The 48,334-nt window shown below is 33.9% G+C and carries 43 protein-coding genes (1 of these 43 running past the window's edge); 17 read left to right on the top strand and 26 right to left on the bottom strand.

What is annotated here, in order from left to right; translation table 11 throughout:
- Positions 1 to 23: 23 nt before the first annotated feature.
- The 6 genes from BZARG_RS10395 to BZARG_RS10370 form a co-directional block, all read right to left on the bottom strand.
- Positions 24 to 806, bottom strand: a complete 783-nt coding sequence (locus BZARG_RS10395) for an enoyl-CoA hydratase/isomerase family protein (RefSeq protein ID WP_008637954.1) — start codon at positions 804 to 806, stop codon at positions 24 to 26.
- A gap of 67 nt (positions 807 to 873) precedes the next feature.
- A complete protein-coding gene (locus BZARG_RS10390; RefSeq protein ID WP_123766921.1) occupies positions 874 to 2,331 on the bottom strand; it encodes a sensor histidine kinase in 1,458 nt (485 codons plus the stop codon).
- A 47-nt stretch (positions 2,332 to 2,378) separates the two neighbouring features.
- Entirely contained in the window at positions 2,379 to 2,927 is a 549-nt protein-coding gene (locus BZARG_RS10385) for a CopD family protein (RefSeq protein WP_040288474.1), read from the bottom strand.
- A 10-nt stretch (positions 2,928 to 2,937) separates the two neighbouring features.
- Entirely contained in the window at positions 2,938 to 4,302 is a 1,365-nt protein-coding gene (locus BZARG_RS10380; protein WP_008637980.1) for an MATE family efflux transporter, read from the bottom strand.
- Positions 4,302 to 5,336, bottom strand: a complete 1,035-nt coding sequence (gene hemH / locus BZARG_RS10375; RefSeq protein ID WP_008637923.1) for a ferrochelatase — start codon at positions 5,334 to 5,336, stop codon at positions 4,302 to 4,304. The genes BZARG_RS10380 and hemH overlap by 1 nt, the downstream gene beginning before the upstream one ends.
- A gap of 49 nt (positions 5,337 to 5,385) precedes the next feature.
- On the bottom strand, positions 5,386 to 6,279 hold the full coding sequence (locus BZARG_RS10370; protein WP_008638034.1) for a helix-turn-helix transcriptional regulator: 894 nt from the start codon (positions 6,277 to 6,279) through the stop codon (positions 5,386 to 5,388).
- A gap of 197 nt (positions 6,280 to 6,476) precedes the next feature.
- On the opposite strand from BZARG_RS10370, the gene hemA reads away from it, so the two are divergent.
- The 11 genes from hemA to BZARG_RS10315 all read left to right on the top strand — a co-directional run bounded on the left by hemA (position 6,477) and on the right by BZARG_RS10315 (position 16,941).
- A complete protein-coding gene (gene hemA, locus BZARG_RS10365; RefSeq protein WP_008638128.1) occupies positions 6,477 to 7,739 on the top strand; it encodes a glutamyl-tRNA reductase in 1,263 nt (420 codons plus the stop codon).
- On the top strand, positions 7,732 to 9,309 hold the full coding sequence (hemC, locus tag BZARG_RS10360) for a hydroxymethylbilane synthase (RefSeq protein ID WP_008638043.1): 1,578 nt from the start codon (positions 7,732 to 7,734) through the stop codon (positions 9,307 to 9,309). The genes hemA and hemC overlap by 8 nt, the downstream gene beginning before the upstream one ends.
- A gap of 83 nt (positions 9,310 to 9,392) precedes the next feature.
- Complete coding sequence (hemE, locus tag BZARG_RS10355; RefSeq protein WP_008637982.1) at positions 9,393 to 10,421, top strand: uroporphyrinogen decarboxylase; 1,029 nt, start codon at positions 9,393 to 9,395, stop codon at positions 10,419 to 10,421.
- Positions 10,422 to 10,429: 8 nt separating this feature from the next.
- Positions 10,430 to 10,966 carry a GNAT family N-acetyltransferase gene (locus BZARG_RS10350; protein ID WP_008638077.1) on the top strand — a complete coding sequence of 179 codons (537 nt, stop codon included), beginning with the start codon at positions 10,430 to 10,432 and terminating at the stop codon, positions 10,964 to 10,966.
- On the top strand, positions 10,956 to 11,858 hold the full coding sequence (gene hemF / locus BZARG_RS10345) for an oxygen-dependent coproporphyrinogen oxidase (RefSeq protein ID WP_008637997.1): 903 nt from the start codon (positions 10,956 to 10,958) through the stop codon (positions 11,856 to 11,858). Before BZARG_RS10350 ends, hemF begins: the two co-directional genes overlap by 11 nt.
- A gap of 26 nt (positions 11,859 to 11,884) precedes the next feature.
- Positions 11,885 to 12,277: a YchJ family protein gene (locus BZARG_RS10340; protein WP_008637944.1), complete on the top strand. Its 393-nt coding sequence runs from the start codon at positions 11,885 to 11,887 to the stop codon at positions 12,275 to 12,277.
- A 3-nt stretch (positions 12,278 to 12,280) separates the two neighbouring features.
- A complete protein-coding gene (gene hemB / locus BZARG_RS10335; protein ID WP_008638097.1) occupies positions 12,281 to 13,273 on the top strand; it encodes a porphobilinogen synthase in 993 nt (330 codons plus the stop codon).
- Positions 13,274 to 13,397: 124 nt separating this feature from the next.
- On the top strand, positions 13,398 to 14,483 hold the full coding sequence (locus tag BZARG_RS10330) for a CNNM domain-containing protein (RefSeq protein WP_008638123.1): 1,086 nt from the start codon (positions 13,398 to 13,400) through the stop codon (positions 14,481 to 14,483).
- A complete protein-coding gene (locus BZARG_RS10325; RefSeq protein ID WP_008637905.1) occupies positions 14,483 to 14,983 on the top strand; it encodes a methylated-DNA--[protein]-cysteine S-methyltransferase in 501 nt (166 codons plus the stop codon). The genes BZARG_RS10330 and BZARG_RS10325 overlap by 1 nt, the downstream gene beginning before the upstream one ends.
- 86 nt (positions 14,984 to 15,069) lie before the next feature.
- On the top strand, positions 15,070 to 16,224 hold the full coding sequence (locus BZARG_RS10320; protein WP_008637948.1) for a serine hydrolase domain-containing protein: 1,155 nt from the start codon (positions 15,070 to 15,072) through the stop codon (positions 16,222 to 16,224).
- A 3-nt stretch (positions 16,225 to 16,227) separates the two neighbouring features.
- Positions 16,228 to 16,941, top strand: a complete 714-nt coding sequence (locus BZARG_RS10315; protein ID WP_008637959.1) for a 3'-5' exonuclease — start codon at positions 16,228 to 16,230, stop codon at positions 16,939 to 16,941.
- Between the two features lie 70 nt (positions 16,942 to 17,011).
- Here the strand turns inward: BZARG_RS10315 and BZARG_RS16045 are convergent, their stop codons facing one another.
- The gene (locus BZARG_RS16045) at positions 17,012 to 19,087 is read right to left on the bottom strand and encodes a GEVED domain-containing protein (RefSeq protein ID WP_237702592.1); all 2,076 of its coding nucleotides are present in this window, start codon (positions 19,085 to 19,087) and stop codon (positions 17,012 to 17,014) included.
- 165 nt (positions 19,088 to 19,252) lie between these two features.
- Here BZARG_RS16045 and BZARG_RS10305 point away from each other — a divergent pair, with 165 nt between their 5' ends.
- Positions 19,253 to 20,944 carry an ABC transporter ATP-binding protein gene (locus tag BZARG_RS10305; protein ID WP_008638009.1) on the top strand — a complete coding sequence of 564 codons (1,692 nt, stop codon included), beginning with the start codon at positions 19,253 to 19,255 and terminating at the stop codon, positions 20,942 to 20,944.
- 419 nt (positions 20,945 to 21,363) lie between these two features.
- Here BZARG_RS10305 and BZARG_RS10300 read toward each other — a convergent pair whose 3' ends face one another.
- The 17 genes from BZARG_RS10300 to trhO all read right to left on the bottom strand — a co-directional run bounded on the left by BZARG_RS10300 (position 21,364) and on the right by trhO (position 41,865).
- Entirely contained in the window at positions 21,364 to 22,017 is a 654-nt protein-coding gene (locus tag BZARG_RS10300) for a CoA transferase subunit B (protein ID WP_008638091.1), read from the bottom strand.
- Between the two features lie 42 nt (positions 22,018 to 22,059).
- Positions 22,060 to 22,761: a CoA transferase subunit A gene (locus BZARG_RS10295; protein ID WP_008638060.1), complete on the bottom strand. Its 702-nt coding sequence runs from the start codon at positions 22,759 to 22,761 to the stop codon at positions 22,060 to 22,062.
- Positions 22,762 to 22,846: 85 nt separating this feature from the next.
- Entirely contained in the window at positions 22,847 to 24,748 is a 1,902-nt protein-coding gene (locus tag BZARG_RS10290) for a TonB-dependent receptor (protein WP_008637998.1), read from the bottom strand.
- A 60-nt stretch (positions 24,749 to 24,808) separates the two neighbouring features.
- Entirely contained in the window at positions 24,809 to 25,507 is a 699-nt protein-coding gene (locus BZARG_RS16170; RefSeq protein WP_008638083.1) for a carboxypeptidase-like regulatory domain-containing protein, read from the bottom strand.
- Entirely contained in the window at positions 25,497 to 26,261 is a 765-nt protein-coding gene (locus tag BZARG_RS10285) for a GLPGLI family protein (protein ID WP_040288466.1), read from the bottom strand. Before BZARG_RS10285 ends, BZARG_RS16170 begins: the two co-directional genes overlap by 11 nt.
- A 74-nt stretch (positions 26,262 to 26,335) precedes the next feature.
- Positions 26,336 to 26,716, bottom strand: a complete 381-nt coding sequence (locus tag BZARG_RS10280; protein ID WP_008637924.1) for a hypothetical protein — start codon at positions 26,714 to 26,716, stop codon at positions 26,336 to 26,338.
- Positions 26,717 to 27,618: 902 nt separating this feature from the next.
- Positions 27,619 to 28,383 carry a GLPGLI family protein gene (locus BZARG_RS10275; protein ID WP_008638035.1) on the bottom strand — a complete coding sequence of 255 codons (765 nt, stop codon included), beginning with the start codon at positions 28,381 to 28,383 and terminating at the stop codon, positions 27,619 to 27,621.
- A gap of 153 nt (positions 28,384 to 28,536) precedes the next feature.
- Positions 28,537 to 31,215 carry a TonB-dependent receptor gene (locus tag BZARG_RS10270; protein WP_008637969.1) on the bottom strand — a complete coding sequence of 893 codons (2,679 nt, stop codon included), beginning with the start codon at positions 31,213 to 31,215 and terminating at the stop codon, positions 28,537 to 28,539.
- 30 nt (positions 31,216 to 31,245) lie between these two features.
- Positions 31,246 to 32,001 carry a GLPGLI family protein gene (locus tag BZARG_RS15305; RefSeq protein ID WP_008638028.1) on the bottom strand — a complete coding sequence of 252 codons (756 nt, stop codon included), beginning with the start codon at positions 31,999 to 32,001 and terminating at the stop codon, positions 31,246 to 31,248.
- 134 nt (positions 32,002 to 32,135) lie between these two features.
- Positions 32,136 to 32,891, bottom strand: coding sequence for a GLPGLI family protein (locus BZARG_RS15300; protein ID WP_050807302.1), 756 nt, complete (start codon positions 32,889 to 32,891; stop codon positions 32,136 to 32,138).
- Positions 32,892 to 32,959: 68 nt separating this feature from the next.
- Entirely contained in the window at positions 32,960 to 33,166 is a 207-nt protein-coding gene (locus BZARG_RS10255) for a hypothetical protein (protein WP_008638000.1), read from the bottom strand.
- 1,001 nt (positions 33,167 to 34,167) lie between these two features.
- Positions 34,168 to 34,905: a GLPGLI family protein gene (locus BZARG_RS15295; protein WP_008637951.1), complete on the bottom strand. Its 738-nt coding sequence runs from the start codon at positions 34,903 to 34,905 to the stop codon at positions 34,168 to 34,170.
- Positions 34,906 to 35,124: 219 nt separating this feature from the next.
- Entirely contained in the window at positions 35,125 to 35,895 is a 771-nt protein-coding gene (locus BZARG_RS10245; protein ID WP_157998030.1) for a GLPGLI family protein, read from the bottom strand.
- 391 nt (positions 35,896 to 36,286) lie between these two features.
- The gene (locus BZARG_RS10240; RefSeq protein WP_008637940.1) at positions 36,287 to 38,620 is read right to left on the bottom strand and encodes a penicillin-binding protein 1A; all 2,334 of its coding nucleotides are present in this window, start codon (positions 38,618 to 38,620) and stop codon (positions 36,287 to 36,289) included.
- A 32-nt stretch (positions 38,621 to 38,652) separates the two neighbouring features.
- On the bottom strand, positions 38,653 to 39,150 hold the full coding sequence (locus BZARG_RS10235) for a gliding motility lipoprotein GldH (protein ID WP_008637985.1): 498 nt from the start codon (positions 39,148 to 39,150) through the stop codon (positions 38,653 to 38,655).
- Entirely contained in the window at positions 39,137 to 40,501 is a 1,365-nt protein-coding gene (ricT, locus tag BZARG_RS10230; protein WP_008638127.1) for a regulatory iron-sulfur-containing complex subunit RicT, read from the bottom strand. Before ricT ends, BZARG_RS10235 begins: the two co-directional genes overlap by 14 nt.
- 293 nt (positions 40,502 to 40,794) lie before the next feature.
- Positions 40,795 to 41,865, bottom strand: coding sequence for an oxygen-dependent tRNA uridine(34) hydroxylase TrhO (trhO, locus tag BZARG_RS10225; protein ID WP_008637903.1), 1,071 nt, complete (start codon positions 41,863 to 41,865; stop codon positions 40,795 to 40,797).
- A gap of 386 nt (positions 41,866 to 42,251) precedes the next feature.
- Between trhO and recA the strand changes: the two genes are divergently transcribed.
- From recA to BZARG_RS15290, 4 genes are all read left to right on the top strand, one after another.
- Positions 42,252 to 43,253 (top strand): recombinase RecA, encoded by a 1,002-nt coding sequence (gene recA, locus BZARG_RS10220; protein ID WP_008638089.1) that lies wholly within the window; start codon positions 42,252 to 42,254, stop codon positions 43,251 to 43,253.
- Positions 43,254 to 43,359: 106 nt separating this feature from the next.
- Positions 43,360 to 43,773 carry a hypothetical protein gene (locus BZARG_RS10215; RefSeq protein ID WP_008637910.1) on the top strand — a complete coding sequence of 138 codons (414 nt, stop codon included), beginning with the start codon at positions 43,360 to 43,362 and terminating at the stop codon, positions 43,771 to 43,773.
- A 25-nt stretch (positions 43,774 to 43,798) separates the two neighbouring features.
- A complete protein-coding gene (locus tag BZARG_RS10210; protein WP_008638036.1) occupies positions 43,799 to 44,341 on the top strand; it encodes an RNA polymerase sigma factor in 543 nt (180 codons plus the stop codon).
- Positions 44,341 to 46,101, top strand: coding sequence for a hypothetical protein (locus BZARG_RS15290; RefSeq protein ID WP_008637987.1), 1,761 nt, complete (start codon positions 44,341 to 44,343; stop codon positions 46,099 to 46,101). Before BZARG_RS10210 ends, BZARG_RS15290 begins: the two co-directional genes overlap by 1 nt.
- A gap of 95 nt (positions 46,102 to 46,196) precedes the next feature.
- Here BZARG_RS15290 and BZARG_RS10200 read toward each other — a convergent pair whose 3' ends face one another.
- Positions 46,197 to 46,928: a lysophospholipid acyltransferase family protein gene (locus BZARG_RS10200; RefSeq protein ID WP_040288462.1), complete on the bottom strand. Its 732-nt coding sequence runs from the start codon at positions 46,926 to 46,928 to the stop codon at positions 46,197 to 46,199.
- 112 nt (positions 46,929 to 47,040) lie between these two features.
- Between BZARG_RS10200 and trpS the strand changes: the two genes are divergently transcribed.
- Positions 47,041 to 48,009 carry a tryptophan--tRNA ligase gene (trpS, locus tag BZARG_RS10195; RefSeq protein ID WP_008638056.1) on the top strand — a complete coding sequence of 323 codons (969 nt, stop codon included), beginning with the start codon at positions 47,041 to 47,043 and terminating at the stop codon, positions 48,007 to 48,009.
- A gap of 85 nt (positions 48,010 to 48,094) precedes the next feature.
- Here trpS and dprA read toward each other — a convergent pair whose 3' ends face one another.
- Positions 48,095 to 48,334: the end of a DNA-processing protein DprA gene (dprA, locus tag BZARG_RS10190; protein WP_008637973.1), read on the bottom strand. The gene runs 864 nt beyond the window's last position; only the last 240 of its 1,104 coding nucleotides appear in the window; the start codon falls outside the window, past its right edge; it ends in the stop codon at positions 48,095 to 48,097.

Below are 48,334 nucleotides of genomic sequence, written 5' to 3'. Positions count from 1 at the left end.
TTTTTTAGAATTATTTTTTTACACTATTTCCCAGGGAAATCAGCTTTACGTTTTTCTAAAAATGCAGTTGTTCCTTCTTTAAAATCATCAGTTCCAAAGCACTTTCCAAATTCTTCTATTTCTACGTCATAACCGTGAATTCCATCTCTATAATTCGCGTTTATTGCGCGGATAGCGCCTTTGATAGCAACCGATGAATTACGCATAATTTTACCCGCTATTTTTTCAGCAAGAGGTATTAAGTCTTCTTCCGTGGTTACATGATTTACTAAACCATATTCTAAAGCTTGATTAGAATCAATCATACCAGCAGTCATGACCATTTCCATAGCGCGACCTTTTCCTACTAATTGTGGCAAACGTTGCGTACCACCATAACCGGGAATAACGCCCAAAGAAACTTCAGGCAATCCCATTTTAGCATTAATACTCGCAATTCTAAAATGACAAGCCATAGCTAATTCCAGTCCGCCGCCAAGCGCAAATCCATTTACGGCAGCAATTACGGGTGTATCTAAATTTTCAACGTAATCGAAAAGCAGTTCCTGACCTTGAGCTGCCAATTTACTACCATTATATTCATCAAAATCAGCAAATTCACTAATATCAGCACCAGCAACAAAAGCTTTTTCACCGCTTCCAGTTACAATAATAACTTTAGTATCCGAGTCGTTATCGGCTTCTTTAAAAGCCTCATGCAATTCTTGAATAGTTTCCTTGTTTAACGCATTCAGTTTTTTAGGTCTGTTAATGGTTATCGTTGTTAAACCATTTCGCGTTTCTGAAAGAATATTATTATATGACATATCTATTAATTTTTAAGAAGCTTCTGAAAAATTTTCAGAGCATTTCAAATTTATAATTTTTTATTTTTTATTTTTTAGGAATCGCCACGGTAAAGGTTGTTCCTTCATTGAGTTGTGATGTAAAGGTAATATTTCCAGTGTAGGTTTCCACAATATTCTTAACCATTCCTAATCCTAGACCCATTCCACTAGACTTGGTTGTAAATTTTGGTTCGAATATTTTAACTTTGTTTTCTTCCGAAATACCTTTACCATTATCGGTAACAATAATACTTACATAATTGTTATCATCCCGGACCTCAACAACAATTTTCGGGGTTCTTGAACCATCGTCTGGTATAGCTTGAATACCATTTTTAACTAAATTAGTAACCACTCGAATTAATTGAGTTCTATCAAATTTGGCAATCACTTCTTTCTTTTCGGCTACAAAAACAATATAATCTTCATTAAAAATATCTAGAGCTAACTTAACAATTGACACGACATTCAACATTTCATTTTGCTGCGCGGGCATTTCGGCAAAGTTTGAAAATGCCGAGGCAATAGAACTCATAGTATCAATTTGCTGGATTAAGGTTTCGCTATATTCATCCACTTTTAGAAGAATATTAGGGTCTTGCGGATCAAATTTCCGTTGAAAACTCTGTACACTTAATCGCATAGGCGTTAATGGATTTTTAATTTCATGTGCTACTTGTTTTGCCATTTCGCGCCATGCCTGCTCTCGCTCGCTGGTGGCGAGTTTAACCGCACTAGCCTCCAGTTCATCAATCATACTGTTGTAAGAGTTTACCAAAATGGCAATCTCTTCGCTGGTTGATCCAATATCAATTTTCTTATTGTGCGTTACAAAACGCGTTTCATTCATTTTATCACTAATCTTTTTAATAGATTTGGTTATATACTTCGAAAGTAAATAAGCGAGGCCTATAGCTATAATTAACATAATAAAATAAGCATAACCTAATCGTACTAAAAAGTTACGAAGCTCTATATTTAAAAAATCATCATTTTCTAAATAGTGCAAATTCAATATTGCCAAAGGCTTGAAGCGCTTATCTGTAATTATGGAGTAAGATGACAAGTAATTTTCGCCATTTTGAACTGATTTATGGACATATCTACGATCTAAAGAATGTGAAATAGTATTTAAGATAGAAGCATCTAAACATTGTGAAAGGGAATCTACCTGAAAACCTGTCTCAGAGGATCGTAGTAATCCACCCTCCAAATCATAAAGGCTAATTTCCATGTTATGAATAGCTGCTATTTCATAAATCTTCACTTTAAAAATAAGTGGAATCTTTTCTGAAGTAACGGGATAAGTAGTTTCCTTAATGGTGTAATCAATACTGGATCGAATATTTTCCTCCTTACGATCTAGACGTTCGTTGTGGTAGGCTTTTGCTTCTTCATTATATTGGAAGATAGTAACAGCTGCAATCAAGATAGACGCCAGCAATACCAATAAAATCATGGCAAAAAAGATGCGTAACCGTAAAGAAAATCTAGATAATTTCATGCATAAAGGATCGTGCTCTCAATATAGCAAGAATCAAGCCAATTAACTTAAGCATTAGGGTTTTTACTTCTAATGTTTTTATAGATTTTAAATCCTAACATTAGTAAAATGCCAAGAACAAAAATACCTATGACACCAAAAACCCAATTTATAGCACTTTTTAGAATCACTAAAAACACCACAGCAAATAAGATGAAAGTGGCGCCTTCATTCCAAAGTCGCATAAAATTAGAAGTTTTCCGAACATCATCTTTTTGAAGTTGCTTATAAAACTGATGTGTTTTTAATTGGTATATAATCAGCAATACAACAAAGAGTAACTTGACATGCATCCACGGTTGCTCCAACCATAAGGGTTGTAGAATAAGCAACCAAACAGCAAAAACGGTTGCTAAAATTGCCGATGGCCAGGTAATGATGTTCCAAAGGCGTTTGGCCATCAGTTTTAATTGTTCGCCTAAAATTTCTTTATCAGGAGACGGTTTATGAAAAGCTTCAATTTGATACACAAAGAGTCTGGGAATATAGAATAAACCCGCAAACCAAGTGATGACAAATATAAGATGAAGCGATTTTATGTAATTGTAATATTCCACGCGATTAAAATTACGAGTTATTTTCAGTTATAGGCGGCAAAAGATTCTTTTTTATTTCTCTTCTTAAAAAATACCCAGTTACAATAGTCGATAAAACATCGGCGATAGGAAATGAGACCCATACACCAATTTCACCATAAAAATGTGGTAGAATAAGTATTAGCGGAATAAAGAAAAATCCTTGTCGCGTTAAGGTTAATAATAACGCCGGCGTTGCCTTACCAACGGCTTGAAAATAGGCCGCACCAATTAATTGCAGTGCAATTATAGGCGTGGCGGCAAAAACCCAACGCATAGCACTTGGTGTTTGCTTCAGCACTTCTGGATCTGATGTAAATAGTCGCGTAATAGATTCTGGAAAAACCATCAGTAAAATAAAAACTAGAGTGGCTAAACCTGCCGCATATTTAATAGCCGTATAAATGGTTTCTTTAACGCGATCATAATTTTGAGCCCCATAATTATAACCAGCAATAGGTAAAAACCCTTGGGTAACACCAAAAACAGGAAATAAGGCAAACATTAACATTCTGCCCACAATTGCGTAAGCCGTAACCGATGTTTCGCCACCTAAATCGAATAAAATATTATTCATAAATAAGTAGGTAACACTTACAACAGCTTGCCTTGCTAATGTTACAAAACCTAATGAGCTGATTTCGGAAACAATACGTCTATTTAATCCTAAATGCGATAAATCTAATTTTAATTCGGAGTGTTTAGAAAGAAAAAACCAAATAATAAAAAGAAACAAGAAGAGATATGAGCCCGTTGTTGCCCAAGCGGCACCTGCCATACCGTAATCTAAAACAATTATAAATACATAATCCAAAATTAAATTCGCCACAGATGGTATCATCATAGCATACATGGCAAATTTCGGTTTGCCTTCAGCACGAATTACAGTATTTCCCATCATGCCTAAAGCTAAAACAGGAACGCCGTATAATACAATTTTATAGTAGGTTTTGGCAGGTTCAAAAATAGCTCCTTGACCGCCAAAAGCTGGGATAATATCGTTGGCATAAACAAGTCCGAAAATCACCATGACAACCGTTAACAATACGGTTAGCGTAATTTGATTCCCGAAAACTTTTAAAGCTTTTACCTCATTATTAGCACCTAAAGCACGAGAAATAATGGACGATCCGCCAATACCAATACTCATACCTAAAGCGGCAATAAAAAAGGAAACAGGTAATACCACATTAATAGCTGCAATGGCCGTTGAGCCAATCCAGTTTCCTACAAAAATAGTGTCGACTAATATATTTAGCGACATTACCAAAATACCTATAGATGCAGGTACAGCTTGCTTAACAAGCAATTTCCCAATGGGCTTTGTACCTAACTCTACAGACGACACTTTAGACATTATGCGCTAACGGTTTCAGAAGTTGCCCAATTATTTATCCATTTCGATAATAAATTTACCCATGGCGCATCAGTATTTAAACAGGGAATGGTAGTATAACCTTGCCCACCCATTTCCTGAAAAATCTCTTCGCCTTCCATAGCAATTTCTTCTAATGTTTCTAGACAATCGCTCACAAAAGCTGGCGTAACAATAGCCATACTTTTAACGCCTTCTTTTCCTAAACGCTCGATGGTTCTATCCGTATATGGCAATAACCATTGATCGAAACCTAAACGCGATTGGAAACTTGAAGAGTAAGTACCGTCTTCAAACCCTAATTTCTCAGCCACTAAACGCGTGACCTCCAAACATTGATGTCTGTAGCAAAATTCATGTGCTGGTGATGGTGTTGCACAACAACTTCCATCAATTGTACAATGAGATTTAGTAATATCTCTCTTTCTAATATGACGCTCTGGAACACCATGATAAGAGAATAGCAAATGCTCGTAAGTTTTACCTTCAAGATGTCTGGCAATACTATCAGAAAGCACCCCAATATATTCTGGATTATTATAAAAAGCAGGTAAACTATCTATGGTTACATTTGGGAAAAACTCTGTACGAAGCTCCTCCGCTAACACTAAAATAGTTTCGGTAGTTGCCATTGCAAATTGTGGGTAAAGCGGAACAAGAAAAATTTCATCCACTCCTTTATCCACTAATTCTTGTAGCCCTTTTTTGATACTCATAGAACCATAACGCATGGCTAAAGCAACTGGAAAATCGACGTTTTCCTGAACTTTATCCTGTAGCTGTTCCGAAAGAACTATTAATGGGGAACCCTCTTCCCACCATATTTTTTTATAAGCAGCTGCCGATGCTTTTGGACGCGTATTTAGAACAATACCTTTCACGATTAAAGTACGTGCCCAAAGTGGAACATCTATTACACGCTCATCCATTAAAAACTCCCCTAAATATTTTTTCACATCTTTAGGTTCCGGGCTTTCTGGTGAACCTAAATTAACGAGTAAAACGCCTTTTTTCATTAAAAATTTATTTGATGTTTACAGCTTTTGACTGTTATAAAATTTGAGACTACGAAGATACGGACATTATGTATTTTTTTGGTGTTATGCCATATTTCTTTTTAAACGCAGCAATAAAATGACTGGACGTACTGTAACCGACTTTCATGCCGACTTCATTTACATTATTATCCCCTTTTTCTAACAGTTTCCTGGCGACTTCCATTTTGTAATCAAACAGGAAACTAAACACGGTATCGCCATAAATTTCTTTAAAACCTTCTTTCAATTTCTTTAAACTTAATTCAATTTCATCGGCAAGCTCTTGAAGCGTTGGCGGTTCAAACATGCGGGCTATAATAATATCTTTTGCCTTCTTTATTTTAAGTACATTAGTCTCATCTGCTAAAAATGGACATTGTTCAATATTGGCGTCTTCACTTCTATTGAAATATAAACTCAACAACTCATAAGCCTTTGCTTTAAAATACAAACTTTTAACCGATGAATTTAAATTGTAATTAATAAGCTGATTTAAAACAATTGCCATAGATGGTGAAATGGCGCTATCTTTATAGTACTTTTTGTCTTTATTATCGCCACTTAAAAATGTAATATAATTGGCTTCTTGTGAAAACAATCCATGAAAATTCTGAATAGAAAAAATAATTGACACCAGCCATGATTTTGGTTGCACCTTCATGTGAATAGGTAAATCACGCTGCGGATTATATAATAACAAAGCGGTTTCCTCCTTAATATTTAAAGAATAACCACCATTATTGAACATAAAAACGCTAGATCCTTTGACGCAAAAGTGAAACTGAATAAAACTACTATCCACATCACGCTCCACCATTTCTGCTAATTTGGTTTCATTTTGATAGGTTAAAATCATAAAACCCTCATCAACGGTTGTTTCTTTAAAAGTTCTTTGAGCGACATTTTTAATAGGTTCTGCCATCTGTATATTTTGGTTTTTATTTAGATTCATTCTAAACTAATAGATTCAAAGTCGTTGGTACGCCTACAAAAGTATGACATTTATCATAAAAAAATAAAAAATAACGTTAAAAAACCCTTAACGACACTATTAGTTCTTTGAGCGTTACTTTATTCAACTTTACCCATCTACATTTGTTAGGAATTTTGAAAACGACTATGGAGAAATACCACATTTCTAAAGGGACCTACTTCTACGCTATTGGTTTAAGCTATAAAAAAGCTGATGCCGAGGTACGTGGTCACTTTAGTCTCGGTGATACTGGAAAGCAAGCGCTATTAGAGCAAGCCAAAGCAACCGGTATAGAAAGCTTGATAGTTACATCTACTTGTAACCGAACGGAAATTTACGGATTTGCTGAACATCCCTACCAATTAATTCAATTATTATGTGATAATACTCAAGGCACCGTAGAAGAATTTCAAAAAGTAGCTTATATTCATAAAAACCGCGAAGCTATTGCACATATGTTTCGTGTAGGTTCTGGATTAGATAGTCAGATTTTAGGTGACTTTGAAATTATAGGTCAATTAAAAAATGCAGCCATCGCTTCTAAAAAAGTTGGTATGGTTAACACTTTTATAGAGCGTTTAGTAAACTCCGTTATTCAAGCGAGTAAACGCATTAAAACAGAAACAAATATTTCATCTGGAGCCACTTCGGTTTCATTTGCATCTGTGCAATATATTTTAAACACAGTTCCAGATATTTCATCTAAAAACATTCTATTGTTTGGAACGGGAAAAATAGGTAGAAATACGTGTGAAAACTTGGTGAAACATTCCAAGAATTCCCATATTACGTTAATTAATAGAACGAAAGATAAAGCCGAACGTATTGCTGGAAAATTCAATTTAGTTGTAAAAGATTATGCGAACTTACAGGAAGAAATTAGTGCAACAGATGTATTAATTGTTGCAACAGGTGCTCAAATGCCTACGGTTGATAAAAACATTATTCAAAATAAAAAACCGTTATTGATTCTAGATTTATCGATTCCAAAAAACGTGAATCAAAACGTAACGGATTTAGATCAGGTATCACTTATTCACATGGATCAATTAGCCGAAATGACCGATGCAACTATTGAAAATAGACGTCTGGACATTCCACTTGCTGAAACTATTATTGAAGAAGTAAATACAGAATTCAACGTTTGGTTAGAAACACGTAAATTTGCGCCAACCATAAAAGCATTAAAACTGAAGTTACACGATTTTAAAAATGCAGAATTAGATACCCAAAGAAAAAAGATAGTCGATTTCAACGAATCGCAAGCTGAAATTATCAGCAATAATATTATTCAAAAAATAACTAATTATTTCGCTCATCACTTAAAGGATGATGCGCTTACTACCGATGAAAGTCTGGAACTTATAAAAAAGGTCTTTCAATTAGAAGAAACCATAAAACATGTCTAAAATAATACGAATTGGCACGCGCGATAGTGAATTAGCACTATGGCAAGCCAAAACCGTCCAAAGTCAATTAGAAAGTCTTGGACACAAAACTGTAATTGTGCCTGTAAAATCTACAGGCGATTTAGTTTTAAACAAACCCATTTACGAGCTTGGCATTGTTGGTGTTTTTACAAAAACACTCGATATTTCTATGTTAAATCATGATATCGATATTGCTGTACATTCTTTTAAAGATGTACCAACCATGTTACCAGCAGGAATAGTTCAAGCTGCCGTAATAAAAAGAGGGAATGTTAGAGACACTTTAGTTTTTAAAGATAACGAAGAATTTCTATCACAAAAACATGCAGTAATTGCTACAGGAAGTTTGCGACGCCGTGCACAGTGGTTAAACCGCTTCCCAACACATACTGTTGAAGATATTCGTGGTAATGTAAATTTACGTTTACAAAAACTTGAAGATAGCGAACATTGGAACGCCGCTATTTTTGCAGCTGCTGGCCTTGGTCGTATTGACAAAAGACCCGAAGAGGCTATAAACTTAAACTGGATGGTTCCGGCACCTGCTCAAGGTACCATTATGGTAACTGCTTTAGAGGAAGATGAAGAAATCCGTGCTATTTGTGCAGAAATAAATCACGAGGAAACAGAAATTTGCACAACCATAGAACGTAAGTTTTTAAACCTTTTAGAAGGTGGATGCTCCGCGCCTATTGGGGCATTAGCATTTATAAAAGATGAAGAAATAAACTTTACAGGCATTTTATTAAGTGCCGATGGAAGTAAAAAAATTGAAGTTACCAGAAACGAAAAGTTAGGGGAACATCACAATTTAGCCCAGTTTTGTGCTGATTATGTTATTGAACGTGGCGGAAAACGCCTAATGGCGGATATTAAACGTGCGGATAAAAAAATAAATATCTATTCTACTAAACGAATGACGGACGATCAGAAACAGTTATTTCATAATGAAGTGGTTTCTGATAGTAGTGATTTTGCCAAAATTAGTATAAATCGTATTCATCCTAGTATTTTAAAAAACGAGATTGAAAACGTCATCATAACGAGTAAGAATGGGGTTGAATCTTTAACCACCAATTATTCGGCTGCCGAGTTACAGTTTAAAAATATTTACTGCGTTGGTCGCCGTACCAAGCGTATGATTGAAAAACGCATTGGACCTGTAAAACACTCAACGAACTACGCCCAAGATTTAGCGGAACATTTAGTAGAATTTATGGATGGTACCGAGGTTACTTATTTCTGTAGCAGCCTCCATTTAGATACTATTCCTACCGTTTTAGGTGAAAACAATATTAAAGTTCACGAAGTGGAAGCTTACCAAACTAAATATGATGGTAAAAAAATAGATGATTCTGTTGAAGGCGTTATGTTTTACAGTCCATCCACGGTAGAAGCATACATTCAGAAAAACGAAGCTAAAGGTGTGGCATTTTGTATTGGAACCACAACTGCAGACGAAGCTAAAAAGTATTTTACAGATGTCCGCATCGCTAAAGTACCAACGGTAGAAAGTGTGGTAGAATTGGTGAATGAATTCTATCTGTAAAGGCTAAAAAACAGGCCAATCGATCATTCTAAAGAGAAGTTAAATTAAACAAATTCCTTCAATATTAGGAATACCTATACAATATGAGCATCAAGAACGATTTATTTTTAAGAGCATTAAAAGGTGAAACCGTAGACCGTCCTCCAGTTTGGATGATGCGTCAAGCTGGTCGTTATTTACCTGAATTCATGGAAATCAAAGAGAAATATGATTTCTTTACACGTTGTAGAACACCAGATTTAGCTAGTGAAATTACCGTGCAACCTATTCGTCGTTACGGAATGGATGCGGCTATTCTATTTAGCGATATTTTAGTTATTCCACAGGCCATGAATATTGAGGTTCAAATGAAACCTAATTTCGGACCGTATTTACCAAATCCTATTCGCACACAAAAAGATGTGGATAATGTAATTGTACCGGATGTTACAGTGGAATTAGATTATGTTTATCAAGCCATAAAGCAAACTAAAGAAAAACTAAATAACGAGGTACCTTTAATCGGTTTTGCTGGTTCACCATGGACTATTTTATGTTATTGTGTACAAGGTCAAGGCAGTAAAAACTTTGATAAAGCCAAGGAATTTTGTTTTACAAATCCTATTGCTGCACACCAATTACTTCAGAAAATTACGGATACAACTATTGCGTATTTAAAACAGAAAGTGAAAGCTGGCGTTAATGCCGTTCAGCTTTTCGATTCTTGGGGTGGTATGTTATCACCGGTAGATTATCAAGAATTTTCATGGCAATATATGCAACAGATAATTGATGCTTTAAAAGATGAAACACCAGTTATTGCTTTTGGAAAAGGCTGTTGGTTCGCTTTGGATGAAATGTCAAAATCTGGCGCATCTGCTTTGGGTATCGACTGGACATGTTCACCTAAAAATGCACGTTATTTAACCGGAGGAAACATTACACTACAAGGTAATTTTGATCCAACGCGTTTATTCTCGCCTCCAGCGGAAATTAAAAAAATGGTACATCAAATGATTACCGACTTCGGAAAGGATAAATATATCGTAAACCTTGGTCACGGTATTTTACCAAATATCCCTACAGATAATGCTAAAGCTTTCATTGATGCTGTAAAAGAGTATCGTGAGTAAACTATATTATGAAATTACACACTGAATCGTTTTCATTGGAAGTCCTAAAACCACGAGATGCGCAAAGCTTAAGTAGGTTAATGATTTCCAATGGAAGGCGGTTTCAGCAATATTTACCTAAAACGCTTTCAGAAAACCTTTCTGAAGCGGATTCTAAAAATTACATTCGCCGAAAAACCAAAAAGCTAAAAAATCAGGAAGAATTCACCTTTGCAATAAAGGATATTGATTCTCGTGATGTGGCTGGTTTAGTTATTCTAAAAAATATAGATCCCGTTTTAAAACAGGGTGAATTTGCCTATTGTTTAGGTCAGCGATATTCTGGAAAAGGCTGGATGACCCGAAGTATAAAAGCTGCAAAAGCGTATGCTTTCAATGAATTAAAACTAGAAACTCTACAAATAATTATCCATAAATCTAATTTACCAAGTATTCAGATTGCCTTGAGGAATGGTTTTACCTGGATAAAAACCTTGGAAAACGAGCATGCTACTGAAGATGATGTCCTAGACATGGAACTTTACGAATTACATTATGAAAGATAAATTCTATCAATACATACAAGATTTACAAGATACCATAACCTCAAAACTTGAAGAAATAGACGGCAAATCTAAATTCCAAGAAGATCTTTGGGACCGACCAGAAGGCGGTGGTGGAAGAACCCGCGTTATAGAAAATGGTAATGTTTTTGAAAAAGGTGGCGTTAATATTTCTGGCGTTCATGGAAAATTACCTGACAGTATGCAAAAATATTTTGGTGTAGAAGACGCCGATTTTTTCGCCTGCGGATTAAGCTTGGTATTGCACCCAACAAACCCAATGGTTCCAACAGTTCACGCAAACTGGCGTTATTTTGAAATGTATGATAAAGAAGGAAATATTGTAGACCAATGGTTTGGTGGCGGACAAGATTTGACGCCGTATTATTTATTTGAAGAAGATGGAAAACACTTCCATACTACTTGTAAAACAGCTTGCGATAAACACAATCCAGAATTCTATCCAAAATATAAAGCCAGATGTGATGAGTATTTCTGGAATTCACATCGTGATGAAGGTCGTGGTTTAGGCGGTTTATTTTTCGATTACTGTAAAGCAACCGAAGATATGAGTATGGAAAACTGGTATGCTTTTGTAACCGAAGTTGGCGATAGTTTTCTGGAAGCTTATGTTCCCATCGTTGAAAAAAGAAAAGAATTACCTTATACAGACGCACAACGTACTTGGCAAGAAATTCGTCGTGGCCGTTATGTAGAATTCAATTTAGTACATGATAAAGGCACCCTTTTCGGACTTAAAACAAATGGTCGAATAGAAAGTATATTAATGAGTTTGCCGCCGCATGTACAGTGGGTTTATGATCACCACCCAGAAGTAGGAAGTGACGAAGAGAAATTAATACAAGTTTTACAAAACCCTATAAACTGGGTGTAGTACAACTTTAACCATCTAGTGTCCTAATGAATTGTTATTGCGGAAATATTAAAACCTATAAAGATTGCTGTGAAGTTTTTCATTTAAACCAAGGAAAAACAGAAACAGCCGAACAACTTATGCGTTCTAGATATAGTGCGTTTGTTTTAGCTAATGGTCACTATTTAATGCAAACCCATCATAGCTCTACAAGACCTATTTCAGAGGAAAAAGCTATTGTAAAATGGGCAAAATCTGTAGTATGGATAAAACTAGAAATACTAAAAACGACTAAAGGTTTAAAGAGCGACCAGGAAGGAACCGTAACATTTAATGCTTATTTTAATGAAAACGGTAAGCCTGATATTATTTACGAAAATTCGGCTTTTATAAAAGAAAATGAAATCTGGTATTACTTAGGTTATACCAAAAATCAATAAAAAATGTATCCAATAAAAAGAAATAGAAGATTAAGAACAAACGACGCTATTCGATCATTAGTTCGTGAAAACATAATTACAACAAACGATTTTTTAGTCCCACTTTTTGTAGTTGAAGGGAAAGGTGTTAAGGAGGAAATTGCTTCTATGCCAAATTACTTCCGCTACAGTTTAGACTTACTAGAAAAGGAAGTGAAGGAACTTTGGAGCCTGGGCTTAAAATCTGTTTTACTATTTGTAAAAGTACCTGATAATTTAAAAGACAATAAAGGTAGTGAGGCTATAAATCCAAACGGCCTCATGCAACGCGCTATTAAAACCGTTAGAAATGCCTGTCCAGACATGTTGGTAATGACCGATGTGGCTATGGATCCATATTCTTCGTACGGACATGATGGTATTGTAGAAAATGGGATCATTTTAAATGATGCAAGCGTTGATGTTTTAACAGAAATGAGTCTATCTCATGCACGTGCTGGCGCTCATTTTGTAGCGCCAAGTGATATGATGGATGGCCGGATTATAAGTATTCGTGAAGCTTTTGAAGATGAAGGTTTTTACGATACTGGAATTGTAAGTTATTCAGCAAAATACGCTTCGGCATTTTACGGCCCTTTCCGTGATGCTTTAGATTCTGCTCCCGTTGATATGGTTGATGTTCCGAAAAACAAAAATAGCTATCAAATGGATCCAGCCAATCGCTTTGAAGCCATTCGTGAAACCGAAATGGATATCGATGAAGGCGCAGATATTGTCATGATCAAACCAGGTTTATGCTATTTGGATATTGTTCGAGAAATTAAAAACGCAGTCGATGTACCAGTAGCTGTTTATCAGGTGTCTGGTGAATATGCGATGCTTAAAGCAGCATCAGAAAGAGGTTGGTTAGATCACGATGCTGTTATGATGGAGCAAATTACGGCTATTAAACGTGCTGGGGCTGATATCATTGCATCTTACTTCGCTAAAGATGTAGCCATATTACTGAATAAATAAGAAATTTATCAAACCTTACAGGCTCAATCTATAAAAGTTGGGACTGTGAGGATTGAATCGAAGTTATAAAATTCTAAAAAAACCATATGATTTTGTAAATTAGCAAGAAACAAATCATACGTTAATGAGTACACTCCTTCTTTGGGCCACCGTTTCAATTTTCTTTTCTTTTCTATGCTCCATTTTGGAAGCCGTATTATTAAGCGTTACCCCAACATTTATAAATATTAAAAAACAAGAAGGAAAAGACTACGCCCTGAAATTAGAAGCCTTAAAAAATGATGTCGATCAGCCATTAATTGCCATTCTTACATTAAATACCATTGCGCACACTTTAGGCGCTATGATGGTTGGTATTGAAGCTGAAAAATTACCTTATAAATTTGAAGTTCTTGGTGTTAATACCGTAGGGATTGTATCGGCAATAATGACTTTGCTTATTCTGGTTATTTCTGAAATTATTCCTAAAACTATTGGTGCATCGTATTGGAAATCATTGGTAGGTTTTACAGCAACCACCCTAAATATATTAATCTTTCCACTAAAATATACTGGAATTTTATGGGTATTAAGATTAACCACCAAACTCATTGGCGATAGCGGTCATGGTAGTATCTTAACACGTGCAGATTTTCAAGCCATGACGGATTTAGCTGAAGAAAAAGGTGTTTTTCAGAAATCGGAAAGTAAAGTGATTAGAAACATGTTAACGTTTAAAGAAATATTGGCCAAAGACGTGATGACACCCAGATCTGTGATGTCTATTGAAAATGAAAACCAAACCATTGAAGCTTTCTTTAAAAAGAATGTCGATATAAAATATTCTAGAATTCCCGTTTTCACAACTAAAACAGACAATATAACCGGTTTAGTTCTAAAAGACGAGGTGTTTAAACAAATGGCTTTAGGAAATGGCGCTAAATTACTTTCAGATATTAAACGAGATATCATTATTATAAATAGAAGCACCCCTATTCCATTGTTGTTTGATCAACTTGTAGAAAATAAAAACCACATGGCCTTGGTAGTAGATGAATACGGATCGGTTAGTGGATTAGTTACTATGGAAGATGTTATAGAAACCCTGCTGGGAATGGAAATTATGGATGAAAGCGATGACACTCCAGATTTGCAACTTTTAGCCCGACGTAGTTGGGAAGCACGCGCTAAGCGACTTGGAATAATTGACAACCTAGATTCAACGGACTAATGGAAATAGAAATCTGCATTATTAATTCACCTTTAGGTTACATCAAAATAATAGGTGATGCAGATGGTATTTCATCTATTATTATATTAAATACTGACTTGCCTGCCGAAGCGGAAGGAGAAAAAATAACCGATGTTATTCCAGAATGTCTTCAAGACTGCGCGTATCAGCTCAATGAGTATTTTGAAGGCAGCCGGAAACAGTTCGATTTAAAACTAAATCCAGAAGGCACAGCTTTTCAAAAAAAAGTTTGGGATGCTTTAAGCACTATTCCTTATGGCAAAACAGTTTCCTATTTGGAACTTTCAAAAACTATTGGTGATGTAAAAGCCATTCGTGCCGTTGCCAATGCCAATGGTAAAAACCCACTTTGGATTGTAATTCCATGCCATCGGGTTATTGGATCAGATGGCAGTTTAACAGGCTATGCTGGCGGTTTGCATCGTAAAAAATGGTTGCTGGATCATGAGAACCCTTATAAACAACAATTGTTGTTTTAGTCGAATTCCTACCATATTTTATTGATAGTATAAGCTACTCCAGCATCAATTTAATTTCTTATATTTAATTTTCTAAACTAAACGACATGAAATTCCTAAAATCCCTTTTAAAATGGGCTGTTATTGTATTCGCGCTTATTATTGCTACACTTTACATAACAGATACTGATTATCTTTTAAAAGCCATCCGAACAATTTATTTTAAAGGCTATTCTACAGCATATCTTGAAGATTATAAGCAATTCGATAATCAACTTATTGCAAATGGCACACCTCAACCTTGGCCAAACCATCAAGACTATAACAGAGTAAAAGAAACAGAGACTCTTGAAAAAATAAACGAAGAAAACGGTACAATTGCTTACGTAATTATTAAAAACGACAGTATTTGGTTTGAAAATTACTACGGTGGCTTTAATGAAAATTCCAAGGCGAACTCTTTTTCTATGGCTAAAAGCTATGTATCAGCTTTACTAGGAAAAGCGTTAATGCAAGGTCATATTAAAAGTTTAGATCAACCAGTTAGCGATTTTCTACCAGATTTTAAAGGCGGACTTGCAGACAAATTAACGGTTGGCGATTTATCATCAATGGCTTCAGGAACAGATTGGGAAGAAGCTTATTATTCACCTTTATCCATTACAACACGTGCATATTTTCACGACGATTTGGATAAAGTAATCAGTCGCGTTTCTGTTGTTGAAGAACCAGGACAAGCTTATAAATATTCTAGTGGTGACACTCAAATGCTAGCCATGGTTATAGAAAAGGCCACGGGTAAAAAGTTATATGATTATTTAACTGAATCGTTTTGGAAACCTTTAGGATCTGAAAACGAAACGCTTTGGCAAGTTGACAGTGAAGATCACGATATGGTTAAAGCCTATTGTTGTATAGCTAGTAATGCCAAAGATTTTGCGCGTTTAGGCAAACTTTATAAAGATCATGGAAAATGGCAAGGCGAACAAATTTTAGATTCTGCTTTTGTGGCTAAATCTATTAAACCACGCTTTAAAACAGGTCCAGAATATGGTTACGGTTTTTGGTTAAAAAATATAGATGAAAAAGAGTTTTTTATGATGCGCGGCCACTTGGGACAATATGTTATTGTAGAACCAAATGACAACGTAATAATCGTTAGACTAGGTCATTCTAAAGGCCCTGGTGATGAAGCAGCAACGTTTACACCAGATATATCAACTTATATTGAAGAAGCTTATAAAATGCTTGAAAACAACTAAACTATGATTGCAAAACTAAATCTTGAAAACATCCTATTTCTAGACATTGAAACCGTACCAGAAAACAAGCATTTTTCAGATTTAGATGAAACGAAGCAACAACTTTGGGAAGCCAAATCGTACTACCAACGTAAGGATGATTTTACAGCCGAAGAGTTTTACGATCGTGCTGGTATTTGGGCCGAATTCGGGAAAATAGTCTGCATATCCGTAGGATATTTTAAAATGGAAGGCGAAATCCGGAAATTTAGAGTTACTTCGTTTTACGGTGAAGAAATTGTTGTTTTAAAAGATTTTAAAAATCTGATTAATTCGCATTTTAATGAAAACAAACATCTGCTTTGTGCGCATAATGGTAAAGAATTCGATTTCCCTTACATAGCGCGCAGAATGATAATTCATAATATAGAATTGCCATCTAAACTGAACCTATTTGGTAAAAAACCATGGGAAGTTCCACATTTAGATACGTTGGAATTATGGAAGTTTGGAGATTATAAAACCTATACCTCTTTAAAATTGTTAACCAATGTATTGGGTATTCCATCGCCTAAAGATGATATTGATGGTAGCGAGGTCTATCGCGTTTTCTATGAAGAAAAGAATATAGATCGCATTATGATTTATTGCGAAAAAGACACCATTGCCGTTGCGCAGATATTTTTGCGACTTCGAGGTGAAGAATTGCTTCATGACAGTGAGATCGTTCATATTTAAAAAATAAAGTAATATCATAAAAAAATCCGGAGTTTTCACTCCGGACTTTTAGATACTAACTAAACTAACATTATTCTTTAATAAATCGCTTCACTTTTGTTTTCTCTCCAATATTTAACTGAATTAAATACATACCATTTTTCAATTCAGAAACATCAATAGTCTCCGAAAAAGCACCTTTTAACACTATTTGTCCAAGCATATTACTTACCTGGTAACTTTGTGCTACTAATCCATTTAAGGATACTGAAATTGCTTGTTTTGCTGGATTAGGATATAATTTAAATAAATCATCATTAGATGTCGTGGTTACGTTTTCAAAAGATCTTGAAGCGCCGCCAACACAGAAATTAGTTGTTTCAGAGCTACCAAAAGAACCACCACTAGCTAGTGTTGTTCCTCCGTCTTTTAAGGTATAAGATCCATTTCCATATGAACAACAGAAACCATCTCCATAAACATCTTTAACAACCAATGAATAACAACCAGCAGATAAATCTACATTAATATTCAAAGTAGAACCATCTGGTTGCGAACCATATGTGCCTCCTGAAGCAACTGTAGTACTGCCATCAAGAATAGACCATGATGTTTCTTCTGGATAATTGTCAAATTTTAAAGTTAATTGAACTGTTGTATTACCACCAGAACTTCCGCCATTTACAATATTTACCGTATAATCTTCAACTTCACCGTAACTAAAGGTTTCACATGACGTTGGAATAGCATTGTACTTCATGGATACACGCATTCTAGTTTCACCACTAAGCGCCGATGAAGGAACTGTAAAACTCCCACTTACTGGCGTTGTTTTAGATGCCGATTTTGTCCAGACTTGTTCTCCTGGATCTGTAAAATCACCATCTTGATTATAATCAATCCACATGGCATAACCTTCGTTATATGCAGATCCAGACCAAGTAGGTGTTACCGATAATGAATAGTTATTTCCTTTTGATAAATCGGTTGAGGTACCTGTAAAGTTTGAATACGATTGTGCACCAGACGTTTTATTTATAGTACCTAACTGAACTCTAGAAATATACTCATCACTTACACTCTTTCCTTTAGAGTTACAATACTGAGTACCTGTCTGACATGGAGCACAAGAAGATCCACCACAGTCAACGCCTGTTTCATCTCCATTTTGAACACCATCTGAACAAGTAGGTGTACTTCCTCCGCCATTACATTTTGTTGAAGCACCTAAACTAGCTCTAGAGCCTCCTGGAAGTACAGAAGCACGCATTCTGTTTTTTTGTCCTTGTGTAAATAAATTCATACAGCCATCGTCACTATAATCCATATAGTTTTGAACCATATCTACAGTTCCACATGATACAGCACCGGTAGCACAACCGTAATTTGCACCACCAGACGTTGGCGTATCGGTAACGTAATCGTCAACCGAGCATCCACCATCGCCCCATATATGACGCAGGTTAAAGAAATGTCCAACTTCGTGTGTCGTTGTTCTTCCTAAATTAAAAGGTGCAGATAAATAAAATCCAGATCCACCATTTTTACTTCCAAAATAACTAGGTCCCATAACCACACCATCTGTAGCAGCATTTCCGCCTGGAAATTGAGCATAGCCCAGAATTCCACCACCAATATTGCAAACCCACATGTTTAAATATTGAGATGTATTCCAAGGGTTTACACCACCTTGTGATGATTTTTTCATAGCATCACTGGTTCCCCATGATGTTTTTGAACTTGATTTTCTAGTAATCCCATTGGTTGGGTTACCATTAGGATCTACAGTGGCCATACAAAACTGAATTTGAGTGTCTGCCGCTTGCGACCAAGTATTGTTTGCGTCTGAATTCAGTCTTCTAAAATCATCATTCAGCACTTGTATTTGAGATAAAATTTGAGCTTCACTAATATTCTCATTGGAGTTAGAATAAATAACGTGCACAACTACTGGAATTGTAACAATAGAACCAGTAATTTTATTCTGTTCCAGACTTTTAACTTTATTTTGGGTATAAGCCTCAATTTGAGACATTCTTTGTTCAAGACCGGGATCTTCATTTTTTCGATGTTCCAAGTTATCCATAGTAGCACAATTTCGCTCTTGGGCGAAACCAACTCCTACAAACATCAAGGATAAAATTAGTAATTTTAGGGGATTTTTCATGATAATTAATTGATTTTTAGGGTTTATTTTTATTAAATTCTCATGAATTTAATAAATTATTTTAAAAAAGATAATATTAGATCCCGTTTTTCGTTGAATAACAATATAAAAAAACAGTTTACGGTTTTACCACAATGGTACTGAAGAAAAGACCTACTTTTACGTATGCGAACAGATAAAATCTTACAGGTAAACAACTTGAGAATTTCGTTTTTCAACAATCAAATTGAAAATGAAATTATACATGGGATTTCTTATGATTTGTTTCCAAACGAAATTCTGGGAATTGTTGGCGAATCGGGTTCAGGAAAATCGGTTTCGTCTTTAGCTTTAATGGGACTGCTTCCTAAAAATATCTCGAAAATCACGGAAGGCTCTATTCTTTTTAAGAATCTAGATTTAACAAACGTTTCTTCTAAGGCATTTCAAAAAATACGTGGCAAGGAAATCGCAATGATTTTCCAAGAACCTATGAGTTCCTTAAATCCATCGATGCGCTGTGGTGAACAGGTTCGTGAAATATTATTGAACCATACTAAATTATCCAAAGCAGCTGCAAAAACAGAAACCCTAAATTTATTTGAAAAGGTAAAGCTACCAGATGGCGCACGTGTTTTTAAAGCGTATCCACACGAAATTTCTGGTGGACAAAAACAACGCGTAATGATTGCTATGGCTATTGCGTGCAAACCAAAAGTCTTAATTGCAGATGAACCAACTACTGCGCTTGATGTAACTGTTCAAAAAGAAATTATTCTACTGCTTAAAGAATTGCAACAAACCGAAGACATGAGTATTTTATTTATTTCTCATGATTTATCGCTAATTTCTGAAATATCCAATCGAGTTTTGGTCATGAACCAAGGAAATATCGTAGAACAAGGCAGCGTCAAAGAAATATTTAATCATCCAAAACACACGTATACCAGGGCATTAATTAATGCTAGACCTGATTTAAATGTGCGCTATAAAAGATTAGCCACCATTAAAGATTATATGAATGATACGATTGATAAAACCATTGTTACTGCTGAAGATCGCGTTAAAAATCATAAAAAAATATATGCCAAGCAACCCTTATTAACGGTCAACAATTTAAATAAAACCTATTTCTCTAAATCTGGTTGGTTTAAGAAAGATGAATCTTTTAAAGCAGTAAATCAGGTTAGTTTTAAATTATTTGAAGGTGAAACATTAGGTCTAGTTGGCGAATCGGGTTGTGGAAAATCGACTTTAGCCAATGTAATTTTACAACTGGATAACGCTTCATCTGGCGAAATAATTTATAAAGGTGTTGATATAACAAGCTTACCAAAAACTGCTATTCGAGAATTGCGTAAGGACATACAGATCATATTTCAAGACCCTTATGCATCATTAAATCCGCGAATTCCGGTTGGAAGAGCCATTATGGAACCCATGAAGGTTCACGGAATCGGATCATCCGATTCGGACAGAAAGGAACGGGTGTTAAAATTATTGGAGCAAGTAGGTTTGGATGCATCATTTTTTTCGCGCTATCCACACGAATTTTCAGGCGGTCAGCGTCAACGAATTGGTATTGCAAGAACGATTGCTTTAGAGCCTAAATTGATAATTTGTGATGAATCGGTTTCAGCATTAGACATTTCTGTGCAGGCGCAAGTATTGAATTTACTGAATGATTTAAAAGAGAATTTTGGATTTACTTACATATTTATTTCACACGATTTAGCCGTGGTAAAGTATATGTCGGACAATTTAATGGTCATGAATAAAGGACAAATTGAGGAAATGAATGATGCCGATTTAATTTATGCCAATCCACAAAAGGCATACACAAAAAAACTTATTCATGCTATTCCAAAAGGACTATAGCATGAATAATTTTTTAGTCAAATACATTAAACTTTTAATGAATCGACCTGTGTTTTTGACATTCATCAGTATGCCATTTGTAAAATGAGTAGGTTGTTCTGGTAGATTTGAGGCAAAATTCATAATTGGTTAAGTTTAGGTAGATTTGAGTCTCTTTTTAAAATATTAAATTATGATAGATTTGGGATAAATCACAATTTAAAACTTAAAAAAGAATACTTAATTCATTCGTTAGTTTTGGGATTGCTAATATCAAATATAATCTCATATTATCTGTCATAATACATATATTTTCGATGAACTGCACTTAAATTTAACGTTTTAACATAATTTAACTGTTTTTCTTACAATAAAATAATTGTAAGAAAAAAAGCTACCTGAATAAGTAGCCTTTTTTGTGAAGATCAAATTGAATTTGCTTAAATGCTCATTTCAGGGATTTCACCTTCTATGATTAGCGTTCCTTCGGTTGCTTTTTGAATCTCTTCAACAGAAACACCAGGAGCCCGTTCTAAAAGCTTAAAACCTTTATCTGTCACTTCTATAACTGCTAGGTTGGTTACAATTTTTTTAACGCAGCCTACGCCTGTCAACGGTAATGAACAACGTTTTAATAATTTGGATGCACCCGCCTTATTAGTATGCATCATGGCCACAATAATATTTTCGGCACTGGCAACTAAATCCATAGCGCCACCCATACCTTTTACCATTTTTCCCGGAATTTTCCAGTTGGCAATGTCACCATTCTCCGCAACTTCCATAGAACCTAAAATGGTTAAATCCACATGTTTTCCACGAATCATGGAGAAACTCATAGCTGAATCGAAGAAACTAGCGCCTGGTAAGGTTGTAATAGTTTGCTTTCCAGCGTTTATAATATCGGCATCTTCATCGCCATCAAAAGGAAATGGTCCCATACCGAGTACACCATTTTCACTTTGAAATTCTACTTCTATATCGTCGCGCACGTAATTGGCAACTAAAGTCGGGATACCAATTCCTAAATTCACGTAGTAACCATCTTGAACCTCTTGTGCAATACGTTTTGCTATTCCGTTTTTATCTAACATTTTTTATCAATTTGATGATTTGTTAATTTGATGATTTGAAAATTAATTCCGAGTTCTAACAGTTCGTTGTTCAATGCGTTTCTCGTAATTTTTACCTTGAAAAATACGCTGTACAAAAATACCTGGTATATGAATTTGATTTGGATCTAATTCGCCAACAGGCACTAACTCTTCCACCTCAACAACAGTTATTTTTGCGGCACCACACATATTTGGATTGAAATTTCTAGCAGTTCCTTTAAAAATTAAATTTCCCGCTGCGTCTCCTTTCCAAGCTTTTATAAAAGCAAAATCGGCTTTAAATGCATGTTCTAACACATACATTTTCCCATCAAAGTCACGAGTTTCTTTTCCTTCAGCTACTTCGGTTCCGTAACCAGCAGGCGTATAAATTGCCGGAAAGCCAGCTTGAGCGGCACGACAACGTTCGGCAAGTGTGCCTTGAGGAATTAATTCTACATCCAATTCACCACTTAACATTTGGCGCTCAAATTCATCATTCTCACCTACGTAAGACGAAATCATTTTATTTATTTGACGTTTGTGTAATAATAATCCCAGTCCGAAATCATCAACACCAGCATTATTAGAAATACAGGTCAATCCCTTTACTTCCAATTCTACCAGTTTTGCAATACAATTTTCAGGAATACCACTTAATCCAAAACCGCCGAACATAAAGGTCATATTATCCGTTACGCCTTTAAAGGCTTCGTTAATATCTGCAACTTGTTTATTAATCATGTCTCTATTTTTTTGCTTCGGAAAAATACGAAATAAAAAAGCCATTCGGAAACCAATGGCTTTTGAAATTTTTAAGAATAGCTTTTTAAAATCTGTATTCCAATTTTAATAATACATAACGTGGTAACAATCTATATTCTGTGGATGAACTAACAATATCACTAATGTTATAATTTCTAAAAGTTTTAGTATTAAAAAGGTTTTTTCCTGTAAGTCCCAATGTTAGCTTATTTTCTATTAGTTTATAGCGTGCATCAAAATCTAAAAAATAATAGGCCTTGTCTTTTATTAAGTTTCCAAAATAGTAGCGTTCCGTTTGAAATTGTACGTCAAACACATCGTTAAATAAAAAAGTCATATCTAGAAAACTGGTATTATCAGTAAATGAGTTTTTTATGGTAGTTTCTATAACGTTTGTCGTCCATTTTGTGCCTATATGAAAATTGAAAACACCTTTAAAACCAGAACGCAGTTCTAATCCTACATTATAATTATTAGAAATAACTTGCCTTAAACTGGCGTTATTTATACTATTTTTAAAATCGCTTTTACTATACCCTAAATCTAACTTTAGATTTGAGGATATAAATTTAAAATAATAATCAAATTTAGAATTAACACTAAAAAACTCACGGTCTTTAATTAGTATTTTTTCGGCTTTTGCAAAGTTTTGTTCAATATGCGTGTTTGTTGAAAAGAAATCGTGATTTTTATTATAGATAAAGAATGTATTTGCAAAAAAGCGATCACTCCAATTACCCAATTGGTAATTTAAGAAAAAGCTTGAAGCATTCAGCTGATTAAAACTGCCTGTTCCTTTAGAAAATGAACGGAAACCTGTTAACACAAAATCGCTAAACACATCCATCATCTTCGCATTGCTTGTATTATAAGAGTAGGATGAAGCTATTTTATTTTTATCATTTATTTTCCAATCAAAACCTAAACTTGGATTAACGAAAAATGGCGTTTGATTATCAGAAATCCCGTTATTTTCCAGCGTATTAAAAAGCTGGTGTAGATCTAAATTTCCAACAATACCAAAATTATTAATCTTTAAACGGTATTTACTTTTAAAGTATAAATCATTAACTAAATAAGCTGTATGATTTTGGTAACCTTCAGGCGCCTCTAATACTAAATTGTTTTCCAATAATGAAAAAGCGGTTGAAAGTTTATCCTTTCTAAAAGCATTACCAATTTGCAGTTCTAGTAAATCCCCATTTTTTTTCCTATTTAACAAATGCGCATTAATACCTGCAAACTGCATTTGACTGTTACTTTTTTGAGTCACATTATCTGCCGTGGATACACTTGGAAATAAATCGTGATAAAAAAACTGATTAACACTATAATTCTGCGGTGTTTTTTCGTGAATAAATCGTCCAGTTAAAAGAAATACCTTTTGGTCCTTAAATTTATTAGTATAGTTTACCTTCTGATCTAGAAGCGTATTTTGGTGTTTTAAATTCTCAATCGTGGCGTTTCCATTGAACACTAAATTAGCGCTATTATTATAGTCACCAAAATTATATTTGGTGGTAGTTTCAAGCATTTTAGTTTTAGAAATATTATAAATTAAATCTAGTTTTCCAAAAGCTGTCAATTTTTTGTTGCGGAGTTTATACGTTTCGGTATTCATAAAGCTTGCTCCACTAACATCAACAATATCTACACTGTTTCTAAAAAAGTCCGTTTCATCCCAATTAAAGAATCCGAGTGTTTTAATTTTCAATTTATCGGTTGGATTAAAAATAGCGTTAAGTGATACCAGTTCAGCATTATTAAAATTAGTTCTACTATCTTTAAAATTCAGATTTCTAGGAGCTAGACTCAAAGATGAACTTACGCTTTGATTATCGCCAATACTTGCTGGTTCATTCATTCTAAAAGGCCTAATAAGATTATTTATATCCCCTGTAGCATCATAACCTACTGTATTAAAATTAGTAAAGAAGTAATATTTATTCTTTTTGCCAAAGTTCATTAGATTTCCTTTTAGTGAATAAAAATTATCATTACCTATACTGGATTCTATATTGCCAAATCAAATGCGTTTAGCATCCTCTTTTAATTTTAAGTTTAGTGCTACTTTATCACTTTCTTCAATGCCTTTTAGCAAACGGTTATTGGAGTAGTTTTCTAAAACTTCAATTTCTTTAATAGGGTAAGAAGGCATGTTTTTTGATAAAATTTTATAGCCTTTTTCAAATAAATCATCGCCATCAATCATCAGTTTTTCAATTTCTTTGTTACCAACTTTTATGGTTCCGTCATCATCAATTATTAATCCTGGTATTTTTTTTAGAAGATCTTCAACGGTTTGCTCAGTGCCATTTGAAAATTTGGCTGCATTAAAAACTATGGTGTCCTTTTTTACTAAAATAGCCTGAGATGATTTTATAATCACTTCATTTAGAATTGTTAGTTTTTCTTTAAGTAAAACATCAATCTTTAACTCTTTATCATTAGTGACCAAAGTCATTGATTTATTCTCAAAACCTAATGATGCAAATGTTAAATAAAAACTTCCTTTATCCTTTAAGTCAAAGCTAAATTCACCTTGTTCATTAGTATAAGTGTAATCCAAAATTGATCCTTCAGAATTATCTTTTATAGTAATACTTACTGAATTTATGGGTAAGTTATCTTTATTGGAAACTACGTTTCCCTTTATTTTATTAAATTGAGCATAAGAAGATAGACAGAAAAAAAGAAAAAAAACTTGCAAAAAACTAATTTTCATATATTTCAATTGATTTGTAAACTGGGCTTTTTACTTTCACGTTGAAATTTCGACCAACTTTTGTTCCGATTTTTTTTCCCAAATCGTCCATGAATTGATTTAATGAATTAATATACTCTTCTCTATTAATCGTTTTATATGACTCAACACTATCAATTTTTTTTACAAACTGATTGATATTTTCGATTTTAGTGACAATAAATTGAACCTCATTCAACTCATCATGCGCCTCCAAAATTGTTCCTGGAAGACCATGTAATTTCCAAGGTCCAAAATAGTTTGGGAGTTCAGATGTAAACCAAACTATATAATTCCTCCCTGCAAAATAGCCTAAAGCTTTAGAGCAGTTGTACGAACCTATTTGTTTTGTTTCTTTAGTTATATTCCATTCAATTTTAGGAATAGCTTCATTTACTAAAAAAAACTTTTCTTCCTGAAAACCCTTTTCTAGTTGTAAAATAGAATTCAGAACTTTATTTGACTGAATAAAATATCTTGAACTATCCACTATCTTAAATGAAATTAAATTAGCGTCATCATCTTCGTTCGTTAATTTGTTTTTCGTACTGTCGTCAATCTGGTAACTAAAATAAGATTGACTTTCATTAAAAAATAAAATAGCTGAATACTTCTTATATCCATCGAAATTAAGAAACATATCATATTCTATTTTATAATTGTAAGTTTTTTCGTTTTGACCTTGGACATGAAGGACTGTAAAGAATATACAAATAACTGTTAGGAGTTTTTTCATTTATTTCTATTTAACAAAACCTATGCTGACAAATAGCCAACATAGGTTTATAATTTTTTGATTTTTATAAATTCTTAATTGCTTAAAGCATTTTTAATTTTCTCTAGAACTATATTCGCAATTTCTGCGCCTTTTACCATCACCTCGCCGCATGACCCACTAACTGCTACACTTATTTCTACAGAAGCTACACCAACATTAACACTGCCAGTTACTGTTATCGTACAATCTAACAGTGCATCAACCGACTTTAAATTTGTTATGATAAAATCTTGAACTTCTTGGTTAATCTCTGTAACTGATTTATTTGTAATATCACCCAAGTTAAGAGTTAACTCTATTTCATTTGAAGAAACAATTTCGGTAGAGCTTAAATCAGAATTTGTTTTGTTATTTGCTGAAGCAAATGTTGAAGCTAGCATAAGAGCTAGGGCAAAAAATACATTTTTCATCATTAATAAAATTTAAAACCTTATATTTTTTATTCTACATTAGGTTGATTAATAAGCGTTGTTGGCTTGTCATAAAGCCTTGAAGTTTTCTCGATCATGCTTCCGGCAATCATCTTTAGGTCTTCAAAACTCTAAATAAGCACTCTCGACTTTTCAAACGTAAAGTAAAAAAAAGAAACCTACGTATTTTTTATCGTCGTTTATTGCGTTTCATCGAAAAGTAGTAAAATTCGCGTTTTCGAGTTACGGTTTAACCGTAAAAACACCCTCTGTCAGCACTTTGGTGTTTTAGGATTTTTAAAATATGACACTTTTCAAGGTATTTGGCTTGTAAAATGAGTAGACAAAATGATGGGAATACAGAAGTTGATATTAGTTTGACAAGTGAATCATTTCAATGTTCGAAATGACATTGTTACATGTTATTCTAAACAATCTTATTACTCAAGATTAAAAAAATGACATTTAGAAATCTTGTTTCTATAATTTTTACTTGCATTATAATGACTTGATTTTGTTACAATTTACAAACCACTTTAAACATATAAAATCAAGCATAACTCACTCTTACAATAACCTGGTTAAAGAAGTACGCCTTTTCTAATAAATTACAGTTGTAACAATCTATTTTTTATACCCATTAATAAGGACCTTTTTTATTCTAGTTTGCTAACCCATTGATGAAAACACCAGATTAAATTTCCCTTTAAGTTTAGTTTAAATAGTGAAATCACCCATTTGATCCGTATAATAGTATGTAAAAACAGATTGATTAGCGTCATCTTTTAGTACAATATTAGCGGATAACACACCGCCAACACTATTGGTAACGTGACCTGAAAGTGAAGTTTATGAAAACAGAAATTTTTAAATATGATAAAACAGTGCTAACATCAAATCACTATTTAATCTGTTTCTATTTCCCATTCGTAAGTTATTTCCTTTTGTGAACTCCTTGCTGATGGTGTAAATTTAAACTGGCTATTTCTTGGTACTTTTGTTGCAATAACTTTTTCTTTGTCTTTATACAATTTATCTTTAAGACTAATAAATGTTTTTAACTCTATTTCTTTTTCTGCTTGAGGTTTACTTATTGTTTCCTGCGTTCCTAGAACTACTTTTTTAGCGAAAAAATATAGTTGATTTAAATCGTCTTTGGCCTCTAAAATTAAACCGGGTAATCCATTTAATTTCCATGGACCAAAGGGTAATGGAATTTCATTGGTAAACCAAACTGTATAATTCCTACCTCGAAAAACACCAGTCGCTTTTTGACAATTAAATTGACCTATTTTCTTGGTTTGGGTTGTTAATTGCCAAGCTATTTTAGGAATTACTTCTTTAACTAAATATGTTTTTTTAAAAAAGGTATGAATACTATATAGCGCGCCTTCTTTTTTACTCGTATAGTTTGTTGGTCTAACGTCCATTTCTTTAATTACAGCAATACTGGTCTTGCCATCGTCGTCTTGATTATAGACCTTGTCTTTGATTTTACCCGAACTCTTTAACTGTATAAACAATGAAGCATTTGTATTAAAATTTAACTTACCTGTAGTTTCGTAAGTAATGCCTAAATCTGTAACATATCCGTACTCCACATAACCAATGTTTTGAGATTGTAAAACAGATGTAATTAATAATATTACAATTATTTTAAAAAAATTCATTTTTGTTTGGTTTTAATAGACACCGATAATTATTTAGCGTGTCGTTTTAACCTTGTATTACTAATTTAACTCAGTATGTATGCTACTAAATTACAATTACCAATATTATTTAATTAAGTTCCAGGATCTGTCTCCTGCAATAGCACCATGTAGCTACAATTTATAAGCCACCTTAAACATAAAAATTCTAGGCATAATAAAGGTTTTACTATCGCTAATATAAAAACTTGAAAAAGAGTTTTGTTGTTTAAACTCCGTATTAAAAATATTTGAAACGCCAATTTCAAAACCCCACGGACTATTTTCCGTTTGGTAAAACAAAGATGCATTCGCGTTGTCGGATTGATTATTTATACCGGTCGTTTTGTTCTTATAACTATCAAACGTATAATCGGCTTTTATGATAAAATTCTCTAAAAAATCATACTCTAAACGGGTAAAAACCTCATCATTTTCAAAATTTGTTTTATTCCCAAAAGCTTTATAGTTGCTAAAATCTTTTGTGTAACCAATTTCAAAATTTGGCCAATTTTTAAAAAACGATTCTAAACTAACGGTGGATGAAATGCCTTTTGAAATATTTAAATGTGTTTGATTATTAACTACCTGATAGAAATCATTATAGCGAAAACGACTTTTAAACTTATAGCTTATTTTTTTAATTTTCTTATTTATAGCGCCATTAACCGTCCAACTGTGCTCTGGTTGCCTGAACATAATTTCTGTATTAAATTGCTCAATACCATTTAACTGTGTAACGGTTTTAGTCTGTTCAATTTTTTTATTAACGCTCGTGCCAATATTTAAATAGAAACCTTTAAAAAAACTGGATTTATAATAATACAAACTAGCTGAATGATACAATTGATTTTCCAGATTTGGATTCCCCTTATAAACTCTATTAAAGCTAGATAATACAAAATTACTAGCTAATTGATCAACGCTGGGGAAACGCGAATTCAGTTGATACTTAAACCTTATTTTTTCGCTATTATTAAACTCTATATTTGAAGTGAATTGTGGTAAAAACAAAGCTTTTCTTTTAGAATCACTATCATTAAGTTGCTTGGTGCTCCACAAATAAAGATGGTAGTATATAGCCGGTTTAAAGGTGGCTATACCTATTTGAAACTTGTACTCCAAACCTATAAAAGGATTAACAAATTGGTATTGAAATTCGTTACCAAAACCAGCACTTTCAAAATCATTAATACTGCCATCACTTAATAATTGGGAGTCGTTTGAATACAAATCATTATAGGCGGCATTAACGCCAACGCTTGTGTAAATATGGTTAAAACTATTTAACACCCAGTAATCCTTAACAATGGCATTTGCCACGTGCGTTTTAATTTTTTTATTTTGTAGAATATTATAGAAATTATCAGTTTCCAACGGTATTAGCCCTTGCAGTATCTGCTGGTTGGTTACCCAATTTGTAATCGGTTTATCATTTTGGTAGGTGTAAGATGCTTCCAAAGTTCCTGTATGATTATCATTGAGTTTTTTACTGTAACTTATATGCTGTTTTAAATTGATGTTTTTAATATCGGACTGGGTCTCAATTTGGTTATTTTGTGCCGGATTTATAGTTGAAATAAATCCTTGACTATCATTGTTAGTAATTTTCACAAAACTGTTAAAACTCAAGTCTTCTTTAAAACTTGGCGCATAATCATAGGTTAGTTTTCCTATTGTAAAAAAGGTGTTTACGTTGTTGGCGCTTGTTCTATCTTCAATAAAAGGTGTGTTATTATCTAAATAAGCTGTATTGGTTTCGCTTTGCGCTTCTGTTTTGGCATTGTTAGTTATAACATAAGCACTTATATCGGAATCTTTACTTATGGATTGCCTAATATTTGCAGCTGCAAACTGATTGGTATTGGCTTTAAAATCATCATTATTTAAATACCTGGCAAAATCGCTATTAAATAATTCTATATAGCTTCCGGCATCTTGCAAAAGTTTACTGGTACCGCCTTCAAACTCCAAATAGTCGCGAAACGTAAAACTTTTAACGCCAGTATTATTAATGTCACCTATAAAATTTATAGTTGTTTCTGGACTGTAATAAAATATGTTGGGATGCAGCATATAACGCTCTTTTATCCCTGCACCACCCTCCACATCGCCAAATACAAATTTTTTCTTATCCTCTTTAAGCGTTATGTTCATGGCTAAATCGTCACTATCCTGTAAGCCTTTTAGCATGGCAACTTTATTGTAATTATCTAACATTTCGACCTTGTCTATAGCATCGGCAGGAATATTGTTTACCGCTAACTTGCTATCGCCTGTAAAAAACATTTTATTCTCTACGAGTACTTTGGTTACGCGTTTTCCGTTGGAAGTCACATTGCCATCTCTATCCACCTCTACGCCTGGCAATTTTTTTAAAACATCCCGTAGTTTACGCTCTTCACCCGTTACAAATTTATCTGTTAAATAAATGATTGTGTCTTTTTTTACTGTTACTGGCGGTGTGTAATGCAGTTCTACTTCCGTAAGTTGATTCAAACCTTCTTTAAGCGTAAAACTTTTAGAAACATCATTTTCTTCTGCTGCCAGTGTTAAATTTTGCGGGAGATAACCCAAATAGCTAACCGTAACTTCATAAGTATGGTTTGCTTCTAATTTTAAAAGATATTTACCTGCTTTATCCGTAATCGAAAAACGCATATCGGCATTTTCGGCATTTGGAACCGCCAAAATATTAGCATATTCTAATGGGTTTCGAAGACTGTCCTTAATAAAGCCTGTAATCTCTATATTTTGAGCTTTAACAACTACCGATATCAAGATTAATAGAATAAAAATAATTTTAAATTTCATACAACACTTGTTTTCAGTAGCTATAATTTTCTATCTACCAGAATTCTCTTTAAGTGTAGAAAAGGAAAAGTCATTCTGTTTTTTGTAGTCTTCTTTACTTATGGTTTTACCTTCTGGCCAATTTATAGTGATTGCTTTGTTAGGGTTCAATACTATTTTTTTCGCTACAAAATGTACCATCTGGTCTTTATACTCTAAAACAAGTCCTGGTAAATTACCTACGTATTCTTTTGGGCCAAATGCTACAGGTATTTGCGGTGTGTACCAAACTGTAATGGGAACTTCACCTATGTTCTCCAATGTTTTATAAGTAATGGCTTTATAACAAGTATAATTGCCAATTTTTTTCATGTCTTTAGTAAGTTGCCAAGTAGGTTCTTCTAGGTTACTTTCTATTAAAAGTTCTTTGCTAGAGTTATCATTTAAAATTTGTTTTTGAGTCATTAGGTTGGTATAATAATCACCTTGAGTTACCGATCTAACCGCTAAAATCATCATTTTGTCTGCATTACCTAAACCCATCGTATTTACCAATCCAAATTTAGAGTTAAAACCGTTAAAGTTTAATTTACATTCCAAATTTGAAGCTGCTTGAGCCATATTAACAACCATTTGAAGTCCAGCCTTATTGGCCTCTTTCTTAAACCGTTCAGCAACTGCATTATAAATTGGCTCTAAACTAACAGAGTAGGTAATAGTACCTGAAACTTGGCTGCTTTGAGCAAAACTAAAAGCGCTATTTAGATGTATTAAAAGTATTACAACACCAAAGAAATATTTTTTCATATTGTTATGTTTTTTGAAAATTATATCACCAAAAGAGCAATTTAACTGTGATACAATCTGTGACGCCGCTGAAAACTTGAATTTTGGCTTTGAAACGCACCTCATCAATAATTAATTATAATGACTAATTTTTATTATCTGCCAGAATTCTCTTTTAAGGTTGAAAAGGAATCACTATTCTGTTTTTGGTAATCTTCTTTACTTATGGTTTTACCTTTTGGCCAATTTATAGTGATTACCTCTTTAGGATTTAAAACAATTTTACTGGCAGTAAAATGCACAACATTATCTTCGTACTCTAAAACAAGTCCCGGTAAATTACCTACGTACTCTTTAGGCCCAAATGCTATAGGTATTTGCGGTGTGTACCAAACTGTTATTTTCACTTCACCTATGTTTTCTAATTCTTGGTAAGCAATGGCCTTATAGCAAACATAATCACCAATTTTTTTCATGTCTTTAGTAAGCTGCCATTCAAAAGTATTCAGATCACTTTCTACAAACGTATTTTTAGTCCGATTTACATGTAACATTTGTTTCCCAGTAATTAAATTGGTGTAATAAATGCCTTTAGCAATCATAGCTTGAGCCAATAATGCTAACCTTTCATTATCGCCTAATGCCATCCCATTATCCACACTAAATTTAGATTGTTGTCCTTTATAAATTAAATTACAAGTAAAATTTGAAGCAGTTTTCACAATAGGTGTTAGGTATTGTAAAGCGGTTTTGTTGGATTCATTTTTATAACGTTCTTCCATTTGGTTATAAAACGGTTCCAAACTTACAGAATAAGTAACAGTGCCAGAAAAATAGTTACTTTGCGCAAAACTAAATGAACTATTAAAGTATACAAAGAGTATAAAAACGTAATAAACTAAATTTCTCATATTTCTTAAAATTTAAAGCCATATTACATTTTATAAGTAACATGGCTTATTATCATATATAGTCCCACTTATTCACATAAACCTAAAGCGAATTCTAAATAATCACCAGCAATGAAACTATCGTTAAACGTTTCATATAGTTCTTGGGCAGTATCCCAAGCTTCATCTTCACAAGATTTTTCTTTTTGTTCAATTTTAAGAACGTTCAAGTTGACGGCATTAATGCTTCCCGCAAAAAACAATGTTAATATGAAAATACTAAATAATTTTTTCATGATTTCTAAAATTTAAAACCTATTCCCAAATTTATAGAACAGATTGGTTAATAAACGTGTTTGGCTTATAGTAAAGCCTTGAAGTTTTAATTTAGAAGTTTTGTTGAAGTTTTACACTACTATTCCGTATTCGGAAATTAAAAAACTGACGCCAGTTTAAGATCTCGATCATGCTTCCAGTAATCATTTTTAGGTCTTCAAAACTCTAAATAATTACTCTCGGCGTTTCAAACGTAAAGTAAAAAAAAGAAACCAGCTTGTTTTTAATCGTCCTTTATTGCGATTCATCGAAAAGTAGTAAAATTCGCGTTTTTGAGTTACGGTTTAACCGTAAAAACACCCTCTGTCAGCATTTTAGTGTTTTTGAGTTTTTGAGTTTTGACGTTTTTTAAGCTATTTAGCTTGTAAATAAGTAGACAGAATAATAGGAATATGGAAATTGTAATTAGTTTGATACGAGATTCATTGCATATTCGGAGTGACATTGTTGCGTTTTGTTCTAATCCATCTTATTACTCTAGATAAAAAACTAGCAATTAGAAATATTGTTTCTACAACTCTTACTTGGATTAGAATGACCTGCATTCGTTACAATTTATAAGCCACCTTAAACATAAAAATTCTAGGCATAATAAAGGTTTTACTATCGCTAATATAAAAATTTGAAAAAGAGTTTTGTTGCTCAAACTCCGTGTTAAAAATATTTGAAACGCCAATTTCTTAAACCGTTCAGCAACTGCATTATAAATTGGCTCTAAACTAACAGAGTAGGTAATAGCGCGAGAAACCTGGCTGCTTTGAGCAAAACTAAAAGCACTATTTAGATGTATTAAGAGTATTACAACACCAAAGAAATATTTTTTCATATTGTTATGTGATTTGAAAATTATATCCCATTAAGAGCAATGTAACTGTGATACAATCTCTGACGCCGTTGAAAACTTAAATTTTGGATTTTGAAACACACCTCATCAATAATTAATTATAATGACTAATTTTTATTATCTGCCAGAATTCTCTTTTAAGGTTGAAAAGGATTCACTATTCTGTTTTTGGTAATCTTCTTTACTTATGGTTTTACCTTCTGGCCAGTTTATAGTGATTGCCTTTTTAGGGTTTAAAACAATTTTACTGGCAGTAAAATGCACAACATTATCTTCGTACTCTAAAACAAGTCCCGGTAAATTACCGACGTACTCTTTAGGCCCAAATGCTATAGGTATTTGCGGAGCATACCAAACTGTAACCAAGACTTTACTGGAAGGCAACTCCTTATAGCTTGTAGCTTTATAGCATATAAAGTCACCTATTTTCTTGGTTTCTTTAGTCAAGGTCCAATCAATATTTAAATTGGATTCAATATATGTTTTATCACCATATCCTTCTTTCAGTTGAAGTTGTTTATTAGTTTTTAAATTTGTAAAATAAGTTCCTCTACCTGTTAACCCTATTGCCATATTATAATGCCTATCTTTTTCACCGATTGCTAAACCTTTATTTATTTCAAATTTAGATGTCGTTCCGTTAAACTCCAAGATATACTGAAATCCTGATGCTACTTTAATTAATTCTTTGTTGATTTTGAGTATATAATTATTAGGATCGTTTTCGTATTTTTCCGAAAGCAGATCATAAAAACTATTTAAATCCACAGTGTATTTTATAATACCACTCGTGTTTTGTCCAAAAATGCTACTTAAAGAAAGTAGGAGTAATAAAGTTAATAATCTATTTTTCATTATTTATTTATTAAAAAGGGTGAAACCATTTAGAGTTCCACCCTATTAGTTATCTTAAGTACAAGTAGACATAATATACTGAAAAGCAAGCCCAGCTTCAAGACTATCTGTTGCTTGACTGTAAACATCTTCAGTGTAATCCCAAGCCGGCTTTTTACAAAGTATAAAATGTATTATAATATCAAGGGCCTCGCTGACTGAAAATATTTAAACATGCGACTACCAATCCTCATTATAATTTTCCATTTTTTTTGTTAAATCACCAATTAAGCTTTCAAATTCTTGTTGACTAATTGCTTTAGAATCATCAACTTTTTCTATACCTATGTTTGTTATTGGTTCAATTTTTTTAACTGTAACAACAGCTCCTTGCAAATTTACTTCTGCAATTAAGCCGGGTAAATCCATAAAAATATCTGGACCTGCCTGAATAGGTATTGATGGAATAAACCAAGCTTCAACTTTTAATTCTTTATTTGTTAAAGCGTCATAATAGTTGCCTTCCGCTTTCATGGCGTCTAAACCTAATATTTTTTTATTTTCCTTCTTTATTACCCAATTAAAAACATAATTCTTCCTTTTTACACTATAATTCACACCTCCCAAGTCTCTAATAACAACAATACTATCTTTTTTATGATTGGCGTAAACCTTCTCATTAAATGAAGCAAACCTTTTTGCCAAAATTAATTGCATATTTTCTTGGGAAGATTCGTTTTCTTTACTTAAAAAATTTTCCGACTCAAAGAAAGAGTAATCTTTATTTATTGTAAGAATGTAATTTACATCTTTGGCTCGATTAATAATTTGTTCCGTAAAACGCTGAGCTTTTTCGTCCATATTATCAATGGAACCATGAAGTTTAATTTCTGAAATATAATAAGTCACCTTATAATAAGGTGTTTGTGCGAATAAACTTGAAAAAGTAACAAAGAAAATTACGTACAAGATACTCTTTAAAGTTCTATTATGTAAAAATATAAGGTTCATTTTTATCTTGGAATAAAGATTTATACTACTAGTCCGCATCCGGAAATTAAAAAAACTGACGCCAGTTTAAGATCTCGATCATGCTTCCAGTAACCATTTTTAGGTCTTCAAACTCTAAATAAGTACTCTCGGCGCTTCAAACGTAAAGTAAAAAAAGGAAACCGACTTGTTTTTTATCGTCGTTTAGTGCGTTTTATCGAAAAGTAGTAAAATTCGTGTTTTTGAGTTACGGTTTAACCGTAAAAACACCCGCTGTCAGCATTTTAGTGTTTTTGCGATTTTCAATTTATTGATACCAAATAAAAAAGCCATTCGGAAAAGAATGGCTTTTGGAGTTTTTACAATTTGTTATAAATCCTGAAATGAGATTCATGCCTCGGCAGGAATTTGGTTAAAAATCTAATTCATCTGGAATTTCTTCTGATGGATCGGCCTCTTCATCGCCAGAATCATATGTTGCACAATTTACTTGAATGGTTAATTTTTTAGGTACGATAAAATCATCTTTAGAAATTTCTAATTCTTCATCTTCATAGCAACTCCGCATATACATACCCCAAATTGGTAGCGCCATAGATGCACCTTGTCCATAGCTAATGCTTCTAAAATGCGTAGCACGATCTTCTGCACCAACCCAAACACCCGTTACTAGATTAGGAACCATACCCATAAACCAACCATCACTTTGGTTTTGTGTCGTTCCCGTTTTTCCAGCAATTGGGTTTGTAAATTCGTATGGATATCCTGTTATAATTTCTGGATAGGGACCTGTTTTTGGCATCCATGTACGTCTTAAGCGAGCTCCAGAACCACTTCGCGTTACACCTTCAAGCAATTTAACAGTTACATAGGCCGTTTCTTCGCTAATAACGTCTCGTGATTCGGGTGTAAATTGATATAAAACTGTACCATTTTTATCTTCAATATGTGTTACCATAACCGGTTTGGTATAAACACCTTGATTGGCAAACGTAGCATAAGCAGCCACCATTTCATACACACTTATATCCGCCGTTCCTAAACCAATAGAAGGTACTGCAGGAATTTCAGATTCCACGCCTAATTTTTTTACTAAATCAATGACAGGTTGTGGCCCCACTTTATCCATTAAACGCGCCGTAATAGTGTTTACAGAACCCGCTAAACCAGCTTCCAAGGTCAGTTCGCCAGCATAATCGCCATCAGCATTTTTAGGTGTCCAAGGGTTTGGATTACCAAATTTCATAGCTTCAATAGTTATTTGAGAGCGGGGCATTTTATAGCAAGGCGATAAATGCAACTGGTCTATGGCTGTTGCATATACAAAAGGCTTAAAGGTAGAGCCTACTTGACGCTTTCCTTGTTTTACATGATCGTATTGAAAGTGTCTATAGTTCATACCGCCAACCCATGCTTTTACATGTCCGGTTAACGGATCCATGGACATCATACCTGGGTGTAAGAATTTTTTATAATAACGCATAGAATCCATTGGTTTCATAATGGTATCTATTTCGCCTTTCCATGAAAAAATAGACATGGCTGTTTCTTTATCAAAAGATGCAATGATTTCTTTATCAGTTTTACCAGCTTTTTTCATGACACGCCAGCGTTCCGATTGACGCATACCACGTTGCATTAATGCCTCTACATCACTTTTGCTTAACTCTAAAAATGGTGCTGTAGCATTTCGTTCTGGTGTATTTTGATTATCGAATTCCGCTTGAAGTCTGGGCATATGCTTTTCTACAGCATTTTCCGCATGGGTTTGCATACGCGAATCGATAGTAGTATATATTTTTAAACCATCCCCATATAAGTTGTATTTTTCGCCATCAGGTTTTGGATTGTTTTTAATCCAATCCTTCACGAAACCGTCCAAATACGCACGAAAATATGTAGCAATACCATCCCTATGTGATTGCGGTGAATAGCGTAAACCCAAATCCAATGCTTTTAACGAATCACTAGTTTTTTCAGTGATAAAATTGTATTTGGCCATTTGATTTAATACCACATTTCTTCGGTTTTTTGTTCCAACCGGGTTTTTATGAGGTCTGGGATTATATAAAGATGAATTTTTAAACATACCCACTAACATAGCAGATTCTTTAATATCCAATTCATCTGGTTCTCTATTGAAATAAATACTTGAAGCAGAACGAATTCCATCAGCATTATTACCGAAATCATAAATATTAAAATACATGGCAATAATTTCCTCCTTGGTGTATTGTCTTTCTAATTTAGTAGCAATTATCCACTCCTTCACTTTTTGAGTGTATTTATCCAGGCCTTTTGAACGAACACCAACAAATAATTGACGTGCCAACTGTTGAGAAATAGTACTAGCACCACCTTTTCCTCCTAAATAAACAAGCGCTCTTAAAGTTCCACGGGCATCAATTCCAGAATGCTCATAAAAACGAGCATCTTCTGTTGCTACCAAGGCATCTACTAAATTTTTTGGCAATTCATCAAAACTAACGGGCGTTCGGTTGTCGTTAAAATAGAATTTTCCAAGCGTTTTCCCATCAGAAGAAATAATTTCAGTCGCTAAATTTGTCTTCGGATTTTCCAAAACGGTATAATCTGGCAATTCGCCAAAAACACCCCATGATGCTAATAAAAACAACATTACAACAGCTAAAATTCCTCCTAAAAATAATTTCCAAAACCATCTTACATAACCTTGAAATTCGTTAGATGTATTTTCTTGCTTTTTTGCTTCTTTCTTCTTTGCCATTAGTGTAATAAACTAGTTTGTAACAGTAATATTTATTGGTTTAAAACTGTATGTTCCATACGAAAACCTACATCGGTTATGCCTTCTAAATCAACAACGCCACTTACCTTGCCGTTTTTGCGCATGGCGTGTTGGATTTTTATGTGATAATCCCCAGATTCATTAAAAATAACGTCTTCCTTGTACCACAGTTTGCTCTCCTTAATATCGCTAAATCCTGTTCCTAATAATTCGCCATTAGGTTTTGCCATTTTATATTGTAAGGTATCCTTTATAACTTTCCCGTTTGGAAAATCCATTTCTACAATTAAATATAGATTATTAAACGGATAATTGTTATTGTTACGAAGGTTTACAAACAAATTGTATTTGTTGATAGAATCCGGCGCTTGAAATTTAAACTGAATTATTGAATCTTTATGCCATTGATTTGGCACCGATTTATATGTATCATAAACCCGGTTAGAATCGCATGCCGTTAAGGCTAAAAAAGCGGTTATAATTAGAAATAAAATCTTACTTCGCATCATCGGAATCGTTCTTTTTACTTTGTGGTTTGCGTCTTCTTGGATTTGGTTTGTTGGGTTTATCTGCACTTATTTTATTGCTCGTCGTATTAGCGTCTTTATTTTCAGATTCTTTTCTAGGATTTGGCTTGTTTCTAGGTTTAGGTCTATTCGTGGTTACCTTATTCCTACTTGGAGCATTCCCATCTTTACTATCTGCTTGAGCCTTATTTGTTGGTCTGTTGCCTTTCGCTTTGTTACTTTTACGTTTTTTATTCTGTTTTGGACTATCAAAACGCGTTAAACTATCTTGACCAACAACGTTTTCATAAGAACTTTTAGTATCCTTAACTAATTCCACCGCAAATTCTTCCAGGCTAGCTGGCTTTTTCTTTTGCTTATTGAGTTCAATAATTTCTTTGGCTTGATCTTTAGTAATTAAATGCCAATTCATCCATTCTCCTTCGTAAGCATACCACATGTGACCTTTAAAAATATCCGTTTTTTGGCAAACAGCAGAACCTTTTTCAGTGTAGAGTTTTACTTCAGTTTTTGGAAAATCTTTAATAGCATCCAAATAAGTGTCTAATTCATAATTTAAACAGCATTTTAGTTTACCACATTGTCCAGCTAGTTTTAGTGGGTTTAATGATAATTGCTGATAACGTGCCGCTGATGTACTTACCGAACGAAAATCCGTTAACCAAGTAGAACAACACAATTCACGACCACAAGATCCAATTCCACCCAAACGTGAAGCTTCCTGACGGAAACCTACTTGTTTCATTTCAATACGGGTTTTGAATTCTTTAGCAAATAATTTAATAAGTTCTCTAAAATCTACGCGTTCTTCCGCCGTATAATAAAAAGTAGCTTTACTGCCATCACCTTGATATTCGATATCTGAAATTTTCATGTGTAATTTCAAATCGATAGCAAACTGACGTGCTTTGACTTTCATTGGCTCTTCCAAATCGCGTGCATCGGACCAAATATCGATATCTTTTTGCGATGCTTTTCGATAAATTTTAAGCGTTTCCGGATCATCTTGTGAAACTTTTTTTCGTTTCATTTGCACACGAACCAGCTCTCCTGTAAGCGTAGCCATTCCAATATCATGACCATACTCCGCCTGTGTAGCAACAATATCGCCAATGCTTAAAGTTAAATTTTCTGTATTTTTATAATAATGTTTTCGACCGTTTTTAAAACGCACCTCTACCCATTTAAATGGCTCTGTGCCATTGGGTAATGTCATATTTCCGAGCCAATCAAATACCGTTAGTTTATTACAACTATCCGTACCACATGTTCCGTTACTTTGACATCCTTTTGGCTGACCATCTTTTCCTGTTGAACAACTTCCACAAGCCATAAATTAATAATATATATTGATTCTGAAACCATACGTTCCAGAAGACGATTAATACTCTGTTAGTAAGATGTAAATATACTATTATTCTATTGACTTGAAAAGTCTAATTTTTATGGGGAAATTAATTTAACTCGATTTGGTTATAAGACTTAAGGGATACGGGTTTCAATTGTGATTTAGATTTAGAAACACAACAAAATAAGAACAGGTATTTAGTCATTTTCCTGATTAAAATATATGCTTATTCTACATCACACATTTCAAGAAAAAATCTAAACACCTGTTAAATATAATTATTTATTAGTGGGGATATGGTCGAATATGTTTCTCAAATCTTTTTTGTAAGGCAAATGATCGGCTCGTCCTTTTTTAAAGATATCATTGCTATTACCTTGGCCTTTTCGCAGTTCCTTTTGCTCTTCAAAAGGCAATTTAATAACCTCTTGGCAACGCGTTGAACAGCAATTATCCATTTTTTCCTTGCACGCTTCGCACTGAATAAACAATAAATGGCAAGCGCCATTATCACAATTGGTATGTAAATCGGCAGGCTCACCACATTGATGGCAATGGGCTATAACATCATCTGAAATACGCTCGGAACGACGCTCATCAAAAACAAAATTCTTACCTATAAATTTATTTTCTAAACCTTGAGCTTCTATTTGACGCACGTAATTAATGATACCACCTTCTAGCTGATACACATTTTTAAAACCTTTGTGTTTGTAGTAAGCACTAGCTTTTTCACAACGAATACCCCCCGTGCAATACATTACGAGTTTTTTATCTTCTTTATAACCTTTTAAATCCGCTTCAATAATATCCAAAGATTCCCGAAACGTATCGACATCTGGTTTTACAGCATTTTTAAAATGGCCTATTTCACTTTCATAGTGGTTTCGCATATCCACTAAAACCACGTTTGGATCGTCAATAAGTTGGTTGAATTGTTCTGCTTCTACATGAATACCAATGTTAGTTACATCAAACGTATCATCGTTTAAACCATCGGCTACAATTTTATCACGCACCTTCACTTTCAATTTTAAAAATGAAAAATTATCATGTTCAATGGCGATATTTAATCGTACATTTTCTAAAAACGAAATGGTATCTAAAAAAATTTTAAACAGATTAAAATTATCTGCTGGTACGGAAAGTTGGGCGTTTATGCCCTCGTGAGCCACGTAAATACGTCCTAAAACGTCTTGTTTATCCCAATTTAGAAATAAGTGATCTCTAAAAATTTCAGGGTTTTCTATTTTGGCGTATTTGTAGAAAGAGATAGTCAAGCGTTCTTTTCCAGCTTGCTCAATAAGTTCTGCTCTTTCTCTAGCGCTTAAGGTATTGTACAGTTGCATGCTATACTAATTTTTTAAGGTTAAAGATTATTTTAGCCACAAATGTACTATTTTTTTGCGGTTCTGAATTTACTTGAAACAAAAAGCACCTTGTAATGGTTTACAAAGTGCTTTAAGTAGACTAACTCGTTAATGATATTTTTTTTGTTATTCAAAAAAATACATAACAGAGCTAACCACCATCGACTTTACAGCTACTGTTTAAAAATACAGTCACTGAAACGCCTAATTCGTTAATAAATAGTGTTTTTCTAATTGTTCTCATAGCAAAAGTTTCCCACTTCATTAAGTAGATGCAAAAACAACAAAAAGGTTGCGTCATAAAATTGTAAAGTGGAAAAAGAGTAGTATTTTAGCAGCACTTTCATAAGATAAAAAATACAGAAATGAGCAGCGAAAAAGAAGCTAAATTAAAAGCACTACAACTAACTTTAGATAAATTAGATAAGGCTTACGGCAAAGGAACGGTAATGAAAATGAGTGATCAAGCCGTTGTGGATGTCGAGTCAATTTCCTCGGGTTCATTAGGATTGGACATTGCATTAGGTGTAAATGGTTATCCTCGTGGTCGTGTTATTGAAATATATGGACCAGAATCTTCTGGTAAAACAACCTTAACCTTACACGCAATTGCCGAAGCGCAAAAAGCAGGTGGTATTGCAGCATTTATTGATGCAGAGCACGCTTTTGATCGTACCTACGCCGAAAAATTAGGAATTGATATTGATAACCTTATTATTTCGCAACCAGACAACGGAGAGCAAGCTTTAGAGATTGCCGATAATTTAATTCGTTCAGGTGCTATAGATATTGTAGTTATTGACTCGGTTGCCGCTTTAACACCAAAAGCAGAGATTGAAGGTGAAATGGGTGATTCTAAAATGGGGTTACATGCCCGTTTAATGTCTCAAGCCCTAAGGAAACTAACAGCATCTATTAGTAAAACTAATTGTACAGTAATTTTCATTAACCAATTACGTGAAAAAATTGGTGTTATGTTTGGAAATCCAGAAACGACTACTGGTGGTAATGCACTTAAATTCTATGCATCTGTACGTTTAGATATTAGACGTTCTACTCAAATAAAAGATACAGACGGAAACGTTCAAGGAAATAAAACCCGAGTAAAAGTGGTTAAAAACAAAGTTGCGCCTCCTTTTAGATTAGCAGAGTTTGATATTATGTACGGCGAAGGTATTTCCAAGGTCGGTGAAATATTAGATATTGCTGTCGAATATGAAGTTGTTAAAAAAGCTGGTTCTTGGTTTAGCTACGGAGACACCAAATTAGGACAAGGTCGCGACGCAGTTAAAGCGCTGATAAAAGATAACCCGGAACTCATGGACGAGTTAGAAACCAAAATAAAAGAGTTGATTAAATCAGCTTAAGTTTTTAAAATCCCAATTTATTTGGGATTTTTTTATATTCAGACGCAACCTTTCTGTTGTTTTTGCATCTAACATGTGAACACATTTATATACGTTTGTCTAAATTATGAAAAAACTAATTATTTGTCTGTTTGCAATACTTACAGTCTCTTGCAGTTTAAGCGATGATACTGAGACTACTTATATTGAATTATTACCTATAGAAAGCGCTACTGTTCCAGAGGAATTTGTACGCGGCGAAACCTATGATATTCTGGTCAGGTTTAAAATACCAACAGAATGCCACGCCTATAAAGATATTTATATGCAAACAGAAATTGGCAGCGTTATGATTGCTATCATGTCCACTGTTTATAGTGGGGATTTTGATTGTCCAATAATTAATACGGATAATACTGTGGAAAAATCATTCACATTTAAGCCCTTAAATCAAGATTTGTATGTATTGAAGTTTTGGCTAGGTCTAAATGCCGATGGTGAGGATGACTATTTAATTTTTGAAGTTCCAGTAGTAGATTAATTAATGTTTAACTAAATGTGTTTAATTGAGTTTAAATCAACTCATAGAAAATTGTAGTAATCATGATACCCATGCACAAAGCGAACTATACCAGCTCTTTTCGGGCACATTGTTTTCGGTTTGTTTAAAGTATTCTAGAAATTACGCCGAGGCAGAAGACAATCTGCAAGACACATTTTTGACTATTTTTAAAAAAATAGATCAGTTTAAACATAAAGGTTCTTTTGAAGGTTGGCTAAAACGAATCGCCATTAATACGGCTTTACAGCACTACAGAGGCCAAGGCGTTTTTGAAATTATAAATGAAGATTTCATTGAAGATGAAGAAATAGAAATTGATGATGAACAAATACCGCTCGATTTCCTTCTAAAAATAATTCAAGATTTACCAGATCGATACAGATTAGTATTTAATATGTATGTATTAGATGGGTATTCTCACAAAGAAATAGCTAATTTATTAAGTATTAATATTGGCACATCAAAGTCCAATTTAGCACGGGCAAGAAAAATTTTAAAAGATAAAATTGAAGTATATAAAGCGGGTTTTAACGCACAGTCCTTATAATGAGTAGCAAAAAACACATCGATAGAATTTTTCAAGAATCCTTTAAGGACTTTGATGCCAAGCCTAATCCTGAATTGTGGGCTAAAATTCAAAATGAAATGGAATTAGAAAGCAAATCGCTTAAAAAAGAACCTTTTCCAATCTGGATGCGTTTTGCGAGTATTGCTGCCGTTTTATCATTGTTAATTTCCATAGGTTCTGTTATGTTAAATGATAGTAATATTCCAGTTTCTCTGGAAGACGATACCGTGGACACACAAACACGATCGGGTTCAGGTTTTATTAATTCTAATAAAACAAACAAGGATGCTAACAATAAACCCTTTAATACTAACTCTATAAAAACCACCGATTCTTCTACGAACCAAACAGCTTCACCTGAAACTAAAAATTCGGAAAAGGAAGTGATAACAACTTTAGAAATTAAAAAAAACACGAAGGGAATAGCTGGTGAAAATTCTGATAGTGAATTTAAAGGTAATTCAAATACCGTAAATAAATCGCCTGAAACTAAAGCTGCAGTTTTTAACAAATCAATTTCAAACAACAACAACAACAACAACAACAACAACAACAACAACAACAACAACAACATTGCTAGTCAGAACGAAAACGAATTGACAAAGAAGGTTACTAATTCTGAAAAACGAATCAATGAAAATACACCTTCAAACAGCGTTGCTTCCGAAACATCGAAATCTGCGCTACGTTCTAATATTAATGCGGACAATTCAACAATAAATAATCAAAATAATACGGTAGCTTCAACCAACAACAGCGAAAAAGAAGTCAGACAATCGGCAACAGATAAACTACCAACCGATTCTACTTCTAAAGAAAATCTGTTGAAAGAAAAAAGCGCACAAAATACTATTGCCTGGAATGCTAAATCAGGCAAGACACCTCAAAATGAAAAAGAAAAAGAGGAAAACTTAATGGTTGGTGATTCGCTTATTAGTGAATCACCTTCTATTGAGGATGCTATTGCGGAATCCGAAAACACCAGTGAAAAGGAAGAAGATGAAAAACTAGTAAACAGGTGGCAAGTTCAAGGTAATGTTGCGCCTGTTTACTATAATTCGTTAGGAAAAGGGTCACATATTGATGATGAGTTTGTTTCCAATTCTAAAACCGGTAAAACGAATACTAGTTACGGTGTGAATGTTAGTTATGCCATTAGCAAAAAAATTGCCATTCGATCCGGCATTAGTTCATTAAACTTAAGTTACGACACCAATAATGTTATTTTATACGAATCACCGAGTACTCAAACCTCTAGTGGCACTTATCAAATTCAGAGTAATCAACTTCGAAATATAGATTTAGCAACAAATAACCAGACATTAAGCGCTTTTAGCAGTGATAATTTAGGCTTTCAGCAAATAAACAACTCATTGTCTAACGCAGCCATTAATCAACGATTAAGCTACTATGAAGTTCCAGTAGAAGTGGAATATAAACTAGTTGACAGTCGTTTTGGCGTAAATATTATTGGCGGAATGAGCACATTTTTTTTAAATGATAATGCAGTTTATTCTGAATTTGAGGAATACAAAACTTATATAGGCGAAGCCAATAATGTAAATGATGTTAGCTTCAGTACCAATTTAGGTATTGGAATGAATTATAAGTTTACTGAAAATCTACTGTTTAATTTAGAGCCTACTTTTAAATATCAGTTAAATGGCTATAACAATACATCTGGTAATTTCAGACCCTATATTATAGGTGTATATACTGGTTTTAGTTACAAATTTTAATTTTTAGTTGGTTTGATTAATGCTGTTCTTAATTCAATTTAAAGCGGCATTATGAATAAAAAAAGCTACTCTGTGCCAGGAGTGGCTTTTTTGATTTAATCCGTTTGTAAAGCATTTAAAATCTTCGAGCGCGTTTCCTTATTAAGGTCTTTAGTATCGGAAACAAGCAAGCCTGTTGTTGGAATAAACGGAAAACCAACAACGCGCATTTTCCCCGGGCTTCCGCTAAAAAAAGTAAATGGAAAGCGCTTTTTATTATCTAAAAACACAACAGGTACAATCGGGATTTGATGATTAATAGCTAAACGGAAAGCACCATCTTTAAAATCATCTAAAATAATATCTTCATCTGGCACGCCGCCTTCCGGAAATATACAAATACTCAACCCTTGGTTTAAACGGCGTTGTGCTCTTAAAAAAACAGCTTTCCTGCTTTTTTCAGAACTCCTATCTACCAAAATACAGCTTCGTTTGTAGAAAAACCCAAATAATGGAATTTTCCCCAATTCTTTTTTACCAACAAATACAAAAGGATTTTCAGATACCACAAGCATCAGCATAATATCGGCCATAGACGTATGGTTACCAATAAACATATAGCTAGCTTTACGTTCTGGTTTTTGAGCTAAATTAATATGCGTATTAAAACCCATACCTATTAAAATAAATCGTGCCCAGAGTCGCGCTAATCTATAAAAATAAGGATACCAAGATTCCTTTGCTATGGATAAAAGCAGCAAAGGCAACATAATGATAATAGGCACTGCAACCAGCACATAGAACCAAATTCGATAAAATATCCAAAAAGTTTGTTTAACAATTGTCATGGAGACCAAAACTACTTAAATAAATTGAGCTTTTGTATTAAAAAAATTACCTTTGTAACTTGTAATAAAGCATATAACTAAAAAAAGATTCCCATTTCCATGGGAAGTAAACATGGCAAGAATACTTACAGGCATACAAAGCACAGGCACACCACATCTAGGGAATATTTTAGGAGCACTTTTACCCGCTATAGAAATGGCTAATAAGCCAGAAAACGATTCGTTTTTGTTTATTGCCAATTTACACACCCTAACGCAAATTAAAGATGCCGAATTATTAAGACATAACACCTATTCCACGGCTGCTACCTGGTTGGCTTTTGGTATAGATATTAAGAAAAGTGTGTTTTTTAGACAAAGTGATGTCCCGCAAGTAACCGAATTAACGTGGTACTTAAGCTGTTTCTTTCCGTATCAGCGCTTAACATTAGCTCATGGTTTTAAAGATAAAGCTGGCCGACTAGAAGATGTAAACGCCGGTTTATTTAACTATCCGATGCTAATGGCTGCCGACATTTTAGCTTATGACGCTGAAATTATCCCGGTAGGAAAAGATCAGTTGCAACATATAGAGATGACACGCGATGTTGCCTCGCGTTTTCATGCACAAATGGGTGAAACTTTTGTTTTACCAAAAGGAAAAACTGCCGATAATGATATGTTGATCCCTGGAACAGATGGTGAAAAAATGAGTAAGAGCCGTGGGAATTTTATCAATATCTTTTTAAACGATAAAAAACTACGCAAGCAAGTTATGTCTATTCAAACCGATAGTACTGCTTTAGAAGATCCTAAAGATTGGGCCACTTGTAACTGTTTTGCTTTATATAATTTACTCGGTTCTGAAAGTGAAATTGCTGCTATGAAAGCCAACTACGAAGCTGGTAATTATGGCTACGGTCACGCCAAGCAAGCCTTGTTTGAGTTAATTATCGAAAAATTTGAAACGCCACGCGAACGTTACAATCATTATATGAATAACCTACACGAAATTGATGACGCTTTAAAGATTGGTGCTGAAAAAGCGAGCCAAGTTGCTAATTCGGTTATTACGCGAGTGCGTGAGAAGGTTGGGTATTAGAGTAACGAACCAAATTAGAAAGTATATATGTAGCTATTAGGAGATTAACTTCCTTGAATCTTCGATTTCCCGCTTTCGCGGGAATTTAAATGATTTCAAACAACTTTCCAGGCAAAGGCCTTACCACGCCTTTTAATTCCATATTAAGCAAAAGGCTGGCTACGCGATAGGTGGGCAGTTGGCAGTCTATGGCAATACTATCTAATTCCTCTTTGGATTTGGTTTGCAAATAATTATAAATAGTTTGCTCGTCGGGTTCTAAATTCACAAATAATTGTTTTTGGATAGGTGGTTTTTGTTTACTTTCTAGTTCCCAATTCAGCAT

Origin of the sequence: Bizionia argentinensis JUB59, from assembly GCF_000224335.1 — a bacterium.
GTDB classification, from domain to species: domain Bacteria; phylum Bacteroidota; class Bacteroidia; order Flavobacteriales; family Flavobacteriaceae; genus Algorimicrobium; species Algorimicrobium argentinense.
The sequence above is the reverse complement of the archived record's forward strand: the minus strand, read 5'-3'. Positions and strand labels throughout refer to the sequence as shown.

Coding starts and splice junctions, on each gene's coding strand:
- BZARG_RS10395 (WP_008637954.1), bottom strand. CDS start 806: ATGTCATATAATAATATTCTTTCAGAAACGCGAAATGGTTTAACAACG.
- BZARG_RS10390 (WP_123766921.1), bottom strand. CDS start 2,331: ATGAAATTATCTAGATTTTCTTTACGGTTACGCATCTTTTTTGCCATG.
- BZARG_RS10380 (WP_008637980.1), bottom strand. CDS start 4,302: ATGTCTAAAGTGTCGTCTGTAGAGTTAGGTACAAAGCCCATTGGGAAA.
- hemH (WP_008637923.1), bottom strand. CDS start 5,336: ATGAAAAAAGGCGTTTTACTCGTTAATTTAGGTTCACCAGAAAGCCCG.
- BZARG_RS10370 (WP_008638034.1), bottom strand. CDS start 6,279: ATGGCAGAACCTATTAAAAATGTCGCTCAAAGAACTTTTAAAGAAACA.
- hemA (WP_008638128.1), top strand. CDS start 6,477: ATGGAGAAATACCACATTTCTAAAGGGACCTACTTCTACGCTATTGGT.
- hemC (WP_008638043.1), top strand. CDS start 7,732: ATGTCTAAAATAATACGAATTGGCACGCGCGATAGTGAATTAGCACTA.
- hemE (WP_008637982.1), top strand. CDS start 9,393: ATGAGCATCAAGAACGATTTATTTTTAAGAGCATTAAAAGGTGAAACC.
- BZARG_RS10350 (WP_008638077.1), top strand. CDS start 10,430: ATGAAATTACACACTGAATCGTTTTCATTGGAAGTCCTAAAACCACGA.
- hemF (WP_008637997.1), top strand. CDS start 10,956: ATGAAAGATAAATTCTATCAATACATACAAGATTTACAAGATACCATA.
- BZARG_RS10340 (WP_008637944.1), top strand. CDS start 11,885: ATGAATTGTTATTGCGGAAATATTAAAACCTATAAAGATTGCTGTGAA.
- hemB (WP_008638097.1), top strand. CDS start 12,281: ATGTATCCAATAAAAAGAAATAGAAGATTAAGAACAAACGACGCTATT.
- BZARG_RS10330 (WP_008638123.1), top strand. CDS start 13,398: ATGAGTACACTCCTTCTTTGGGCCACCGTTTCAATTTTCTTTTCTTTT.
- BZARG_RS10325 (WP_008637905.1), top strand. CDS start 14,483: ATGGAAATAGAAATCTGCATTATTAATTCACCTTTAGGTTACATCAAA.
- BZARG_RS10320 (WP_008637948.1), top strand. CDS start 15,070: ATGAAATTCCTAAAATCCCTTTTAAAATGGGCTGTTATTGTATTCGCG.
- BZARG_RS10315 (WP_008637959.1), top strand. CDS start 16,228: ATGATTGCAAAACTAAATCTTGAAAACATCCTATTTCTAGACATTGAA.
- BZARG_RS16045 (WP_237702592.1), bottom strand. CDS start 19,087: ATGAAAAATCCCCTAAAATTACTAATTTTATCCTTGATGTTTGTAGGA.
- BZARG_RS10305 (WP_008638009.1), top strand. CDS start 19,253: ATGCGAACAGATAAAATCTTACAGGTAAACAACTTGAGAATTTCGTTT.
- BZARG_RS10300 (WP_008638091.1), bottom strand. CDS start 22,017: ATGTTAGATAAAAACGGAATAGCAAAACGTATTGCACAAGAGGTTCAA.
- BZARG_RS10295 (WP_008638060.1), bottom strand. CDS start 22,761: ATGATTAATAAACAAGTTGCAGATATTAACGAAGCCTTTAAAGGCGTA.
- BZARG_RS10290 (WP_008637998.1), bottom strand. CDS start 24,748: ATGAACTTTGGCAAAAAGAATAAATATTACTTCTTTACTAATTTTAAT.
- BZARG_RS16170 (WP_008638083.1), bottom strand. CDS start 25,507: ATGAAAATTAGTTTTTTGCAAGTTTTTTTTCTTTTTTTCTGTCTATCT.
- BZARG_RS10285 (WP_040288466.1), bottom strand. CDS start 26,261: ATGAAAAAACTCCTAACAGTTATTTGTATATTCTTTACAGTCCTTCAT.
- BZARG_RS10280 (WP_008637924.1), bottom strand. CDS start 26,716: ATGATGAAAAATGTATTTTTTGCCCTAGCTCTTATGCTAGCTTCAACA.
- BZARG_RS10275 (WP_008638035.1), bottom strand. CDS start 28,383: ATGAATTTTTTTAAAATAATTGTAATATTATTAATTACATCTGTTTTA.
- BZARG_RS10270 (WP_008637969.1), bottom strand. CDS start 31,215: ATGAAATTTAAAATTATTTTTATTCTATTAATCTTGATATCGGTAGTT.
- BZARG_RS15305 (WP_008638028.1), bottom strand. CDS start 32,001: ATGAAAAAATATTTCTTTGGTGTTGTAATACTTTTAATACATCTAAAT.
- BZARG_RS15300 (WP_050807302.1), bottom strand. CDS start 32,891: ATGAGAAATTTAGTTTATTACGTTTTTATACTCTTTGTATACTTTAAT.
- BZARG_RS10255 (WP_008638000.1), bottom strand. CDS start 33,166: ATGAAAAAATTATTTAGTATTTTCATATTAACATTGTTTTTTGCGGGA.
- BZARG_RS15295 (WP_008637951.1), bottom strand. CDS start 34,905: ATGAAAAATAGATTATTAACTTTATTACTCCTACTTTCTTTAAGTAGC.
- BZARG_RS10245 (WP_157998030.1), bottom strand. CDS start 35,895: ATGAACCTTATATTTTTACATAATAGAACTTTAAAGAGTATCTTGTAC.
- BZARG_RS10240 (WP_008637940.1), bottom strand. CDS start 38,620: ATGGCAAAGAAGAAAGAAGCAAAAAAGCAAGAAAATACATCTAACGAA.
- BZARG_RS10235 (WP_008637985.1), bottom strand. CDS start 39,150: ATGATGCGAAGTAAGATTTTATTTCTAATTATAACCGCTTTTTTAGCC.
- ricT (WP_008638127.1), bottom strand. CDS start 40,501: ATGGCTTGTGGAAGTTGTTCAACAGGAAAAGATGGTCAGCCAAAAGGA.
- trhO (WP_008637903.1), bottom strand. CDS start 41,865: ATGCAACTGTACAATACCTTAAGCGCTAGAGAAAGAGCAGAACTTATT.
- recA (WP_008638089.1), top strand. CDS start 42,252: ATGAGCAGCGAAAAAGAAGCTAAATTAAAAGCACTACAACTAACTTTA.
- BZARG_RS10215 (WP_008637910.1), top strand. CDS start 43,360: ATGAAAAAACTAATTATTTGTCTGTTTGCAATACTTACAGTCTCTTGC.
- BZARG_RS15290 (WP_008637987.1), top strand. CDS start 44,341: ATGAGTAGCAAAAAACACATCGATAGAATTTTTCAAGAATCCTTTAAG.
- BZARG_RS10200 (WP_040288462.1), bottom strand. CDS start 46,928: ATGACAATTGTTAAACAAACTTTTTGGATATTTTATCGAATTTGGTTC.
- trpS (WP_008638056.1), top strand. CDS start 47,041: ATGGCAAGAATACTTACAGGCATACAAAGCACAGGCACACCACATCTA.